45 protein-coding genes, 1 tRNA gene and 3 pseudogenes (1 of these 49 cut by a window edge) are annotated in these 53,098 nt (G+C 64.9%); 36 read left to right on the top strand and 13 right to left on the bottom strand.

Going from position 1 to position 53,098, the window contains the following annotated elements; all coding sequences use genetic code 11:
- The 7 genes and pseudogenes from BLR29_RS17365 to tssJ all read left to right on the top strand — a co-directional run.
- On the top strand, positions 1 to 521 hold a 521-nt coding region (locus BLR29_RS17365), incomplete at its 5' end, for a T6SS immunity protein Tli4 family protein (protein WP_255371294.1).
- 131 nt (positions 522 to 652) lie between these two features.
- Positions 653 to 943 carry a PAAR domain-containing protein gene (locus BLR29_RS17360; RefSeq protein WP_092138230.1) on the top strand — a complete coding sequence of 97 codons (291 nt, stop codon included), beginning with the start codon at positions 653 to 655 and terminating at the stop codon, positions 941 to 943.
- A 77-nt stretch (positions 944 to 1,020) separates the two neighbouring features.
- A complete protein-coding gene (locus BLR29_RS17355; RefSeq protein WP_092138229.1) occupies positions 1,021 to 4,557 on the top strand; it encodes an ImcF-related family protein in 3,537 nt (1,178 codons plus the stop codon).
- A gap of 29 nt (positions 4,558 to 4,586) precedes the next feature.
- Positions 4,587 to 6,194, top strand: coding sequence for a type VI secretion system protein TssA (tssA, locus tag BLR29_RS17350; RefSeq protein ID WP_092138228.1), 1,608 nt, complete (start codon positions 4,587 to 4,589; stop codon positions 6,192 to 6,194).
- Positions 6,191 to 8,014 carry a type VI secretion system baseplate subunit TssF gene (tssF, locus tag BLR29_RS17345; protein ID WP_092138227.1) on the top strand — a complete coding sequence of 608 codons (1,824 nt, stop codon included), beginning with the start codon at positions 6,191 to 6,193 and terminating at the stop codon, positions 8,012 to 8,014. Before tssA ends, tssF begins: the two co-directional genes overlap by 4 nt.
- Positions 8,015 to 8,088: 74 nt before the next feature.
- Positions 8,089 to 9,084, top strand: a complete 996-nt coding sequence (tssG, locus tag BLR29_RS17340; RefSeq protein ID WP_092138281.1) for a type VI secretion system baseplate subunit TssG — start codon at positions 8,089 to 8,091, stop codon at positions 9,082 to 9,084.
- Between the two features lie 74 nt (positions 9,085 to 9,158).
- Positions 9,159 to 9,659, top strand: a pseudogene (gene tssJ, locus BLR29_RS17335) (type VI secretion system lipoprotein TssJ); the annotation flags it as partial.
- Between the two features lie 56 nt (positions 9,660 to 9,715).
- Here tssJ and BLR29_RS17330 read toward each other — a convergent pair.
- A pseudogene (locus tag BLR29_RS17330) lies at positions 9,716 to 10,504 on the bottom strand (YoaK family protein); the annotation flags it as partial.
- A 469-nt stretch (positions 10,505 to 10,973) separates the two neighbouring features.
- On the opposite strand from BLR29_RS17330, the gene BLR29_RS17320 reads away from it, so the two are divergent.
- The 6 genes from BLR29_RS17320 to BLR29_RS17295 all read left to right on the top strand — a co-directional run bounded on the left by BLR29_RS17320 (position 10,974) and on the right by BLR29_RS17295 (position 18,562).
- A complete protein-coding gene (locus BLR29_RS17320) occupies positions 10,974 to 12,266 on the top strand; it encodes a dicarboxylate/amino acid:cation symporter (RefSeq protein WP_092138223.1) in 1,293 nt (430 codons plus the stop codon).
- Positions 12,267 to 12,270: 4 nt separating this feature from the next.
- On the top strand, positions 12,271 to 13,173 hold the full coding sequence (locus BLR29_RS17315) for an amino acid ABC transporter substrate-binding protein (protein WP_092138222.1): 903 nt from the start codon (positions 12,271 to 12,273) through the stop codon (positions 13,171 to 13,173).
- A gap of 217 nt (positions 13,174 to 13,390) precedes the next feature.
- On the top strand, positions 13,391 to 15,703 hold the full coding sequence (locus tag BLR29_RS17310) for an FdhF/YdeP family oxidoreductase (RefSeq protein WP_092138221.1): 2,313 nt from the start codon (positions 13,391 to 13,393) through the stop codon (positions 15,701 to 15,703).
- Between the two features lie 19 nt (positions 15,704 to 15,722).
- On the top strand, positions 15,723 to 16,646 hold the full coding sequence (fdhD, locus tag BLR29_RS17305; protein ID WP_092138220.1) for a formate dehydrogenase accessory sulfurtransferase FdhD: 924 nt from the start codon (positions 15,723 to 15,725) through the stop codon (positions 16,644 to 16,646).
- 60 nt (positions 16,647 to 16,706) lie between these two features.
- Positions 16,707 to 18,134, top strand: coding sequence for an aminotransferase-like domain-containing protein (locus BLR29_RS17300; protein WP_092138219.1), 1,428 nt, complete (start codon positions 16,707 to 16,709; stop codon positions 18,132 to 18,134).
- The gene (locus tag BLR29_RS17295) at positions 18,131 to 18,562 is read left to right on the top strand and encodes a helix-turn-helix domain-containing protein (RefSeq protein ID WP_255371292.1); all 432 of its coding nucleotides are present in this window, start codon (positions 18,131 to 18,133) and stop codon (positions 18,560 to 18,562) included. The genes BLR29_RS17300 and BLR29_RS17295 overlap by 4 nt, the downstream gene beginning before the upstream one ends.
- Here the strand turns inward: BLR29_RS17295 and BLR29_RS17290 are convergent.
- The 3 genes from BLR29_RS17290 to wrbA are packed head-to-tail and all read right to left on the bottom strand — an operon-like array spanning position 18,536 to position 21,036.
- Positions 18,536 to 19,969, bottom strand: coding sequence for an FAD-binding oxidoreductase (locus BLR29_RS17290; protein WP_092138218.1), 1,434 nt, complete (start codon positions 19,967 to 19,969; stop codon positions 18,536 to 18,538). The two genes, BLR29_RS17295 and BLR29_RS17290, sit on opposite strands and share 27 nt — an antisense overlap.
- Before the next feature lie 30 nt (positions 19,970 to 19,999).
- Positions 20,000 to 20,437 (bottom strand): DUF2069 domain-containing protein, encoded by a 438-nt coding sequence (locus BLR29_RS17285; protein WP_092138217.1) that lies wholly within the window; start codon positions 20,435 to 20,437, stop codon positions 20,000 to 20,002.
- On the bottom strand, positions 20,434 to 21,036 hold the full coding sequence (wrbA, locus tag BLR29_RS17280) for an NAD(P)H:quinone oxidoreductase (RefSeq protein ID WP_092138216.1): 603 nt from the start codon (positions 21,034 to 21,036) through the stop codon (positions 20,434 to 20,436). Before wrbA ends, BLR29_RS17285 begins: the two co-directional genes overlap by 4 nt.
- 202 nt (positions 21,037 to 21,238) lie before the next feature.
- Between wrbA and BLR29_RS17275 the strand changes: the two genes are divergently transcribed.
- Positions 21,239 to 22,669: a YihY family inner membrane protein gene (locus BLR29_RS17275; RefSeq protein WP_092138215.1), complete on the top strand. Its 1,431-nt coding sequence runs from the start codon at positions 21,239 to 21,241 to the stop codon at positions 22,667 to 22,669.
- A gap of 139 nt (positions 22,670 to 22,808) precedes the next feature.
- Here BLR29_RS17275 and BLR29_RS17270 read toward each other — a convergent pair whose 3' ends face one another.
- The 3 genes from BLR29_RS17270 to BLR29_RS17260 are packed head-to-tail and all read right to left on the bottom strand — an operon-like array spanning position 22,809 to position 25,336.
- Positions 22,809 to 23,126 (bottom strand): Mpo1-like protein, encoded by a 318-nt coding sequence (locus tag BLR29_RS17270; protein ID WP_092138214.1) that lies wholly within the window; start codon positions 23,124 to 23,126, stop codon positions 22,809 to 22,811.
- Positions 23,127 to 23,171: 45 nt separating this feature from the next.
- Entirely contained in the window at positions 23,172 to 24,020 is an 849-nt protein-coding gene (locus BLR29_RS17265; RefSeq protein ID WP_092138213.1) for an alpha/beta fold hydrolase, read from the bottom strand.
- Positions 24,020 to 25,336 carry an O-acetylhomoserine aminocarboxypropyltransferase gene (locus BLR29_RS17260; RefSeq protein WP_092138212.1) on the bottom strand — a complete coding sequence of 439 codons (1,317 nt, stop codon included), beginning with the start codon at positions 25,334 to 25,336 and terminating at the stop codon, positions 24,020 to 24,022. The genes BLR29_RS17265 and BLR29_RS17260 overlap by 1 nt, the downstream gene beginning before the upstream one ends.
- A gap of 236 nt (positions 25,337 to 25,572) precedes the next feature.
- On the opposite strand from BLR29_RS17260, the gene BLR29_RS17255 reads away from it, so the two are divergent.
- The 5 genes and pseudogenes from BLR29_RS17255 to BLR29_RS17235 all read left to right on the top strand — a co-directional run.
- Positions 25,573 to 26,019: a CBS domain-containing protein gene (locus BLR29_RS17255; RefSeq protein ID WP_092138211.1), complete on the top strand. Its 447-nt coding sequence runs from the start codon at positions 25,573 to 25,575 to the stop codon at positions 26,017 to 26,019.
- 125 nt (positions 26,020 to 26,144) lie between these two features.
- The gene (locus BLR29_RS17250) at positions 26,145 to 28,046 is read left to right on the top strand and encodes an MFS transporter (RefSeq protein ID WP_092138210.1); all 1,902 of its coding nucleotides are present in this window, start codon (positions 26,145 to 26,147) and stop codon (positions 28,044 to 28,046) included.
- 119 nt (positions 28,047 to 28,165) lie between these two features.
- Entirely contained in the window at positions 28,166 to 28,948 is a 783-nt protein-coding gene (locus tag BLR29_RS17245; protein WP_092138209.1) for a glutathione S-transferase family protein, read from the top strand.
- 59 nt (positions 28,949 to 29,007) lie between these two features.
- Entirely contained in the window at positions 29,008 to 30,117 is a 1,110-nt protein-coding gene (gene aroC / locus BLR29_RS17240; protein WP_092138208.1) for a chorismate synthase, read from the top strand.
- 103 nt (positions 30,118 to 30,220) lie between these two features.
- Positions 30,221 to 31,476: pseudogene (locus BLR29_RS17235) on the top strand (MFS transporter); the annotation flags it as partial.
- On the opposite strand, the gene BLR29_RS17230 reads toward BLR29_RS17235, so the two are convergent.
- Positions 31,398 to 32,504 carry an NAD(P)/FAD-dependent oxidoreductase gene (locus BLR29_RS17230; protein WP_092138207.1) on the bottom strand — a complete coding sequence of 369 codons (1,107 nt, stop codon included), beginning with the start codon at positions 32,502 to 32,504 and terminating at the stop codon, positions 31,398 to 31,400. The pseudogene BLR29_RS17235 and the gene BLR29_RS17230 overlap by 79 nt on opposite strands.
- A gap of 70 nt (positions 32,505 to 32,574) precedes the next feature.
- Positions 32,575 to 33,276, bottom strand: coding sequence for a FadR/GntR family transcriptional regulator (locus BLR29_RS17225; RefSeq protein ID WP_092138206.1), 702 nt, complete (start codon positions 33,274 to 33,276; stop codon positions 32,575 to 32,577).
- A gap of 397 nt (positions 33,277 to 33,673) precedes the next feature.
- Here BLR29_RS17225 and BLR29_RS17220 point away from each other — a divergent pair, with 397 nt between their 5' ends.
- Positions 33,674 to 34,609, top strand: a complete 936-nt coding sequence (locus tag BLR29_RS17220) for a flagellar brake protein (protein ID WP_092138205.1) — start codon at positions 33,674 to 33,676, stop codon at positions 34,607 to 34,609.
- An 81-nt stretch (positions 34,610 to 34,690) separates the two neighbouring features.
- Here BLR29_RS17220 and BLR29_RS17215 read toward each other — a convergent pair whose 3' ends face one another.
- Positions 34,691 to 36,370, bottom strand: coding sequence for an electron transfer flavoprotein-ubiquinone oxidoreductase (locus BLR29_RS17215; protein WP_092138204.1), 1,680 nt, complete (start codon positions 36,368 to 36,370; stop codon positions 34,691 to 34,693).
- Positions 36,371 to 36,758: 388 nt separating this feature from the next.
- On the opposite strand from BLR29_RS17215, the gene BLR29_RS17210 reads away from it, so the two are divergent.
- The 5 genes from BLR29_RS17210 to BLR29_RS17190 all read left to right on the top strand — a co-directional run bounded on the left by BLR29_RS17210 (position 36,759) and on the right by BLR29_RS17190 (position 41,305).
- Positions 36,759 to 37,544 carry an SDR family oxidoreductase gene (locus BLR29_RS17210; RefSeq protein WP_092138203.1) on the top strand — a complete coding sequence of 262 codons (786 nt, stop codon included), beginning with the start codon at positions 36,759 to 36,761 and terminating at the stop codon, positions 37,542 to 37,544.
- A gap of 285 nt (positions 37,545 to 37,829) precedes the next feature.
- On the top strand, positions 37,830 to 38,465 hold the full coding sequence (locus BLR29_RS17205) for a TRAP transporter small permease (RefSeq protein ID WP_092138202.1): 636 nt from the start codon (positions 37,830 to 37,832) through the stop codon (positions 38,463 to 38,465).
- Positions 38,462 to 39,766 (top strand): TRAP transporter large permease, encoded by a 1,305-nt coding sequence (locus BLR29_RS17200; RefSeq protein WP_176860977.1) that lies wholly within the window; start codon positions 38,462 to 38,464, stop codon positions 39,764 to 39,766. The genes BLR29_RS17205 and BLR29_RS17200 overlap by 4 nt, the downstream gene beginning before the upstream one ends.
- 55 nt (positions 39,767 to 39,821) lie before the next feature.
- The gene (locus BLR29_RS17195; RefSeq protein WP_092138201.1) at positions 39,822 to 40,850 is read left to right on the top strand and encodes a DctP family TRAP transporter solute-binding subunit; all 1,029 of its coding nucleotides are present in this window, start codon (positions 39,822 to 39,824) and stop codon (positions 40,848 to 40,850) included.
- Positions 40,851 to 40,903: 53 nt separating this feature from the next.
- A complete protein-coding gene (locus BLR29_RS17190) occupies positions 40,904 to 41,305 on the top strand; it encodes an acyl-CoA thioesterase (RefSeq protein WP_092138200.1) in 402 nt (133 codons plus the stop codon).
- Positions 41,306 to 41,320: 15 nt separating this feature from the next.
- Here BLR29_RS17190 and BLR29_RS17185 read toward each other — a convergent pair whose 3' ends face one another.
- Positions 41,321 to 41,866, bottom strand: a complete 546-nt coding sequence (locus BLR29_RS17185; RefSeq protein ID WP_092138199.1) for a PAS and helix-turn-helix domain-containing protein — start codon at positions 41,864 to 41,866, stop codon at positions 41,321 to 41,323.
- 195 nt (positions 41,867 to 42,061) lie between these two features.
- Between BLR29_RS17185 and BLR29_RS17180 the strand changes: the two genes are divergently transcribed.
- Positions 42,062 to 42,760 (top strand): CoA transferase subunit A, encoded by a 699-nt coding sequence (locus tag BLR29_RS17180; RefSeq protein ID WP_092138198.1) that lies wholly within the window; start codon positions 42,062 to 42,064, stop codon positions 42,758 to 42,760.
- Between the two features lie 11 nt (positions 42,761 to 42,771).
- A complete protein-coding gene (locus tag BLR29_RS17175; RefSeq protein ID WP_092138197.1) occupies positions 42,772 to 43,410 on the top strand; it encodes a CoA transferase subunit B in 639 nt (212 codons plus the stop codon).
- A 138-nt stretch (positions 43,411 to 43,548) separates the two neighbouring features.
- Here BLR29_RS17175 and BLR29_RS17170 read toward each other — a convergent pair whose 3' ends face one another.
- Both BLR29_RS17170 and BLR29_RS17165 read right to left on the bottom strand, forming a co-directional pair.
- The gene (locus tag BLR29_RS17170) at positions 43,549 to 44,031 is read right to left on the bottom strand and encodes a DUF411 domain-containing protein (protein ID WP_092138196.1); all 483 of its coding nucleotides are present in this window, start codon (positions 44,029 to 44,031) and stop codon (positions 43,549 to 43,551) included.
- A 10-nt stretch (positions 44,032 to 44,041) separates the two neighbouring features.
- Positions 44,042 to 44,818 carry a 3-hydroxybutyrate dehydrogenase gene (locus tag BLR29_RS17165; RefSeq protein ID WP_092138195.1) on the bottom strand — a complete coding sequence of 259 codons (777 nt, stop codon included), beginning with the start codon at positions 44,816 to 44,818 and terminating at the stop codon, positions 44,042 to 44,044.
- 310 nt (positions 44,819 to 45,128) lie between these two features.
- Here BLR29_RS17165 and BLR29_RS17160 point away from each other — a divergent pair, with 310 nt between their 5' ends.
- The 9 genes from BLR29_RS17160 to pheS form a co-directional block, all read left to right on the top strand.
- The gene (locus tag BLR29_RS17160; protein ID WP_092138194.1) at positions 45,129 to 46,010 is read left to right on the top strand and encodes an alpha/beta fold hydrolase; all 882 of its coding nucleotides are present in this window, start codon (positions 45,129 to 45,131) and stop codon (positions 46,008 to 46,010) included.
- Positions 46,011 to 46,049: 39 nt separating this feature from the next.
- On the top strand, positions 46,050 to 46,412 hold the full coding sequence (locus tag BLR29_RS17155; RefSeq protein ID WP_092138193.1) for a RidA family protein: 363 nt from the start codon (positions 46,050 to 46,052) through the stop codon (positions 46,410 to 46,412).
- A 16-nt stretch (positions 46,413 to 46,428) separates the two neighbouring features.
- Positions 46,429 to 48,660 (top strand): RelA/SpoT family protein, encoded by a 2,232-nt coding sequence (locus tag BLR29_RS17150; protein ID WP_092138192.1) that lies wholly within the window; start codon positions 46,429 to 46,431, stop codon positions 48,658 to 48,660.
- Positions 48,661 to 48,681: 21 nt separating this feature from the next.
- A tRNA-Val gene (locus BLR29_RS17145) sits at positions 48,682 to 48,758 on the top strand.
- Between the two features lie 391 nt (positions 48,759 to 49,149).
- Positions 49,150 to 51,057 (top strand): threonine--tRNA ligase, encoded by a 1,908-nt coding sequence (gene thrS, locus BLR29_RS17140; RefSeq protein WP_092138191.1) that lies wholly within the window; start codon positions 49,150 to 49,152, stop codon positions 51,055 to 51,057.
- Positions 51,058 to 51,103: 46 nt separating this feature from the next.
- Positions 51,104 to 51,625, top strand: coding sequence for a translation initiation factor IF-3 (infC, locus tag BLR29_RS17135; RefSeq protein ID WP_092138190.1), 522 nt, complete (start codon positions 51,104 to 51,106; stop codon positions 51,623 to 51,625).
- 168 nt (positions 51,626 to 51,793) lie between these two features.
- Positions 51,794 to 51,991: a 50S ribosomal protein L35 gene (gene rpmI / locus BLR29_RS17130; protein WP_011297448.1), complete on the top strand. Its 198-nt coding sequence runs from the start codon at positions 51,794 to 51,796 to the stop codon at positions 51,989 to 51,991.
- 28 nt (positions 51,992 to 52,019) lie between these two features.
- Positions 52,020 to 52,376 carry a 50S ribosomal protein L20 gene (gene rplT, locus BLR29_RS17125; protein ID WP_008650487.1) on the top strand — a complete coding sequence of 119 codons (357 nt, stop codon included), beginning with the start codon at positions 52,020 to 52,022 and terminating at the stop codon, positions 52,374 to 52,376.
- Between the two features lie 187 nt (positions 52,377 to 52,563).
- On the top strand, positions 52,564 to 53,098 hold the 5' portion of the coding sequence (pheS, locus tag BLR29_RS17120; RefSeq protein WP_176860982.1) for a phenylalanine--tRNA ligase subunit alpha. 491 nt of this gene lie beyond the right edge of the window; only the first 535 of its 1,026 coding nucleotides appear in the window; the start codon lies at positions 52,564 to 52,566; the stop codon falls past the right edge of the window.

Raw genomic sequence — 53,098 nt, 5'->3', positions numbered from 1 at the left:
CTGTTCCCACGGAACGCGGCTTCTGCATCGAAGGCGCGCTCATCGGCGGTCCATCGCGAAACAGTGAGTTGCTCCATCAGGGCATGGTGCTCCAGCCTGGTCGGCCTTCCTTGTTCCTGATAGATGTGCGTGATGCCGTGGATGTGGATCAGCAAACTTCGCTGCTGAAGACGCTGCCAGACCTGCGTCGGGAACTGAGGACGCAGGGCTATAGCGGCTACGTAAGCGTGCTACGTAAAGGCAAGCGCCAAGTCGCAGGCATGGATGCGGAGGAGGTGCTGTTCTCGATCAGGAGTGGCTCGGTACAACTGTATCGCTTCTATCTTCTGGCGCCGGGAAATCCTGACACGGTGGCACAACCGCACACTGAAATCCGCCTGAACCTCGGGAGCGCCAATCATCCTGCGTTGCGGGCTACGTTGCCCCCTGAGCTAGCGACTTCGCCCGTCGATGAGGCGGGTGCAATCCAGGTATGGGACACGCTGCTCAACAGCATGCGCCTGCGGCCAGGTTCGATGTGACATCAGTCTTCTGGGCGCCAGGGAGTGGCCGCACCCAATGCCAGATGGTTCGGGGCCGATGAGGCGGCAGTGAAGGTGATCTGGCCCTGGTTCAAATCAGCATCAGAGGCCGATAACGCAGAAGCAAATAGATGACAAGACGCTACGACATCCTGAAGGGCGATAAGACGACGGTCAACGGCATTGTCGAAGGCGGTGACAGTAGTGACCGGGTGGGGGATCGCGAACAGGCCTACGAGGACGACCCAGTGTGGTGTCCGGTTTGCAAGACGATGGGGCGGATCGTTTGCGCTGGGCCGCGATTGGCGATGACAGGGCCTGACGGGCGTCAAGCAGCTTTGAGCGACGACATTTGTGCTTGTGGCTGTGAATCGAGCCCGCGACTGGTGCCGTCGCAGCACTCGTCGTACATGGAGGTTTAGGTCCATAGGACGGTTGATGTTCACCTCGACCATTCCAGATAGCGTCGACACACGGGCATGATGGTATTCCCCAAACTATGAAGAAGCTGCAGATCGACCTGGCCTCGATACTGGTTTTCGCACTGATGGTTGCCGGTGCCATCTGGCTATGGGGCGAGTCCATAGGCACGCCTGAGGCGCGAAGCTATTGGATAGCTGCGGTAGCTGTTGGCGCGCTGTTGCTGGCCATTCTCGCGTCGTTTGATCGCTTGAGCCGCTGGTGGAATGCATTGAACGGGCTAAGGAAGTGGCTAGGATTCCGGGCGCCGGGGATGGCTGGTACAACGCAAGCAAGTATTGTTACCGTCCATGGTCGGTCGAGCGTGACACTTAAGCCTCTCGAGCGACTTCGCCAGACTGTGAGGCAGCAGTATGGTTTTCGCTGGCGTTACCGGCAACCTTGGCTGCTTCTGACGGGCGACGACCATACGATCGCCAAGCTGGTTCCTGGCCTTGGCGAGCCAGGTTGGCTGATCACCGCCGACGCAGTGCTTTTGTGGAGCAAGACCGGCAAGGACGGTCATCCCGACGTCGCCTGGCTCAAGCAGCTTTACAAGCTGCGTCGACGTCGTCCGGTGGATGCCGTCATCCTTACCACCGACGGCAAGATCGATCTGCCCGCACAACGCCGCGGCACGCATCCCTATAGCGTCAGTCTGGCCCGCATCGCCGAGGTGCTGCACTTGTCCGCGCCGGTCTACCTGCTCGACGTGGCAGACACGGATACGGTGGCCAACGGAAATACCCCGGTGATCGGCTGCGAGCTGCCAAGTCGTGGGGGCGCCAACGCCATCGGCAAGGCACTTCAATCTCTGCGTAACGAGCTGTCGGATCGTGGCGTCGAGCAGCTGATCCGCAAGGAACGGGGCCGCTACATGGGAGAACTGTCCGCGCGGCTCGACAAACGTGGCAAGGCTCTTGCCGAATGGATTGGCGGCCTGGCGAGCAATAAGGGTCGGGACATCCCGCTCAGCGGCATTGTGTTCGCCCCATATCCAGCCTTTGCTGCGGATGAGAACGCCGAGCCCGGCGTCGACCTGCCCCTCTGGCCGTACCTGGGCATGGCCGCTCGCCGCTATCCAGGTCGGCGCATCGGCTGGCGCCCGGCCACAGTCTTCTCCAGCATCGCACTGACGGCTGTCGGCATGTGGAGCGCCGGCATGCTGATCTCCGGTGCGATGAATTGGCGGGACGTGCATGCCGCCCGGCAGGCCGTCAACGACGTCGAGTCGGCTCCCGATGCCGCCGCCCGTTTGCACGCATTGCTCGCCCTGCAGCAGCAGATTGAGCGCTACGAACACCGCACCCAGCATCACCCACCGCTCGCGACACGTTTTGGCTTGAATCGCGATTCAGCCGTGCTTGATGCCCTATGGAAGCCGTACGCGCAGGCCAGCCGTCGCTTGCTGATCACGCCGATCCAGCAGGACCTGGAGGGCTCGCTGGTCGATCTCGCGAAAATGCGCACCGACACCCTGGATGAGCAGACCAGCCGCCAGGCGACGGGTGGTCACCAGGAACTCAAGACCTACCTGATGCTGGCTCACCCCGAGCGCGCCGAGCCGGCGTTCCTCACCCCGCAACTGGTGCAGCACTGGTCTACCGACGCGCGAATTGCACCAGGCGAGCGGCAGGACCTCGCTGAGCGCTTGCTCAAGTTCCATGCGCGGCAACTGAAGGCCAATCCGACCTGGCGCATCGAACCCCGGGTCGAGCTGGTGGCGGGCGCGCGCCAGACTTTGCTGGCGGTCATTGGGGAGCGCAACGCGGAGGACACCGTCTATCAGGGCATCATCAATGCCTTCGCCGGGAACGGTGGCAGCAAGTACCCTGACCAGACGCTGGTGTCGCTCACCGCTGGCACTGATCCTCGGGGGCTGGTGCGCACTGCCACCATCGTGCCCGGCGTCTTCACGCGTGAGGCCTACGACGGCTACGTCGCGCCCGCGATCGAGGCGGCCGCGAAGCGGGCCGAGATCGCCAGCGACTGGGTGCTCAACGACGGCAAGCCACAGGGCGTGCAACCGACGACAGGCCCATCCACTGAAGCCCTGCGGACCGCGCTGACCGAGCAATACTTTGCCGACTATGCGGAGCGCTGGCAGGGCTTCATGAACAGCCTGCAATGGGAACCGGCGTTGACGCTGCCGGCTGCCATTGATCAGCTCAAGCTGTTGGCCGACGCGCGCCAGTCGCCGGTGATTGCGCTCATGAGATCGCTCGCATTCCACGGCGGCGCTGGCGCGCATCGGGAATCGCTCTCCGACACCCTGGTCGCCAAGACGCAAGGCTTGCTGGGCAAGAAGGCGGCGGGTCCCGAGGCGATCAAGCCGGACCCGGCCGGGCCGCTCGGCGCCGCTTTTGGCCCGGTGCTGCGACTGGTGGGACAGGGCCAGGGCGCCAATGCCAATGCGGGCGCCAACGGCGACCTGAGCCTGCAACGCTTCCTCGACCGCGCCACCGCGCTGCGCTTGCGGCTGCAACAGGTCAGCAACAGCGGCGACGCCGACGCGCAAGCCCGCCAAATGGCGCAGGCGCTGTTCCAGGGTAGGGGCTCGGAACTGGCCGACACCCAGGCCTACGCCCAGTTGATGGCCGCCAGCCTCGGCAGCGAGTGGGCGGGCATGGGTGAGACGCTGTTTGTACGCCCGATCGCACAGGCCACGCAGACCGTGTTGCAGCCCGCTCAGGCCAGCTTGAACGACGCATGGCGGCGCAGCATCGTCATGGCGTGGGGCCACGCGTTCGCCGGACGCTATCCGTTTGCGGACAGCACCAGCGATGCCTCACTGCCCGAGCTGGCGCGTTTCCTGCGCCCGCAGACCGGGCTGATCGGCGCGTTCCTCGCCACGCAACTGGCCGGCGTGCTGGAATTGCAGGGCGATCAATGGGTGCCCGCGGCTACCGGCGGCCGGGCGCTGACCTTCGATCCAGCCTTCCTCAAGTCGGTCAATACGCTGCAGCGTATCGCGGCACACATGCTGGCGCAGGGTGAGCCCCGGTACCGCTTCGACCTCAAGCCGATCCCCACCCCGGGTATCACTGACACCGTACTGACCCTCGACGCCCAGAAGCTGCACTACTACAACCAGCGCGAGACCTGGCAGGCGATGGCCTGGCCGGCCAACAACCTGCAGGACTTGGGTACCCGCCTGCAGTGGCAGACGGAGAAGGCGGGTACCAACAAGAGCTACGAATTCGGCGGCCGCTGGGGGCTGGTGCGAATGCTGGAACGCGCGCGTATCGAGCCACTGGACAGCGCCACCTATCAACTGACCTGGCAGGGGATGCCCGATACGCGAGCGGACGCCCGGGCATCGAAGGCCGGTGCCAGCGATAGCCCGGCCGAAGGGCATGACTCGGACAGCACCGATCCAGACAGGCTGATGGCCCGCAGCGCGAAGCCGCCGCCACCGGCGGAGGTGGCCTATCCGCTCAGCTACCAGATGCGCACCGAAGTCGGCCGGGGGCCGCTGGAGATGCTGACGCTTCGGGGCTTCGTGCTGCCGTCGCGCATTTTCGTGAGCCGGGAGCCGCAGGCCGTGGCGCGCACCGTATCCGGTCAGCGCCAATAGCGCCAATATCGCCAACCGAGAAGGAAGCCATGTTCAACAACCTGCTCAACGCGCTCTTCGGCGCCCGCGCACCCACGGATCTCGCCCGTTCCACCCAGACGCGCTGGGAACCCTGGCTGCAACCGATCCGCCCGGCTGCTCCGGTCGGCGACGATCCCGGCTACGACGACGATTTCCTTGCCATCAAGGAGGAAGTTGCCAAGCTGTCCGATGTCAATGATTCGTTGATCGTGGAGTCCGCCGAGCGGCTGCTCAAGGGAGTGGCCAAGGACGTGCGGCTGGCGGTCTATTACATCTATGGCCGCATGCGGCGCGATGGCGCCGAGGGCATTGGCGACGGCTTCGAGCTGCTATCGGCACTGATCGACCGATTTGGCGCGCAGTTGCTCCCCGCCCGTGCCGAGCGCCGCAAGGCCGCGCTCGAATGGCTGGCCGGTGGGACCTTTACAGATCGGCTCGACCGCGTGCAAGGCCTCACGGGCGCACCGCTCGAACGCACCTTGTCGGCGCTCGCGCTGATCCTGGAGCGCACTGCGCAATGGCCGGAAGCGGAACGCCCGGCACTGGATGGGCTATTCCGCCGCTTCGAGGGGCGGATCGAGTCGCCGTCATCCGCAGAGCGTGCCGGCATCGGTGAACTTCCAAGACCATCTGGCACCGCATCTGCCGTGCCATCGGCGGCAGGCGAGGTGACCTCGACGCGCGACCTGCTCGACCGGGCGCGCCAGATGGCGAGCTTCCTGCGCGAGCAACCCCACGGCTATCTGGCCGCCTATCGCCTGATGCGCTGCGTGCGCTGGGATACGCTGACCGACGTGCCGCCCCATGAGGCAAGCGGCAGGACTCGCCTGGTGGCGCCTCGCACCGAGCTGCGCGCGCAGCTCAAGCGCCTGCTGCTGCAAAAGCGGTGGCCGGAATTGCTCGATCGCGTCGAACACGCCTTCGCCGAAGGGGCGAACCACTTCTGGCTGGACTTGCAGTACTACGCCTTTACCGCGCAGGATCAGGCGGGTGGCGAGTATGCCCGCGTACGCGACTTGCTGGCGACCGATTGTGCGCTGATGCTCGAACGTCTCCCCGGTCTGGAGCAGCTAGCCTTCACGGACGGCACGCCATTCGCGGACGACACCACGCTGGAATGGATCGCACGCCATGCCACGGTGCGCGACCTCGAGCGCGGCGACCCGGCGGCGCCGGTGTCGGTCACCTCCGCCAGCACCGATTGGGCGGAAACGGAAGCCCAGGCCGCGGACCTTGCTGCCCAGCAGAGCCTTGATGCCGCTTTCGCGTGGCTGCAAGGCCTGCCTGTGCCGGATGGCGAGCGCGATCGCTTCCTGAGGCAACTGGTGATGGCGCGCGTCGCCGAGCGGGCTGACCGTGCCGACACAGCCCTGCACTTGCTGGCCGCGCTTGACTTGGCCGTCGAGCGCTATCGACTGACCGCTTGGGAGCCCTCGCTCGCATTCGAGGCCAAGCAGCAACTGCTGCGATTGTTGACGTCCCGCATGACGCGCAAGGATGCGGACAAGGTGGCACTGGCCCAGCGCATCGAAGCGCTGGTAGGGGAACTAACCGCCATCGACCCGGCCCGCGCCGTGGCGTTTTCCCAGATGGCCAGCCAACGATCCGTTTCATGAACCATCCCACCCAAGACAACGAGATCCTGCGCTACTACGAAGCGGAAATGCGCTACCTGCGCGAGGCCGGCAAGGAGTTCGCCCAGGCGTTTCCGGACCGTGCCCGCATGCTCAACATCGACCGCATCGGCGAGCGTGATCCGCATGTGGAGCGGCTGTTCGAGGGCTTTGCCTTTCTGATGGGACGCCTGCGCCATAAGCTCGATGACGAGCTGCCGGAGTTGACGGAAGGACTTGTCAGCATGCTGTGGCCGCACTATCTGCGCATGATTCCGTCGCTATCGATCCTGGAACTGACCCCGAACAACGACACGCTGCAGCGGCACGAAATTTTGCCTGCAGGGCTGGAAGTCATGTCCGATTCCATTTTGCTGGGCACCCAGCCGAATGGCAGTGGCGATAGTGTGGAATGCATCTACCGGACCACGCAAGCCGTCGATCTGTACCCGCTGCGACTGACCGAAGCCGATGCCTACGCTCGCGAGGACGGCCGCTCGGTGATCCGGCTGCGACTCGCGCTTCAGATGCAGGGGCGCCGCGAGCAGTTAGCGGTGCCGCGTCTGCGGCTCTACCTGCATGCCGACCGTCCTCTGGCGCTGGCACTCCATGCGGCGCTGACCGCCAAGCCGGTGGCCTTGCAGGTGCGCATCCCCGGATACCCGGCGGACCGGCCCGGTGCGCCCCGGCCGATGGCTGGACTACATCTGGAGCCTGTCGGATTTGCCACCGAGGAGCGCCTGTGGCCGAAGCCTGATAACGCCTTCGGCGGCTACCAGTTATTGCTGGAGTATTTCACCTTCCCCGAGAAGTTCATGTTTGTGGACCTGGTGGGGCTGGACATGGACGCCATCCCCCAGGATACGGAGCACTTTGACGTGGAAGTGGTGCTCAATAAACCGTTCCCGGACGACATGCGTTTCTCGGCCGAAAACGTGCGCCTCTTTTGCACGCCGATTATCAACCTGTTCGAGCTGGAAGCCGACCCGATCTCCGTCACACACTTCGAGACCGAGTACCGGGTGCGGGTGATGGAGCAGCAAGGGCAGCATGTCGAGGTCTACGCAGTCGACACCGTCCGGGGCTTCGAAGCTGGCAGTGGCAAGCGCTTCGAGTACGCGCCATTTGCCGCCTTTCGTCACCGTGGCGGCCTGCTGCGCCACGAGATGCCGGAGCGCTACTTCCACACCCGCGTGCGCCGCGGCCCATCGGGCCGGTTCGACACCTGGCTCGTGCTGGGCGGCCATGCGTGGGAGCAGCAGGAGTCCATGCCCGAGGAGACGCTTTCGCTATCGGTGACCGGCACCAACGGCATGCTGCCGCGCAAGGGCCTGCGTGAGGCGGGCATCACCCGCATGCGCGGCGGCTTCACCAATATCGGCACGGTGCGCAACCTGACTGCACCGACCCTGCCGGTGTATCCGCCCACTGGCGACCGCTTCCACTGGCGCGTGTTGTCGCACCTCGCGCCGAACTACCTGTCCTTGCTCGACGCCGAGGTCCTGCGCGGAAGCCTGGCGCTGTACGACTGGACGGACGGGGAACTGAACCGCCGGCGTATCGATGCCATCACGGTCGTGCGGCACCGGCCGCTGCAGAAGCTCGTCAAGGGCGGCTTGCTACGCGGCGTGGAAATCGAGGTCGCGCTGGACAGCTCGCGCTTTGCGGGCGAGGGCGATGTCGAAATGTTTGGCGCGATACTCAACCGCTTTCTGTCGCTGTACGCCGCCGTGAATCTCTATACGCGACTGGTGATTGTGTCGCAGCCAAGCGGCAAGCGTCTGGTATGGCCCGACAGCAAGGGGGAAGGGGCGCCGTTTTGAGCATACTTGTTCAGGCATTGCCATCTCTGCCGGAAGTCGTCATGTTGCCGGCGTTGCTCGCCGACGCGCCACAGATGAACTTCTTCCGGTTCTGCGAGCTGCTCGAGTTGTCCGCGCCGCAGCGCCCGCCGCTGGGCACGACCGATTCGCCTGTCAGCGAGCCGGTACGTTTCCGCTCGCATGGGCGGTTGGGTTTCCCGGGGCGCGAAATCCAGTCGGTTGAGCGAGATAGTGGCTCCCCCGATTGGCCGCCCGTGGTCCGGACGACCTTCCTCGGCCTGTATGGCGTCGACGCGCGCATGCCGTCCTATTTTGTGGACGAGATTGCGCAGCGTCGCGACGGCGCCGAGCCGCTGGCAGCGTTCCTGGACCTGTTCCATCATCGGATCGTCACGCAGTTCTACCGCGTTGCGCGCAAGTATCGCTATCCCGTGGGCTTCCGGGCGGGTGGCCAGGATGAGGTATCGCGCTACCTGCTAAGTCTGCTGGGACTGGGCCTCGGCCGGCAGGGCAGTGGACAGAGCCAGGTTGTTGCGACCGTCAGCCCGCGCAAGCTGCTGTCGATGCTGGGGCTGGCCAGCCAGCGCACCCGGACTGCGGAAGGGCTGGCCGGCGTGCTGCGGCACGCCGTGCCGGACGCGCACGTGACGGTAGAGGAGTTCTACCCCGTGTGGGTGCGGCTCGATGCCACGGAGCGGATGCCGCTGGGCGAGAACTGCGTGTTGGGCCGTGGCTTCTACGACCGCGCGAACGCAGTGCGCGTGGTGATCACACCGCAGACACGAGAGTCGGTATTGGGGCTGATGCCGGGACGGGCCATGCATGGGGAGGTGATGGCGTTGCTGCGCTTCTATCTTGGCTATGCCGCGAATGCCCGTCTGGAGATGCAGGTGAGGCCAGCGCTGATGCCGGCCCCGACTCTGAACTCGGATCAGGTGAGCCTGGGCTTTACCGCGCAGTTGAGGCACCCCACGGCAGAGGACGCAGCGGATGTAGAAGATGTGGACGGCGCCATGCCGCGCATGACGCGCGTTCAACTCGGAACATGGAACGGACCCGGTGCAGCGTAGCAGGCGCGAAGCTCGCCAGCCGTGCGCAAGACGAATGCAACACAGCAATTTGCTACCCCAAGAGGATCAACGCGATGAGGCGACAGCTTCAAAACGGCGCCGTGGCGCTTGTTGCCACCCTTATAGCCGGTTGCGGCGTGGGCCAGGCGGTGAAGGACAGCACGGTGGAGGCGGCGAAGTGGGCCTTCATCACCCAGGTCAAGACCATGAACCTCGACCTTGTCAGCCGGTCCTCGTTAAATACAAACGGCGCCGGGCAATCGTTGTCGACGGTGGTGCGGGTCTACCAGTTGAAGACACCACAGGCGTTCGAACAACTGAGCTATGCGCAGCTGCAAGCGAATGATCTCGAATTGCTGAAGGTCGATCTGCTCGCGACCAAGGACGTGGTACTGCGTCCGGATGCGAGCGTGAGCCTCGCCGAGCCGATGCATGTCGATGCGGAATATGTGGGGGTAGTGGCGCTCTTCCGTAATCCCGACAAGGAGGCGGTCTGGAAGTTGGTCATACCTAGGAAGCAGTGGAGGGAGACTGATCCGGTGAGGATCGAGATCCGCGACAGCACGCTGCAGCTCTAAGAGGTGGCCTCGAAAAGATCCTGACGTCGTTGCAGCGTCTACCGGCGGCTGCCCCAACGCCGGGCGCGGCGGGCGAGATGCTTGCGGCGTAACAGTACAAAAATCCGTGTGACGAAGTCATCCGCGATGGGCACGATCGCTACGATCAGCAACAGCGCCGCCAGCGGCAACGTCGCGGCATAGCCCATCGCACCGAAGGCCATCGCGCCGGCCACGCCGCCGAACAGGAACAGGCTCACCAGCATCCCGAGCACGCGCAGCCTGGCACGATCCGCGTGCACCGGCCGGCTGTTGGGCCGTGCCGGGCCATTCCAGTAGAACAGCTTCCCCAGTTCCACGCCGATGTCGGTGATCATGCCGGTGACATGCGTCGTGCGGATCTCTGCATTCGATAACTTCGAAATCATGGCGTTCTGCAGCCCCATCATGAAGCAGAGCAGCATCACCGTTGCCGGCACGAAGAGCCACTGGCTGTCGCCAAGATGGGCGCCGAGCACGCCGAACACGAGTAGCAGAAAGGCTTCGAACATCAGGGGCAGCGCATACTCGCTGCGCAGCCGGGTGCGCCGGGCCCAGCTGATCATCACGGCCGAGCAGGCCGCGCCGCCGAGAAACGACACCAGTGCCCCGATTCCGTGCAGCACCAGGCCGACGTCATGCAGGACGAGATCGTCCGCGATCGCCGACACGATGCCGGACATATGTGACGTGTACTGTCGCACGGCCAGGAAGCCGCCCGCGTTGGCGGCGCCTGCCACGAAGCAGAGCACGCGCGCCAGTCGGCGGTTCGCAACGGGACTGCGGCGACGGTCAGTCAGGCTGCGCAAATACCCGATCGGCATGGTGGCGGGAAGGGAGGGATTCGCAGAAGCTCAAATCATACGCCCGGCGCCCGCCCGGATGCATGGGCGGCGCCGGGTGTTGTCAGACGACTACGCGTCTGGCGCCGCCGGGGTGGGCGCCATGGCGGTGTCCGCCTTGCGCGCCGCCGACCTGGCGCCTGCGGGGAAGGATGGCAGGCGGCGGGCCGGTCAGGCCCTGTGGCGCGGTCCGCGTGGCCCGGTGGCTCAGCCGGGCGGCGCTGCGCGCTTGTCGGTATGACGCCCTGGCGGAAAGCTGCGGGGGCGAGTGTGCCGGATTATAGACATGGCACTCCTTTGGGGCAGTCGATCTAAGGGTTGCGGAGGCTTCCGCAAGGCGTTCAATGCGGTCGGATTTGCGGATTCCGGTCCCCACGACCTATCGTTACCTAGGGTCACCTGAGTGCCGACCCCGACGCAGGACATCCACCCGGAAGCCCAAGGAGTCGTCATGAGCAAGAAGTCAAATATCACGACCTGGATCTTGATTGCCATGATCCTCGGCGCCGGAGTGGGCTATGCCTGCAACGCGGCGTTCCCCGATCCGAAAGTGGCCAAGGACATCGCCGGGTATATCTCCATCATCACCGACGTGTTCCTGCGGCTGATCAAGATGATCATTGCGCCGCTGGTTTTCTCGACCCTGGTGATGGGTATCGCGCACATGGGCGATGCCAGCACGGTGGGCCGCGTGGGGGTCAAGGCGCTCGCCTGGTTCATCACGGCATCGCTGGTGTCCCTGACGCTCGGGTTGATCATGGCCACGCTGCTGCATCCGGGCGTGAACATCGGCCTGCCGCTGCCGGACGTTGGCGCGGCGACCAACCTCAAGACCAACGCCTTCACGCTGAAGGACTTCGTGGCCCACCTGGTGCCGAAGTCCGTGGCGGAAGCGATGGCCAACAACGAAATCCTGCAGATCGTGGTGTTCTCGATCTTCTTCGGCACGGCCATCGCCACGCTGGGCGAACGTGGCGCACGCATGGCTGCGGTCATCGAGGATCTTGCGCAGATCATGCTCAAGATCACCGGCGCGGTCATGTGGCTGGCGCCAGTGGCCGTGTTCGCGGCGATCGCCTCCACGGTGACCACGCAGGGCCTGGGCATCCTGGTCACGTTCGCCAAGTTCATGGGCAGCTTCTACCTGGCGCTGTTCGTGCTCTGGGGGCTGCTGGCGCTTGCGGGCTTCATGTTCCTGGGCAAGCGCGTGATCCAGTTGATCCGCCTGATCCGGGAACCGTTCCTGCTGTCGTTCTCCACGGCAAGTTCCGAGGCGGCCTATCCGAAATTGCTCGATTCGCTCGATCGGTTCGGCGTGAACCGCAAGATCTCGAGTTTCGTGCTGCCACTGGGCTATTCGTTCAACCTGGACGGATCGATGATGTACTGCACGTTCGCGGTCCTGTTCATCGCCCAGGCCTATGACATCCACCTGCCAATGGGTACGCAGATCACGATGTTGCTGTTGCTGATGCTGACGTCCAAGGGCATGGCGGGCGTGCCCCGCGCGTCGCTGGTGGTGATCGCCGCCACGCTGAACCAGTTCGGCATCCCCGAGGCCGGGTTGCTGCTGATCATGGGCGTCGACCAGTTCCTCGACATGGGCCGTTCCGCGACCAACGCGGTGGGCAACTCGATCGCCGCCGCCGTGGTGGCCAAGTGGGAAGGGCAACTGGCCTCCGGACCGGTGCCCGAGACGGAGCAGGACATCCCCGGCGCCAAGCCCGATGCCGCGGAGGCCTGATGCCATGCGCGGATTCGCTGCGAAATTTCTGATTGCACTGTGGCTCGGCTGCGTCACGGCCACGCTAGCCGTCGCGCAGGATGCCGTGGTGCTGAGCGGCACGCTGAAAAAGGCCAAGGACACGGGGGCGCTGATCGTCGGCTACCGGGAGTCATCGCTGCCGTTCTCGTACCTGAACCAGGCGAAGCGGCCAATCGGCTATTCGATCGATATATGCCAGGCCATCGTGGAGACCGCCGCCGCTGAGATCGGACGCGACCTGACGATTCAGTGGGTGCCGGTCACGTCCGAGAATCGCTTCGATGCGATGACGTCGGGCAGGATCGATCTCGAATGCGGATCGACCACGCGCAATGCCGAACGCATGCGCATCGTCGGGTTCTCGCCGGTGATCTTCATCGCGGGGACCAAGCTGATGGTGCCGCGCGGATCGCCGATCAAGTCGTTCCGCGACCTCAAGGGCAAGACCGTGGTCGCCACGGCTGGCACCACCAATGCCGACGCGATCGAGAAGGTGTCGGCACGATTCAGCCTGGACGTGAAGATCATCCGCGCGCGCGACCATGCCGACGCTTTCGAGATCCTGCGTCACGGCGGCGCCGATGCCTACGCCGGCGACGACGTGCTGCTCTACGGTTTTCTGGCGCACTACAACATGGCAAAGAAGTTCGACGTGACGCGCGATTTCCTCTCCTACGACCCATACGGGATCATGCTGCGCAAGAACGATCCGCAGTTCGCGGCCGTGGTCGACCGGGCGGTGCGGAACGTGATCACCTCGGGCGATCTGGAACGACTCTACAAGCAGTGGTTCCTGAGCAAGCTGCCGACCGGCGAGCGGCTCGACATCCCCATGAGCGCCCAGCTCGAGGACATCATCCAGGCGACGCCGGAGCAACCGGAGTAGGGAAGAGTAGGGGCACGCCTCGTTCATGCCCCTCCGATAAGCACAGTTCCCAATTTGTGCGCCGCAATGGTGCAAACTGTACTCTTCAATCCGTAGCTGTACTGTACGTTCCTCAGATCACTTTTCGGGCCTAGTCTGCATCCATCGCTTCGGGTGCTCTGGAAACACGGAAAACCGGGCCGGGCACTCGGGCATTTGTTCAGGAAGTCGCCCCCCGATGAGTACTCCGACCCCCGAAAAGGGACATGTCGCGCCCTACACGCACCCGGCCGCTGGCTGGGGCGCCCTCAAGTACGTTGCCATCAACCTGATCAAGGAGAAGGTTGCAGGCGGCAAGTACAAGACGCTGTTCAAGCAGAACCAGCCCGACGGCTTTGACTGTCCGGGTTGCGCCTGGCCGGACAAGCAGCACGCGTCGACCTTCGAATTCTGCGAGAACGGTGTCAAGGCCGTGGCTGCGGAGGCCACCAGCAAGCGGGTCACAAACGACTTCTTTGCGAAGTACACGGTGACCGAGCTGATGCAGCAGTCGGACTACGAGCTCGAGCAGCATGGCCGGCTGACCCATCCGGTGGTCTACGACGCCGTCACGGACAAGTACGTGCCGGTAGCCTGGGACGATGCCTTCGCGCTGATCGCCAGCCACCTGCGCCAGCTGGATGACCCGGATGCCGCCACGTTCTATACGTCAGGCCGGGCCAGCAATGAGGCCGCCTTCCTGTTCCAGCTGTTCGTGCGGATGTACGGGACCAATAATTTCCCGGATTGCTCGAACATGTGTCACGAGGCCACCAGTCGTGGCTTGCCGGTGACGGTGGGCGTGGGCAAGGCCACCGTGCTGCTGGATGATTTCCAGCTGGCCGATGCCGTGCTGGTGTTCGGCCAGAACCCGGCCACCAACCATCCGCGCATGCTGAATGAGCTGCGCGATTGCGCAAAACGCGGGGCGACGATTGTGTCGATCAACCCGCTCAAGGAGCGCGGCCTGGAGCGCTTTACCAGCCCGCAGCACGCCACCGAGATGCTGACGGGGTCCAGCACGAAGATCGCGTCGATGTTCGTCCGGCCCAAGTTGGCCGGCGACTTCGCGCTGATCAAGGGCCTCGGCAAGCGTGTGATCGAGCTGGATGACGCCGCCATCGCCACGGGCAACAGGCGCGTGGTGGACGTTGACTTCATCGCGCAGCACACGGCCGATTTCGAAGCCTTCGCGGCGGATCTGCGCGCCGAGAGCTGGGCGGACATCGTGGCCGATTCGGGCGTGACGCGCGAAGACATCGACGCGCTGGCAGATGTCTACGTGAAGAGCGAGCGCACCATCGCCTGCTGGGGCATGGGCCTGACTCAACACAAGAACTCGGTCCGCACGATCCAGATGCTGTCCAACGTGATGATGCTGCGCGGGAATATCGGTCGCCCGGGCGCCGGGCTGATGCCGGTGCGTGGCCATTCCAACGTGCAGGGTGACCGCACAATGGGCATCGAGGAGCAGCCGGACGATGCCTTCCTGGACCGACTGGGCGCCACGTTCGGCTTCGAGCCGCCGCGCGAGCACGGCCAGGACGTGGTCGGCGCGATCAATGCGATGCTGGCGGGCAAGGTGAAGGTGTTCGTGGGGCTGGGCGGCAATTTCTCGATCGCCACGCCGGACACGCCGCGCACCTGGGAGGCGCTGCGCCAGTGCGATCTGACCGTCAATATTGCCACCAAGCTCAACCGCAGCCATTTGGTGATCGGCAAGGCGTCCCTGCTGCTGCCGACGATGGGCCGGACGGAGATCGATCTGCAGGACGGCGTGCCCCAGGGTGTGACCGTGGAAGACTCGGTCTGCATGGTGCATATCTCCTATGGGATGAACAAGCCGGCATCGCCCGACTTGCTGTCCGAGACCGCGATCGTCGCCCGCATGGCCGCCGCGACGCTCGGCTCCGAAAAGGTCGACTGGCTCTGGTACGCGCAGGACTACGCGCGCATTCGTGACGCCATCGAAAAGGTGATTCCGGGCTTCGAGCAATTCAACGCACGCGTGAACCAGCCGGGCGGGTTCCACCTGACTCCGGCTTCGCGCAACCGCGTGTGGAAGACGGCGTCCGGCAAGGCCCAGTTCCTGGTGCATGCGATCGACAAGGACACCCCGATCCAGCGTGCCCGCGCGGCATACGGCGACGACCTGATGGTGATGATGACCACGCGGTCGCACGACCAGTACAACACCACGATCTATGGCCTGGATGATCGCTATCGTGGCGTGTTTGGTCTGCGTCGCGTGGTGTTTATCAACCCGGCGGATCGCGAGCGGCTGGGCTTTGCCGAGAGCGAGCGCGTGGACATCACCAGTGTCTGGGAAGACGGCATCACGCGCCACGCGCAGGACTTCCTGCTGGTGGACTACGACATTCCTGCCGGCTGCCTGGGTGCCTACTATCCGGAAACCAATCCGCTGGTGCCGCTGGAGAGCATCGGCGACCGGTCCGGCACGCCGACGTCGAAGTCGATCCCCGTGCTGCTGGCACGGGCCGGCGGCGCCTGATGGCCTTCCGGAGACACGCATGACCTCATCATCCCGGGAGCCCGCCGCGACTCCGGCGCCGTCATCGTTGCAGTCGCCGCTTGGTTATCAGCAGCGGAGCACTCACCGCCACAAGGGCGACCTGAGTACGCTCGACCTTGACAACGTGGCCGAGGAGGTGCCGGTAGCGCTGGTTTACAACGGTATCTCCCATGCCGTGATGATGGCGACGCCGCTGGACCTGGAAGCATTCGCCTTTGGGTTCTCGCTGACCGAGGGGATCGTCGACGGCGTCAAGGAAATCTACGATGTCGAGGTCGTGCCGGGATGCGACGGCATCGAGGTTCGTATCGACATCAGCCAGCGCGCCTTCATGGCGATGAAGGCACAGCGCCGGGCGCTGGCGGGGCGCACGGGCTGCGGGGTCTGTGGCATCGAGAGCCTCGAGTTGCTGGACCTGGCGCCTGTGCCGATGGCGGTGCCGCGCCGCCGGATCGAGCCTTCCCGCGCGACGATCCAGCGTGCCGCCGCCGAGCTGCCGAGCCACCAGGTCCTGATGCGCGCCACGGGCGGCGTTCACGCCGCGGGCTGGTGCGCGCCCGACGGAGAAGTGCTGTGCGCCTTCGAGGATGTGGGTCGTCACAATGCAATGGACAAGCTGGTCGGCCACTTGGCGAAGCGCCGGATGTCGATGGATGATGGATTCGTCTTCTTGTCCAGCCGCGCCAGCTATGAGCTGGTCCGCAAGGCGGCACGCATGCAGATCCAGATGCTGGCGACGATTTCCGCGCCGACTTCACTGGCCATCCGCATCGCCGAACAGGCCGGTCTGCGTCTGCTGAGCTTCTGCCGCAAAGACGGCTTCGTCGAATACACAGGTGTCGCGCCGGCCACGCCCCAGGCCGATCCGGTCGCCGGGACGTATTTCGTATTACGATCTGAGCCGCTGGCGCTGCCGGGCTGAAGACTGGCCGGGCAATCGCCAGCGTCCAGACAACTCCAGACGTGGCGAAAGGTTGGCGGTGTGACTCTGTATGAAAAGCTTGCGGCCGACATCGAGGCGCTGGTGCAGCAAGGCGTCTTGCTGTCCGGGGAAAAAATCCCCTCGGTGCGCCAGGCGGCCCAGCACCATCGCCTGAGCATCACGACGGTCGTCCGGGCGTACCTGCTGCTGGAATCGCGCGGCATCCTGGAAAGCCGGCCCCAGTCCGGGTACTTCGTGCGCTCCCGGCCCGGCGAGCCCACCATCGAACTGCAGCCAACCCGCCCGGCGGCCAGGCCGTCGCCGGTGGATGTGAGCGCGCTGGTGCTGTCGACGCTGCGCTCGATCCGTGCCGACGATGCCATTCCGCTCGGCTCGCCATACCCCGATCCCAAGCTGTTCCCCTGGCAGCGGATCATCCAGTACGCCAACACCATCGGCAAACGCTATGACACGTGGAACCTGCTCGATGACCTGCCGCCGGGGTCGCCGCAACTGATCCGCCAGATCACGCGGCGCTATCTGGAAAACGGCTACGCGGTCGATCCCAACGAGGTGATCGTGACCATCGGTGCCACCGAGGCGATCAACCTGTGCCTGCAGGCGGTGGCCAAGCCGGGCGACACCATTGCCGTGGAGTCGCCAACCTACTATGCGATGCTCCACGCCATCGAGCGGCTAGGCATGCGCGCCGTGGAGGTGGCCACCGATCCGGTGGAAGGAATCGACGTTCAGGCCCTGGCGAAGCTGATCGACGAGCGCCCCATCGCCGCATGCATGGTGATGCCGAATTTCCAGAACCCGCTCGGGTTCCAGATGTCGGACGCGCGCAAGCAGGAACTGGTGACACTGCTGACCGCGCGTGACATTCCGGTGATCGAGAACGATGTCTATGGCGAGCTTTACTATGGCGATGCCCATCCCACGTCGCTAAAGGCCTACGATACGGCCGGTATCGTGCTGCATTGTTCGTCGTTCTCCAAGACGCTGACCAACGCCTACCGGATTGGCTGGGCGTTGCCGGGAAGGTACAAGGAGCAGGTCGAGCGACTGAAATTCCTGAACACGCTGACCACGCCGGCCATTCCGCAACTGGCCATCGCCGAGTTCCTGAAGAACGACGGCTACGACTATCACCTGCGCCGCGTGCGCAAGACCTACGCGCAACAGGCCAACATCATGGCCGCTGCGGTGCGGCGATTCTTTCCGGCGGGGACGCGGGTCTCGCGGCCGGCGGGGGGCTATGTCCTGTGGGTGGAATTGCCGGAAGAGGTGGACGCCATGGCGCTCTACCATGCGGCGCTGGAGCGGCGGATCACCGTGGCCCCGGGGCATATCTTCTCGCCGGTGCCGACTTATACCAACTGCATCCGCCTGAACTACAGTGGTGCATGGTCGGCGGAGGTGGAGTCCGCCATCATCACGCTGGGCAAGCTGGTGGCGTCACTACAAGACAAGGAGACAGAATGATGCGCAAATCCAACCGGGGCAATGCTGAAACGGACGCCCCCGGGATCGACGAGGCAGCAGACGGACAAGACGGACAAGACAGCGTCGGCGGGCTGGACCCGGCGCTGGCCGGCATCCTGGACGTGCTCTGGCGCGAGGCGCAGATGCCCGAAGGCAAGGTGCTGTCGCTGGCGCGGATCAGCAAACGGGCCTCGGTGCAGATGAGCGTGCTGCGTCGCGTGCTGACCCAACTGGCCGAGGCGGAGTTGGTCGTCATGACGATGGAAGAGGATGGCCGGGGAACGGCCAGCCTCACGCCGGAAGGCGAGGGTCTGTGCAGCCAGCTGTTGGGCGGCCTGGATTCGGAGGCCGATCCGGAGATGGGTCCGGATCAGGATCCGGATGCCAACCCATCGGCCGGATCAGATGACCTTCCCCGGATTCATTAGCCCCTGCGGGTCCAGCGCCTGCTTGATGGCCCGCATCATCGCCAGTTCCACCTCGCTCTTGTAGCGCTGGTTCTCCTCGCGCTTGAGCTGGCCAAGGCCGTGCTCGGCGGAAATCGAGCCGCTGTGCGCCTGCACGCTGTTGTGGACGACCAGGTTGATGGCGTCCTGATGCATCAGGAATTGGTCGTTATCGACACCCACCGGCGGCGATACGTTGTAGTGCAGGTTGCCGTCGCCAAGATGGCCGAAGGTCACCATCCTCGCACCGGGGAAGGCATCCTGCAACAGCGCATCGGTGGTCTCGATAAAGTCAGCCACGCGCGAGATCGGCACGGCGATATCGTGTTTGATGTTCTTGCCTTCCTCGACCTGGGCCAGCGGAATGTGCTCGCGCAGGTTCCAGAAATCGCGCGACTGTTGCACGGACTCGGCGACCACTGCATCGATCACCACGCCGCCCTCGAAAGCGGTTTCCATCATCTTTTCGAAGATCGCGCGCGCGTGTTCCTCGCCTTCGCTGTCGGACAGTTCCAGCAGCACCAGCTGCGGATGCGTGGCGTCAAACGGGTAGCGTAGTTGCGGGAAGTGTTTCGTCACCAGTTCCATGCATCGCGCGGACATCAGCTCGAAGCCGGTCAGCATCGCGCTGGCGTGCGATTGCGCGATGGCCAGCAGGGCCAGCGCCGCGCGCGGGCTCTGCAAGGCGGCCAGCGCCGTGACGCGCGCGCGCGGGGCCGGAAACAGTTTCATGACGGCCGCCGTGATGATCCCCAGCGTGCCTTCGGCGCCGATAAACAGGTCGCGCAAGTCGTAGCCCGTATTGTCCTTGCGCAGACCGCGCAGGCCGTCCCAGATCTCGCCCCTGGCCGTCACCACTTCCACGCCCAGGCACAGTTCACGCGTATTGCCGTATCGCAGCACGGCGGTGCCGCCGGCGTTGGTCGACAGGTTGCCGCCGATCGTGCAGCTACCCTCGGCCGCCAGGCTCAGCGGGAACAGCCTGCCGTGGGCCTGCGCCGCTTCCTGCAACTGCTGCAGGATCACACCGGCTTCCACGGTGATCGTGTTGTTCAACGGATCGACGTTGCGGATGCGGTTCATGCGCTGCAGCGACAGCACGACCACACCGTTTGCCGCCGCTTCACCGGCGGCCGGCGTCGCGCCGCCGCACAGGCCCGTGTTGCCGCCCTGAGGCACCACGGCCAGCTTGTGGGCATGGCAGGCATGGACCACGGCGGCGACTTCCTCGGTGGAGCCAGGACGCAGCACGGCAACCGCGTCGCCCGTATAGCGCCGGCGCCAGTCGGTCAGGTAGGGCGCCTTGTCGGTGGCATCCGTCAGCACGTTTTGTGGGCCCACCGCGGCGCGGCAGAGATCGAGGAACGAGTCGAGGTGCGAGGCGGTCATGGCAGGAATGGGAGTTTCGGCGACGGCAAGTTACCGGGGCGACGAGGGGGACGAGGGCGGCGCGACGGTGTCCGACGCCTTCTGTGCCTTGGCACGCCGCTTGTAGGGTCGCAGGTAGAGAATCGTGCTGAAAAAGAACAGCACCGTGAGGGCGACTTCCGCCCACGCCAGGGTGGACGACGGCGCGCGGTCGCTGGTGGCGCGCACGATGCCTTCGGTGAAATACAGCAGGATCAGCATCGACGACCACTGCATGGTGTAGCGATTGCGCGTCAGAACGCCACGCAATACCGGCAGCAGCAGGATGCACTTCAGGACCAGCCACGAGCCGCCCGGGCGCAAAGGTGCGAGGAACCATTCCCAGGCGATGCACAACGCCATCAGCGCGATCAGGCTGCCCACGCTCAGGCGCCATAGCCCGGGGCTGTGCAGGTCGCCGTCGCGTGCAGAGGCGTCGGCGGGTGTCATCGTGCAGCCCCGGCCAGCTTCAGCGCCGTTTCGGCCAGCCGGCGTCCCATGGCGGTCGCCAGCGCGGCTTCGTGGTCGGTCACCGGGCCATGGTTGTCCACGTGGGCATGGTGGCTCGGGCCATAGGGCGTGCCGCCGGCCGTCGTCGTCATCAGGCCCGGCTCGGAATAGGGCAAGCCCATCAGCAGCATGCCGTGGTGGAACAGCGGCAGCATCATCGACAGCAGCGTGGTCTCCTGGCCGCCATGCAGGCTGCCGGTGGAGGTGAACACGCAGGCGGGCTTGCCGGTGAGCGCACCGGACAGCCATTGGGCGACGGTGCCGTCCAGGAAATACTTCATTGGCGCGGCCATGTTGCCGAAGCGGGTGGGGCTGCCGAGCGCCAGGCCGGCGCACTCCTCGAGATCGCGCAATTCCGCGTACGGCGCGCCTTCGGGCGGGATATCGGGTGCAGTGGCTTCGCAGACCGTCGAGACTGGCGGCACGGTGCGCAGGCGCGCCTGGGCGCCGGGCACGCTCTCGATGCCGGTGGCAATCAGTTCGGCGAGTTTGCGGGTGCTGCCGTGGCGGCTGTAATAGAGGACGAGGATGTCGGTCATGGATGGGCTGGCAGTCCGCCGGCCGGCCGTGTTGCCGGCCAGGGCGGGCGCGGCCCGGAACGGCGCCGCAAAACAATGCGCGTATTATAGTTGGGCCCTCGCGCCGGGTGCCGGATGCGAGACGCGTCCGACGAAATGTCGCACGTTTCCTTGATCCGGTGGCCCTCACCCCTCGTTTTCAGACAATGGAGCTTGCCCCCGCATGACAGCCGCACGCATCGCCCGCCTGCGCAGGGAATGGAACCTGCAGAAGGTGCGCGCACTCGCGCGCTACGCGCTGCGTCGCGCCGGCGAGGATCGCCTGCCGCAGGTGTCCGCCAGCCTGACTTTCACCACCGTCCTGGCCGTGGTGCCGGTGCTGACCGTGGCGTTCGCGCTGCTGGCCGCGTTTCCGGTGTTCCGCGATTTTCGCGGCGAGATCGAGGGCTTCCTGTTCCAGAACCTGATCCCGGGCGGCAACATCAGTGACTCGGTCTCGCGCTACATCGGTCAGTTTGCCAAGAGCGCGCGCGGGCTGACCGCGCTGGGCCTGGGCGGCCTGATGGTGACGTCCGTGCTGACGATGCTGACCGTGGAAGACGCGCTCAATGCGATCTGGCGCGTCAAGCGGCGGCGCCCGCTGGCGCAGCGGGTGCTGGTGTTCTGGGCCGTGCTGACGCTGGGGCCGGTGCTGATCGGCGCCAGCCTGTCCATCAGTTCGTACCTGATCTCGGTTTCGATGGGCTACGTCGGCAATCTGCCGATGGGGATGGGCCTGATGGTCAGCGCCGTTCCTGTGCTCCTGTCGGCACTGGCGTTCGCCTTCCTCTATATGGCGGTGCCCTACGCCTATGTGGATTGGCGCGACGCCATCATCGCCGGGCTGGTTGCCGCCATCGCCTTCGAAGTCGCCAAGCGCGGCTTCGGCTACTTCATTACTCATATTCCGACCTATACGGCGGTCTACGGCACGTTCGCCGTGTTGCCGCTGTTCCTGCTGTGGATGTACGTCAGCTGGCTGGTGACGCTGCTGGGCGCCACGATTGCGGCCAATCTGCCGGTCATCCGGGAAGGCCACTGGCGCCGCCGCACGTTTGCCGGCAGCGAGTTCTTCGACGCGCTCGGCGTTCTGTACCTGCTGTACCGCGCCCGCGAGGAGGTGCCGCGCAGCGTTGGCGAACTCGATATGGGCCGCAAGCTGCGGATGGAGGCAGACTACCTGGCTGGTCTGCTGGCAAAGCTCAAGGGGATGCATCTGGTCGGCAAGCTCCAGCAGGATCGTGGGCAGGCACACTGGGCGCTGCTGTGCGATCCGTCGCACGTCACGCTGCGCATGCTGCATGACCGGCTGGTGCTGAACCTGGCGCGACTGCCGCGGACGGCGCTGGCGCAGCAGATGCAGGGCGTGGACCTGCTGAAATCGATGCTCGACAACCCTCAGCTGGAGCAGTCGCTGGAGGCCGTGTTCCGCCAGCAGGCGTCGGCGCCGGCGGCCAATGAGGCCGGGCGAGAGGACCGTAAGGACGGCAAGGGCGACAAGGGTGATACGGGCGGTGAGGGTGGTGAGGGCGGAAAGGCTGCCAAGGCCGACGAGGGTGGCGGCCAGCGTCGTACGTTCGAAGTGGTGCCGCCGGGCTGGCACGGCCAGGTCTGACGCCGGCTCCCACGCCATCCGTCAGCAGGACCGGCCCGCTGGCATCGTCAGACTCGAATCGTCACCGATCTGATCCGTTGCAATATCGACCATACCGGTCTGACCGGCACCCTCCGGTCAAACCGGGACCATCACCCGGTCAGAACGGAATCCTGCCCCGCCAGATATCCGCGTACATGACCCAGTCGCCCATCAGGCTGTAGATCGGGTGGCGGAACGTGGCCGGCCGGTTTTTTTCGAAGCCGAAGTGGCCGACCCATGCGAACGCATAGCCGGATACCGCCGCACCGAGCAGCCACCACGCGTTGCCCGTGATCACCAGCGCCACGAGGCAGAACAGGGCGACCGTCGATCCGACGAAATGCAGGCGGCGGCAGGTCCGGTCGCGGTGTTCGTTCAGGTAGTAAGGGTAGAAGGCGGCAAAGCTCTCAAACTCTTTGGCGTGGGCGTGAGGCATGGTGGTCTCCGGCGGCTCCCCGATGTTGTCGTTGTTGTCACACTGCTATGACGCTCGTGCCTGCGTCGGCGTGCCGCTCGCCACGACTTTCCGCGCGAAGGCGGCCAGCGTGTCGAGGACTTCATCCGGCTTTTCTCCCATCATCGCGTGCCCGCAGGGGACGGTGGCAACGGCGGCATTCGCCATCCTGCTGGCCAGTCCCTGCGCGGCCTTGGGCGACGTCATCATGTCCTTCGATCCCACCACGAACAACGCCGGGCAGGCGACCGATGCCGCCGCTTCTTCGCCATGCGCATAGGCGTTGCAGGCGGAAAAATCATTGTGGAAGACATGGGCGCCTGGATTGCGCGCGGCCACGCGCTCCATCAGTCGCTGGCTGCCGCCGTGCATCCACGCGCCGGGGCCCGGCGAGGACGGCTTGCTGGCGAGGCTGGAGATCGACCACTGGTTGACCATCGCGATGGCTTCGTCTTCGCGGTTCAGCGCGGCATCGAGCAGCGCGTCGGATACCTTCATCGGATAGGCCGTGGCCAGCAGCCCGATCGCGCGCACCGCGTCGGGATGGCGCGTGGCGCACTCGAGCGCGATCAGTGACCCCATGCTGTGGCCGAACACCAGCGCAGGCGCCTTGACGCCCGCGGTTGCCACCAGCGTCATCACCCAGTCGGCCATCGACTCGACGGTGGTCAGCGGTGCGCCCTGGCTGCGGTTGTGGGCGGGCAGGTCCACGGCCAGCACGGAGAAACCGTGGTTGGCAAACCAGCGCGTTTGCAACGCCCACACGCTGTGATCGTTTTGCGCGCCATGCACGAAGACGGCGCAGGGCAGGGCGGGATCGAACGGCTTGCCGCCGGTGTAGGCATAGGCCTTCTGGCCGGAAACATTCAGTTCCATCAGGCTTTCCCTCCCTTTGCGCCGCCGCTCATGGCCTTCTCCGCGGCCTTCAGGCCGCGTTTCAGGTCGTCGATCAGGTCGTCGGGGTCTTCCAGCCCAATCGACAGCCGGATCGTGCCTTCGCCGATGCCGGCCGCGCGCAGCGCCGCGGCATCCATGCGGAAGTGCGTGGTGGAAGCCGGGTGGATCACCAGCGAGCGCGCATCGCCCACGTTGGCGAGGTGCGAGAAGAGCGAGAGGCTTTCGATGAAGCGCTGCCCGGCCGTGCGGTCGGCCTTGAGGTTGAAGCTGAAGACCGCGCCGCAGCCGCGCGGCAGCAGGCGTTTGGCCAGCGCATGGTCCGGGTGCGACTCGAGCTCGGGGTAGGCCACGGATTCCACCATCGGATGGCCCGCCAGGAACTGCACCACGCGGCGCGTATTGTCGACGTGGCGGCTCATCCGCAGCGGCAGGGTCTCGATGCCTTGCAGCAGTTGCCACGCGGCCATGGGGTTCATGCAGGCGCCGAAGTCCCGCAGGCCTTCGCGCCGCGCGCGCAGCAGGAACGGCGCCACCGTGCTTTCCTCGGTGAACACCATGTTGTGGAAACCCTCGTACGGCTCCGACAGTTCCGGGAAGCGGCCGGACGCCTCGAAATCGAACGTCCCGCCCTCGGCCAGCACGCCACCGATGGTGGTGCCATGACCGCCCAGGAACTTGGTGGCCGAGTGGTAGAGCAGCCCGGCGCCGAGGTCGAACGGGCGCAGCAGGTAGGGTGTGGTGAATGTGGAGTCCACCAGCAGCGGGATCCGGTGATCCCGGCCGATCTGGGCCACGGTCTCGATATCGAGCACGTCCAGCCCCGGATTGCCCAGTGTCTCGCCGAACAGCAGCCGGGTCTCGGGGCGGATGGCGGCGCGCCAGGCGTCGATGTCGCGCGGATTGACGAACGTGGTCTCGATGCCGAACCGGCGCAGTGTGTAGTGAAGCAGGTTGTGGGATCCGCCGTAGAGCGCGGTGGAGGCCACGATATGCGACCCCGCGCCCATCAGCGTGGCCACGGCCAGGTGCAGCGCGGCCTGGCCGGATGCCGTGGCGATGGCCCCGGCGCCGTTTTCCAGCGCGGCCACGCGTTCTTCCAGCACCGCCACGGTCGGATTGCTGATCCGGGAGTAGACATGCCCGGCGCGTTCCATGTTGAACAGGGACGCCGCATGCTCGCTGTCGCGGAATACGAAGGACGTGGTCAGGTGGATAGGTGTGGCCCGGGCCCCCGTGGCGGGGTCCGGGGCGGCGCCGGCGTGCAGGGCCAGCGTGTCGAATCGGGTACCGGACATGGCAGTTCGCTCGTTGTTGTCTCCGTCCGGCATCCTAGCACCGCGCGGCATGTGCGCAATTGGGGGGATTCTCAATTCGAGTCCGCTCGGGAAGTCTCGCTCGCTTTACTTGAGGCGGCCGTTTGGGCTAGCATCGCCGCATGGGCATTGCCCTCACAACGACAAACAAGCCCCCACGGCGGGACGCCGGCGCCCACGGCGCCAGGCCTTTGCAACGCGGCAGCGGAGACACCACCATGAAAGTCAGCGACATCCTGCAGATCAAGGGCAATACGCTCTATACCGTCACGCCGGATACGTCCCTGCTGGTAGCCATCCATACGATGGCCGAGCACGACATCGGATCGCTGGTGGTCATGGAGTACGGCGACCTGGTCGGCATGCTGACCTTCCGCGAGATCATCGAGACCGTGGCCGCCAACGGTGGCACGCTGGGTACCCATAGCATCCGCAAGGTCATGGACGACGCGCCGCTGACCTGCACGCCGGAAACCGACGTCAACGAGGTGCGCCGCATGATGCTGGAGCGCCACACGCGCTACCTGCCGGTGCTGGACAGCCGCACGCTGATGGGCGTGATCTCGTTCTATGACGTGGCCAAGGCGGTGGTGGAGGAGCAGAGTTTCGAGAACCGCATGCTCAAGGCCTACATCCGCGACTGGCCGGAAGAAAAAGCCGACTGACCACACCGGCTTGTTTTTGCGCAACATTTTGCGCAATAGTCTCATAGCCGGCGCCGCCGGGCGCTGGCATGATGGCGGCGAACTGAAGCCCCGGCGGTCGCCGGGGTCCACCAACGCCTGCCTCCATGAGCCAACAAAGCCAGTTCCGCCTCCTTGGCGTGCGCCGTTTCGCCCCGTTTTTCTGGACACAGTTCCTCGGGGCCATGAACGACAACGTCTTCAAGGTCGCCTTCACCTCGCTGGTCACCTACCATACCGCGCTGTTCGAGGGGGTGGATGCCCATAGCGCGGCCTTCCTGATCTCGGCGATCTTCATCGCGCCGTTCGTCCTGTTCTCCGCCACCAGCGGGCAGATTGCCGACAAGATCGAGAAATCGCGACTGATCCGGCTGGTCAAGTCGCTTGAGATCGGCATCATGCTGCTGGGGCTGGCCGGCTTTGCCTGGCACAGTGCCCCGTTGCTCTATGTCGGCACCTTCCTGATGGGGCTGCACTCCACCCTGTTCGGCCCCGTCAAGTTCGCCTACCTGCCACAGCATCTGGACTCGACCGAGCTGGTGGGCGGCAACGGGCTGGTGGAAATGGGCACCTTCGTCGCCATCCTGATCGGCACGCTGCTCGGCGGGGAGTTGGCGGGCGTTACACGCGGTGGCATGGTGGTCGGTCCGCTCTACGTGGGCATCGTCTGCGTGACCATCGCGGTGGCCGGGCGCGCCGTGTCGCAAAGGGTGCCGCTGTCGCCCGCGCCGCAGCCGGACCTGCGCATCAACTGGAACCCGTTCACCGAGACCTGGCGCAACCTGGCGCTGGCGCACGAGCGCCGCGTCGTATTCCAGAGCCTGCTGGGGATTTCCTGGCTGTGGTTCCTTGGCGCCACCTTCCTGACGTCGTTCTTCAGCTTTGCCAAGGATGTGCTGGGCGGGGACCAGAACGTGGTCACGCTGTTGCTGGCGATGTTCTCGGTGGGTATCGGTACGGGGTCGCTGCTGTGCGAGCGACTGTCGGGCCGCCACGTGGAGATCGGGCTGGTGCCGTTTGGCTCGATCGGCATGACGGTGTTCGCGGTCGATCTCTACCTGTCGACGCACGGCCAGACCGCAGGCCCCGCGCTGACCGGCATCGGTGGATTCCTGGCATATCCGGGGCACTGGCGCGTGCTGGTGGACTTGTTCTGCGTGGCGATGTTCGGTGGCTTCTACAGCGTGCCGCTGTACGCGTTGATCCAGAGCCGTTGCGCGCCGACGCACCGCGCGCGGATCATCGCCGCCAACAACATCCTGAACAGCTTCTTCATGATCGGCGCCTCGTTACTGGGCGTATTCATGACGCAGGCCGGCTACACGATTCCGCAACTGTTCCTGGTGGTCGGGCTGCTCAACGCGGTGGTGGCGATCTACATCTACACGCTGGTGCCCGAGTTCCTGCTGCGCTTCATCGCCTGGATCCTGGTGCACACGGTCTACCGGCTGCGCCGCGTCAACGCGGAGCGGATTCCGGACCAGGGCGCGGCGGTGCTGGTCTGCAACCACGTGAGCTTTGCCGATGCGGTGGTGCTGATGGCCGCCAGCCCACGGCCGGTGCGCTTTGTAATGGACCACAACATATTCAAGGTGCCGCTGCTGTCGTGGTTCTTCCGCCAGGCCAAGGCGATCCCGATCGCGCCGGCGCATGAGGATCCAGAGATGCTGGCGCGCGCCTACGATGCCGTGGCGGCTGCGCTCGAGGACGGCGACCTGGTGTGCATATTCCCCGAAGGCAAGATCACGGCCACGGGGGACGTCAATCCGTTCAAGAGCGGTGTGCAGCAGATCATCCGCCGCACACCGGTGCCCGTGGTGCCGATGGCGCTGCGCGGGCTATGGGGCAGCTTCTTCTCGCGCAAGGGTGCTCCGGCCATGTCGAGGCCGTTCCGGCGCGGCATCCTGAGCCGGCTGGAACTGGTGGTCGGCGAACCCGTCGCGCCGGACGCCGCCACGCCCGAGGCGCTCCAGCAGATGGTGCTGGCGCTGCGCGGCGACTGGAAGTAACCGGGCAGGAAATCACCGACGGAAGTCGCCGAAGGAAGGCACTGACGGAAGTCGCCGAAGGACGTCACTGAAGAAAGTCAGTGAAGGAAGTCACTGAAGGACATCACCGAAAGGCGATCATGATCACGCTCTACACCTTCGGGCCGGCTTTCGGGCTGCCCGACGCCAGCCCGTTTGTCATCAAGGCCGAGATGCTGCTCAAGCTCGCAGGCCTGCCGTACCAGACCAGTCGCGGGAACCTGCGCCGCGCACCCAAGGGCAAGCTGCCCTATCTGGATGACATGGGCCGGATCGTCGCGGACTCCACGATGATCCGCTGGCATATCGAGAAAACCTATCACGTCGACTTCGACGAAGGGCTGAGCCCGGCGGAACGGGGTGTGGCCTGGGCCGTGGAAAAGCTCCTGGAGGACAACCTGTACTGGGCCGTGGCCCGGGTGCGCTGGCTCGACGAGGGCAACTTCGACCGCGGCCCGGCGCTGTTCTTCAAGAGCGTGCCGGTTCCGCTGCGCGGGCTGGTGACGCGGCTGGTCAAGCGCAAGATCCGCCAGATGCTATGGGCGCAGGGGCTGGGGCGCCATAGCGACGAAGACGCCGCGGCGATGGCCATCCAGGGGGTGACGTCGATTGCCAGCATCCTCGGCGACAAGCCGTACCTGATGGGCGACCGTCCTTGCGGCGCCGACGCCACCTTGTTCGCGTTTGCCGCCAGCCTGCTGTGCCCGATGTTCGAGACGCCGATCCGCACGGCGGCGGCGTCGCACCCGAACCTGCAGGCGTATCTGGCGCGGATGCGGGCGCAGTTTTATCCCGAATTCGTGGGCAGCGGGGTGTTTGCGCCGATGGATGCCGCGCCGGCGGGCCGGCCGGAGGCAGTTGCCAGCGCCCAGAACTCACTGTGAATTGGGTTCTCAATGGCCGTACAATGTAGGCCGTCCCCAATCTCTGTGCGGTTTCCATCATGTCTGGCAACACCCTCGGCCTGCTTTTCACTGTCACCACGTTCGGCGAATCGCACGGACCTGCCATCGGTGCCGTCGTGGACGGCTGCCCCCCGGGCATGTCGCTGACGGAAGCTGACATCCAGATCGACCTGGATCGCCGCAAGCCCGGCACCTCGCGTCATGTGACGCAGCGCCAGGAAGCCGACCAGGTGGAAATCCTCTCCGGCGTGTTCGAAGGCAAGACCACAGGCACGCCGATCTGCCTGCTGATCCGCAATACCGACCAGCGTAGCAAGGACTACGGCAATATCGTCGAGACGTTCCGTCCCGGCCACGCCGACTACACCTACTGGCACAAGTACGGCATCCGCGACCATCGCGGCGGCGGCCGCTCGTCGGCCCGCCTGACCGCGCCCGTGGTGGCTGCGGCCGCCGTGGCCAAGAAGTGGTTGCGCGAACAGTACGGCACCGAGATCCGTGGCTACATGTCGCAGCTCGGCGAAGTGGAAGTCCCGTTCATCGACTGGAAGCACGTGCCGGAGAACCCGTTCTTCGCGGCTAACGCCGACATCGTGCCCGAGCTGGAAACCTATATGGACGCGCTGCGTCGCGATGGCGATTCCGTCGGAGCGCGCATTGAGGTGGTGGCCAGCGGCGTGCCGGTCGGCCTGGGCGAGCCGCTGTTTGACAAGCTCGATGCGGACATCGCGCACGCCATGATGGGCATCAATGCCGTCAAGGGTGTGGAGATCGGCGCCGGGTTTGCCAGCGTGTCCCAGCGCGGCAGCGTGCATGGCGACGAACTTACCGCCGAGGGCTTCCGCACCAACAACTCGGGCGGCATGCTCGGCGGCATCTCCACGGGCCAGGATATCTCGGTGTCGCTGGCGATCAAGCCGACGTCCAGCATCCGCACGCCGCGCGAATCGATCGACAAGGCCGGCCAGGCCGCGACGGTCGAGACCTTCGGTCGCCACGATCCCTGCGTGGGCATCCGCGCGACGCCGATCGCCGAGGCCATGCTGGCCCTGGTGCTGATGGATCACGCGCTGCGCCACCGCGCCCAGTGCGGCGATGTGCGCGTGGAGACGCCGCGCATTCCGGCGCAGACGCCCGCCAAGCCCTGATTTGGGCCGCGCTCGGGACGGCAGCGGCGACCACCAGGGCGGCCAGCCCTCGGCGGGCAGCGCGTCCGCCACGCCGCCCGATAGCGCTTTCAAGCCGGGATCGATCGATCCCGCGACCTACCTCCGCTTCGGACTTTTCTACCTCGGCTACTACGGCTACGTAGGCGTCATCTCGCCCTACGTCAGCCTGTTTTTCTCGGACCGCGGCTTTTCGCCGGTGCAGATTGGCGTGCTGATGGCGTGCTTTCAGTTGAGCCGCATCGTCGGCCCCTATCTGTGGGGCTGGCTCTCCGATGTCATGCACACACGCGTGCGCCTGCTGCGGCTGGCGGCGATCAGCTCGCTGCTCGCGTTCCTGATGGTTCCTGGCGTCCACAGCTATGGCGGCATGATGGCGATGATGATCGGGCTCAACCTGATCACCAGCGCGATGTCGCCGCTGGGGGATGCGTTGACGATTTCCACGCTGCGCCGGCATGGCGCCTTCGACCACCGCTACGGGCGGGTGCGGATGTTCGGGTCGGTGGGGTTTATCGGCGCGGTGCTGGCCGGCGGGGCGCTGTTCGAGCACTTCGGCATGGTGGCCTTTCCGTGGCTGGCCAGCGGCATGCTGGCGCTGTTCGCCATCGTGGTCCAGGGCATGCGCGACGCGCCCGACGAAGGCCCGCGCGTGCGCCCGCCGCCGGCATTGCCGCTGTTGCGCCGGCCCGATGTGGCGTGGTTCCTGGCGTCGGCGTTCCTGATGATGTTCGCTCACGCGGCGCTCTACGTGTTCTATTCGCTCTACCTGGAGCAGTTGGGCTACAGCAAGCTGGCGATCGGCGTGATGTGGACCATCGGCGTGGTCGCGGAGATCGTGTTCTTCTTCTATCAGGGGCGGCTGTTCGGCAGCCTCGCATTGCGAACGATCCTGGCCGGCACGTTCGTGCTGGCGGCCATCCGCTTTGGCCTGACCGGATACCTCGCCCAGTACGCGTGGCTGATGGCAGCCGTGCAGGTGCTGCATGCCGCCACGTTTGCCGCACATCACAGCGCCAGCCTCAAGCGGTTGCAGCGCTGGTTCGCCGGCCCGCTGCAGGGGCGCGGGCAGGCGCTCTATACGGGCATTTCCTACGGCGTCGGCGGTACGCTAGGTGGGCTGACGATGGGCTGGACGTGGAAGACGCTCGGGCCGTCGCATACCTTCGGACTGGCCGCCGCGGCTGCGCTGGCCGGCGCGTGCTGCGCCGCGCTGAGTTTCCGCGGCGAGCACGCCGCGGTGCGGCCAGGCTGAATCCGGCTCAGGCCGCCGCGAGTTGCGCCACGCGCTCGGCGATGGCCAATGACGACGTGAGCCCGGGCGACTCGATCCCGAACAGGTTCACCAGACCGGAGACGCCATGCGCCGCGGGGCCGTCGATGCGGAAATCGGCCGCCACTTCCTTCGGGCCGCTGATCTTCGGGCGGATGCCGGCATAGCCCGGCTGCAACGCGCCGTCCGCCAGCCCCGGCCAGTAACGGCGCACCTCATCATAGAAACCGTCGGCGTCGTGCGGCGGCACGCTGTACTCGATCTCGTCGATCCAGCGCACATTGGGACCAAAGCGCGCCTGGCCGCCCAGATCCAGTGTCAGGTGCACGCCCAGTCCGGCCGCCTCCGGCACCGGATAGATCAGCCGTGAGAACGGCGCGCGGCCGGCCAGCGTGAAATAGCACCCCTTGGCGTAATACTGCGGCGGAATGTGCGCGGGCGGCATGCCGTCGATGCGGCGCGCCAACTCGGGTGCGGTCAGCCCGGCGGCGTTGATCACGGTGCGCGCCAGCAGCGTGGTGGGCCCCTCGGTGCTGCCCACTTCCAGCCGGATGCCGTCAGCGGTGACCGCCCCGGACAGCACCGGCGACTGCACCGCCAGCATCGCGCCGGCGTTCTCGGCATCGCCCAGCAGCGCCGTCATCAGGCCGTGGCTGTCGATGATGCCCGTGGAGGGCGACAGCAGCGCGGCATGGCATGCGAGCTGCGGCTCGAGCGCGCGGGCTTCGTCGCGGCTCAGCAATTGCATGTCGTGCACGCCATTGGCGGCGGCCTTGGCGCGGATGCCATCGAGCGTGGTCACTTGCGCCACACTGGTTGCCACGATCAGCTTGCCGCAGCGCTGGTGCGCCACATGGTGCGACGCGCAGTAGTCGTACAGCATCGCCTTGCCGCGCACGCAGAGCTCCGCCTTGAGCGAGCCGGCCGGGTAGTAGATGCCGGCATGGATCACTTCGCTGTTGCGCGCGCTGGTGATGGTGCCAAAGGCGTTCTCGGCCTCGAGGATGATGACCTCGCGGCCCTGCAGCGCCAGCGCGCGGGCGATGGCCAGGCCAACCACACCGGCGCCGATGACGACGCAATCCACTTGTTCCATGAGGGGCTCCTTCTTTGGGTCTCGGTCGTTTGTGTTGATCGCTCGTCGTCGCAATGACGGCGAGCCGTGTTCAGGCCAGGCCCATGCGGGCTGCCGCGGCGGACAGGTGCGCGCCGGCTGCCGCGCGGGCCGCGATCTGGTCGCCGGCGGCGATCGCGTCAACCAGCGCCGCATGCTCGGCATCCGCCGCACGGGGCGTGCCGTGTTGCGCATCCAGGCGCGCGCTGTTTTCCCACGCAAACTGGCGCGCCACCAGCAACTGCTGGCTGACGAAGTCGGTCAGGCCGGTAAAGCAGGGGTTGTGCGCAGCCTGGGCGATGGCATGGTGGAACGCGATGTCTGCCGCGGCCGCGCTCGGAAAGTCGGCGGCGTGCGCCTGCATTGCCGTCAAGGCGGCGCGGATGGCGTCCAGGTCGGCATCGGTCCGGCGTTGTGCCGCCATCTCCGCGCAGGTGGTTTCCACCACGCGGCGCAGTTCGAACAATTGGGCGAGGGTTGGGCCCCCGTCAGGTTGGCTGGCCACGCGCCAGACCTGCCCACCGGGCGTGTCCGACACATAAGCGCCCGAGCCCTTGCGGGTGACGAGCACGCCATCCGCCTTCAGCAGCGCAATCGCTTCGCGCACGATGGGCCGGCTGACGTCGAATGTCTCGGCAAGGGCTGATTCGGCCGGCAGGCGGCCACCGGCGGCGAAGCGCCCGGCCGCGATATCGTCGCGCAGCGTCTGGGCGATACGGCTTGGCAGGGAGGCGGGGCGGGACAGGCGATCCATGCAGTGGGGGCGGAGAGGAATGGGTTGTCAGGCTGTCAGACAGCTTTGATGCGTGTCAATTCTGGCGACTGGCGGGCCGGCCGTCAAGCGCGAATAAGGGCGATAAGGGCGAGAGGCGAGAGATGGGCGAGAGCGCCTGGGAACGGTGTGCAGCGGACACCGCCGCTTGTCGGCACCATGCCAGCCTGATGTCTGCCCAATGTCTGGCAGGCGTTAGACAAATGTCTGCACAAAGGTCTGCCTCATCGGGAGGGTTCAAGCTTTGGCGGCAACGGTCGATAGCAGACACATCAACGGGTGGGTGCTGCATGGGCAGCCACCCATATCGAATACCATCGCGCCGGTTCTTGAGATCGTTCTCATGCCGGATATGCCTTCATGGAGACGATTCCGCGCCATGATCCAGCTTTCTCCCCACGACTTGCCCGTCGGGCAGCCGTTACCCTGGTCGCTACTCGACGCAGAGGGCAATCTCATGCTCGGCAGCGGCAGCGTCATTCCGGATGCCCGCGACCTGGCACTCGTGTTTCGCCACGGCACCGTTTGTCGCCCCGACGACATGCCGGACTCCGGCAATGAGACCCGCAACGAATCCGGTACCCATGCGGGCTCCCGGCTGGCCGCCGGTCCGCTCGGCCTGCAGGTCGGCACGCTACTGCACGTCAAGACGCCGGGCGAGGCGTCGCGCGCGGCCGCCAGTCGGCTGATCGGGTTTGTCGATCAGGGCCTGTTTGTGACGTGGCCGACGCTCGGCGGCCGGGAGCTGACGTTGCAGGCCGGTGAAGACCTGCTGCTGCGCGGGTTCTCGGGGCAGGCGATCCACAGTTTCACGTCGACGATCACGGCGGTCTGCCGCAGTCCGTTCCGGTATCTGGTGCTGTCCGGGCCAGCGCAAGCGGAGCAGATGCCGGTGCGCCGGGCGGCACGCGTGCCAACGCGGCTGGCTGCGTATCTGGTTGAAAACACGGATGAGGCCGGTGCGAGAGACGAGCCGCCCGCCGCAGAGGGCGTCGACGTCGACCAGCATGTCATGAACGGTCTGGCACGCCTGGGGTTGATGTCGGATCTGAGCACCGGCGGTGCGCTTCTGCAGACGTCATCGCCCGCGCCGGCGGTGGGGTGCAAGGTGCGTCTGCGGTTCCAGCTGCGTACGGCGTCGCTGGACAGCGAGATCACCGTCGACGGCTGGGTGCGCAGTGTGTCGGCATCGCAGGAAGATGCCGAGTTTCCGGCCTTCGGCGTGGCCTTCGATGCGTTGGGCGAGCGCGAGCTGACACTGCTGCAGTGCTTTATCTACGAACAACTGCTGACGAGCACGCGCATGCCGGTCTGATCCGGCCGGGCACCCACATCGGAATGCCCAAAAGAAAAGCCGGCCATGGAGGCCGGCTTTCTTGCGTCGGTCGATCGCGGCTTACATGCCCACGTAGTTCGGGCCGCCGCCGCCTTCCGGCGTGACCCACACGATGTTCTGCGTCGGGTCCTTGATGTCGCAGGTCTTGCAGTGCACGCAGTTCTGCGCGTTGATCTGCAGGCGTTCCTTGCCGTCGTCGCTCTGCACGAACTCGTACACGCCTGCCGGGCAGTAGCGCGACTCGGGTCCGGCGAACCTTTCCCAGTTGATGTCCACCGGCACGCTCGCATCCTTGAGCGTCAGGTGCGCCGGCTGGTTTTCCTCGTGGTTCGTGTTGCTGATGAACACCGAGGACAGGCGGTCGAACGTCAGCTTGCCGTCCGGCTTCGGGTACTCGATCCTCGGGCACTCGGCGGCCGGCTTCAGGTACACGTGGTCCGGCTTTTCACGGTGGATCGTCCACGGCGGGTTGCGGATGCCCAGCTTCGGCAGCAGCCACTGCTCGATACCGGTCATCAACGTGGCCGTGGTGCGGCCCTTCTTGAACCATTGCTTGAAGTTCTTGGACTGCAGCAGTTCCTTGTGGAGCCAGCTCGATTCGAACGCGACAGGGTAGGCGGTCAGCTCGTCGTGCTGGCGGCCGGCCTGCAGGGCGTCATAGGCGGCTTCGGCAGCCATCATGCCGGTCTTGATGGCGGCATGGCTGCCCTTGATGCGCGAGGCATTCAGGTAGCCGGCGTCGCAACCCACCAGCGCGCCGCCCGGGAACACGGTCTTGGGCAGCGACAGCAGGCCGCCGGCGGTGATGGCGCGCGCGCCGTAGCCGATGCGCTTGCCGCCTTCGAAATACTGGCGGATCTCCGGGTGGGTCTTGAAGCGCTGGAATTCCTCGAACGGCGACAACCACGGGTTGGTGTAGTCCAGGCCGACCACGAAGCCCACCGCGACCTTGTTGTCCTCCATGTGGTAGAGGAACGAGCCGCCGTAGGTGGCCGGGTCCAGCGGCCAGCCGGCCGTGTGTACCACCAGGCCGGGCTTGTGCTTGGCCGGATCGATCTCCCACAGCTCCTTCAGGCCGATGCCGTAGCTTTGCGGATCCTTGCCGGCGTCGAGCTGGAATTTCGAGATCAGTTGCTTGCCGAGGTGGCCACGCGCGCCTTCGGCGAAGATCGTGTACTTGGCATGCAGTTCCATGCCGAGCTGGAAGTTCTCGGTGGGCTCGCCTTCCTTGTTGATACCCATGTTGCCGGTGGCAACGCCCTTGACCGAGCCGTCCTCGTTGTACAGGACTTCGGCGGCCGGGAAGCCCGGGAAGATTTCCACGCCCAGCGCTTCGGCCTGCTGGCCCAGCCAGCGCACGAAGTTGGACAGGCTGATGATGTAGTTGCCTTCGTTGTGGAAGCACTCTGGCAGCAGCGGGGCGCCCTTGGAGCCGGTCTCGTCGAGGAACAGGAACTTGTCCTCGGTGACGGGCTGGTTCAGCGGCGCGCCGAGTTCCTTCCAGTTCGGGAACAGTTCATTCAGCGCGCGCGGGTCCATGATGGCGCCCGACAGGATGTGAGCGCCCGGCTCGGATCCCTTCTCCAGTACGCAGACATTGACGTCGCCGCCTTTTTCCGCAGCCAGCTGCTTCAGGCGGATTGCCGTGGCCAGGCCCGCGGGGCCCCCGCCGACGATGACGACGTCGTACTCCATGGCTTCGCGTGGGCCGAATTGCTCCAGGAGCTGTTGCTGATCCATTGTCTCTAACCCTCTGTTTCTTCTGGGCGGCAATACTGCCGCATGATTGCAGCGCGGGATGCGGGCCTGCGGTTGTGGGATGCGGTGATCGTGCTCTGCGGAACCCGGATCGGGCAGGGGGTGAGGCGCAAGCCGGCGAGGCGGCCGGCGCGCGGCACGCGCCATCCTGGAGCCATCGGCGGATAACCGGGGCACTCTAGGCGTTTTTCCTCTTTCCCTTTGGAGACCAAGTTCTTAGAATCTTCGGCATTGTCCGGGACTCGACACCCTCAGGCAAGATATTTTTTGGAACGACCGTTCTTTTTTTTGGTATGCTGCCTTCTGCCCATTCATGGCGGGCTGGCGGCGAGCGTCCGGCCGGGCCGGACGCCCCCACACCGAGGTAATCATGGGTTTGTCGATCAATCTGGAAGGCAAGGTCGCGCTGGTGACCGGTGCCTCGAGCGGGCTGGGCACGCGCTTTGCCAATGTGCTGGCGGCGGCTGGCGCCAAAGTTGTGCTGGCGTCGCGCCGCACCGAGCGGCTCAAGGAATTGCGTGCCTCGATCGAGGCCGATGGCGGCAGTGCCCATGTGGTGCGCCTGGACGTGACGGACCCGGCCAGCATTCGTGCCGCCGTGGCCCATGCGGAGACCGAGGCTGGCGCCATCGATATCCTCGTCAATAATTCGGGCGTGTCGACCACGCAGAAGCTGACGGACGTCACCGCCGACGACTTCGATTTCGTCTTCGATACCAACACCCGCGGCGCGTTTTTCGTGGCGCAGGAAGTGGCCAAGCGCATGATCGCGCGGGCCAAGGGTGCGGAAAAGCTCGGCAATCCGCTGCCGCAGGCACGTATCGTCAATATTGCGTCGGTGGCCGGGTTGAAGGTGCTGTCGCAGATCGGCGTCTACTGCATGAGCAAGGCCGCGGTGGTGCACATGACCAAGGCCATGGCGCTGGAGTGGGCGCGCCACGGTATCAATACCAACGCGATCTGTCCGGGCTATATCGACACGGAGATCAATCACCACCACTGGGATTCCGAGGCCGGCCAGAAGCTGATCCAGATGCTGCCGCGCAAGCGGCTGGGCCAGCCGGAAGACCTGGATGGCCTGCTGTTGCTGCTGGCCTCCGATGCGTCGCGCTTCATCAACGGCGCGGTGGTCACCGCCGACGACGGCATGGTCTGACTTTTTCCCGAATTTCAACAGGGTCCGTCCGCCCCGCGATGCGCGCCACAAGCGCGCGGCGGGGCGTGGCGCGTGAATGTCCAGGGCTTATCCGGTCCCCTTGGGCATGGCGCCAGTCAGAGGGATCCGCGATTCCCGAATGTCTTGCCCACCAGGGCGGTCTCGGCGCGGGGCGCCAGAATTGGCATAATCCGCTTTGACTTCGAATGAAGTCATTACATACATAAACAAGAAATGCCGCGGCGGCCGCAAGGGCCCGAGCGGACCGGACCGGAGGCCGGGGAGATGGAGCCAGACAGGGAGGCACGGCGCGAGGCCGTGTCGCAACACGTCGTCGAATCGGTGGTGATTCCCGAAGCAGGCGACGAAGCGCGCGACAGCGAATTCCGCTTTTCGCCGCGCATCGAGGACTGGATCGGCGTGATCGTCATGGTGCTGCTGGTGGCCATTACGTTCGCCAACGTGGTGGTCCGCTATTTCACCGATGAATCATTTGCCTGGACCGAGGAATTCTCGGTCTTCCTGATGATCGTGCTGGCACTGGTGGCCGGCAGCGCCGCCGTGGCGCGCGATCGCAATATCCGCATCGAATTCTTCTTCGAACGTGGCAGCGCCGCGCGGCAGAAGCGGCTGGCCATCGTTTCGGCCGTGGCCGTGGCGGTGATGTTCCTGGCACTGGCGGTGCTTGGTGCACGCGTCACGTGGGATGAGTACACATTCGGCGAAACCTCGCCGGGCATCGGCGTGCCAAGCTGGTGGTACTCGGTCTGGCTGCCTGTGCTGTCACTGGCGATCGCCCTGCGCGCGCTGGCACTGGCCCTGCGCAACGTCCGCGCGCTTCGTGCCCTGCATGCGCATGGGGCGACCGGCTCGCCGGCATCGAACGGAGCTAACGGGGCTAACGGGGAGGGCGCGCCATGACGCTGGTCGCCATTGTCCTGTTCGTTGTCTTTATCGGTCTGATGCTGCTGGGCGTGCCCATTGGCGTATCGCTGGGCCTGGGCGGACTGGTTGCCATCGGCCTGTCCAACCTCGATACGCAGATGTTCGGCTTGCTGGCCGTGCCGCAGAACTTCTACGCCGGGCTGGCCAAGTACCCGCTGCTGGCGATTCCGATGTTCGTGCTGGTGGGGTCGATCTTCGACCGCTCCGGTGTGGCGCAGCGGCTGGTCACCTTTGCCATCGCCATCGTCGGGCGTGGCCCGGGCATGCTGCCGCTGGTGGCGATCCTGGTGGCGATGTTCCTGGGCGGCATCTCGGGCTCCGGGCCTGCCAACGCGGCCGCCGTGGGCGGCGTGATGATCGCGGCGATGTCGCGCGCGGGCTATCCGGGCTCGTACAGCGCCGCGGTGGTCGGTGCGGCGGCTGCAACGGACATCCTGATCCCGCCGTCGGTGGCCTTCATCATCTACAGCGTGCTGGTCCCGGGCGCCTCGGTGCCGGCGCTGTTCGCGGCGGGCATGATCCCCGGCATCCTGGCCGGCGTGGCGCTGATCGTGCCGGCGGTCTGGCTGGCACGCAAGCACAACATGGGGCATATCGAAGCCGGGCTGCCGCGTCCGCCGTTCTGGAAGAGCCTGCGTGAAGCCGCGTGGGGCCTGGTGGCGCCTTTCCTGATTCTGGGCGGCATGCGTGCCGGCTGGTTCACGCCCACGGAGGCCGCCGTGGTGGCCGTGGTCTACGGCCTGTTCGTCGGCATGGTGATCTATCGCAGCATCGGCATGCGCGACCTGTTCGTGATCTTCCAGGAAGCGGCCGAGACGTCCGCGGTCATCCTGCTGGTCGTGGCGCTGGCCGGCATCTTTGCCTACGCGTTGTCCACGCTGGGCGTGATCGATCCGCTGGCCAACGCCATCGCGCACTCGGGTCTGGGCGAATACGGCGTGCTGGCGCTGATCGTGCTGCTGCTGATGACGGTGGGCATGTTCCTGGACGGCATCTCCATCTTCCTGATCTTCGTGCCGCTGCTGTTGCCGATTGCCACGGCATTCCACTGGAACCCGGTGTGGTTCGGCGTGGTGCTGACGCTGAAGGTGGCGCTCGGCCAGTTCACGCCGCCGCTGGCCGTGAACCTGATGGTGTCCTGCCGGATCGCCCGGGTGCGCATGGAAGAAACCGTGCCCTGGGTGATCTGGATGCTGCTCGCGATGTTCATCGCGATGCTGATGGTGTTGGCCTATCCGCCGCTGGCGACCTGGCTGCCCGAGTATCTGGGCTACTGACCGAGTCATTCATCACGATCGACGTACCACAAGACTGAAAAGAGGAGATTCCCAAATGAAACGCCGTGCTCTGATGTTGTCCGTTGCCGCCACCATTGCCGCCGCCGCGCTGGCGCCGGCTGGCGCGATGGCGCAGACCTACAAGTCCGAATACAAGATGTCGCTCGTGCTCGGCCCCGCCTTCCCGTGGGGCAAGGGCGGCGAGATCTGGGCGGACCTGGTGCGCCAGCGCACCAGCGGCCGTATCAACATCAAGCTGTATCCGGGCACATCGCTGGTGGCCGGCGACCAGACGCGCGAGTTTTCGGCCATCCGCCAGGGCGTGATCGACATGGCCGTGGGCTCGACCATCAACTGGTCGCCGCAGGTCAAGGAACTGAACCTGTTCTCGCTGCCGTTCCTGATGCCCGACTACAAGGCGCTGGACGCGCTGACGCAGGGCGACGTGGGCAAGTCGATCTTCGCCACGCTGGAGAAGGCTGGCGTGGTGCCGCTGGCCTGGGGCGAGAACGGCTTCCGCGAGGTGTCCAACTCCAAGCATGAGATCCGCAAGCCCGAGGATCTGAAGGGCCTGAAGCTGCGCGTGGTGGGGTCGCCGCTGTACATCGAGACCTTCAACGCGCTCGGCGCCAATCCGACGCAGATGAGCTGGGCCGATGCGCAGCCGGCCATGGCATCCGGCGCCGTGGATGGCCAGGAGAACCCGCAGAGCGTGTTTGCCGCCGCCAAGCTGTACACGGTGGGGCAGAAGTACGTGACGACATGGGGCTATGTGGCCGACCCGCTGATCTTCGTGGTCAACAAGCAGATCTGGGAAAGCTGGACGCCGGCTGACCGCGAGATCGTGAAGCAGGCCGCTATCGATGCCGGCAAGCAGGAAATCGCGCTGGCCCGCAAGGGGCTGGTGGAGGCCGGTGCTCCGGCGTGGAAGGACATGGAGCAGCACGGTGTGAAGGTGACCCAGTTGTCCCCGGCCGAGCATGAAGCCTTCCGCAAGGCGACCACCAAGGTCTACGACAAGTGGAAGAAGCAAATCGGCACCGACCTGGTGGCGAAGGCCGAAACGGCGATCACCAAGCGTTAAGGAGCAGGGCGCCGGCCGGCTGCAATGGCGGGGCGGCGCCTGAGGAATTGCCGATGAAACACGTCTTCACGCACGTCATGCCCATCCGGTGGGGCGACATGGACGCCATGGGCCATGTCAACAACACCGTCTATTTCCAGTACCTGGAGCAGGCGCGGATCGAGTGGTTCTCCTCGCTTGGCCGCAGCGGCAAGGATGCCAACGGCCACGGGCCGGTCATCATCAACGCCCACATGACATTCCTGAAGCAGCTGCGCTTTCCGGGCGATATCGAATGCCGCGTGTATGCGGGCAACCTGGGTCGAACGAGCTTCGAGACGCGCATGGAGATCCGCCGCACGGACCTGCCCGACGTGGTCTGGGCCGAGGGCGGAGCAAAGGTGGTGTGGTGCGACTACGCGGCGGAGAAATCCGTGCCGGTGCCGGAGGCCATCCGCGCGTTGATCGCGGTGTAATCCAGCTGCCTGGGGTCAGTGGTTGACCAGCCGCTGCACCAGGTCCACCACCGTGTGGGCCCCGTACTTCTTCATCAGCCGCGCGCGATAGATATCCACGGTGCGCGGGCTGATCGACAGCAGCTTGCCGATCTGCTTGCTGGTCTTGCCCTCCACCAGCTGCGCGGCGATGTCGCGCTCCCGGGCGGTCAGTTCCGCCGTCACCGGACGCTTCTGCGACAAGTCTTCGAATGTCCAGATGCCTGCGCCCAGCGGCTCGCGCCGGTCCAGCGCGCGGCCCGTGACGTGGCACCAGAACAGTTCGCCGCCGGCGCGTTTCATGATCCGCTCGTCCGAATACATGCCCCGGGTGTTCATGATCGGCACGATGCGCGCGCCGGTGCGCTCGAATTCGTCGGCGGTGGGGTAGAGCACCTGGAACGATTCGCCGACCAGCGCTTCGCGCGTCGTGCCGAAGATCCGGCAGACCTCGTCGTTGCAATCCTCGATCACGCGGGCGCGCGACAGCACCAGCCCGACGGGCGCCAGCTGGAAAGCGGTCTGGTAGTCGATGGGGGGCATTGTCCCTTATGTACTTTTACGTAATGGCGTTGCCGGCACCCGTTGACGTATGCTGTCGGTCGGCAACGGACGGCTACTGACCGCCGATTGTACCGTTACAATTTCCCCGCGTGGCCCACCGGGCATGCGGGGGCAGAACGTCGAGGGATTACCCGCAGGGGATATCTCCACGGGACTACCGAGGAAGGAGCAAATATGAACAAGGTCTACGCCAGCGCCGCCGAGGCGCTCGCGGGCGTCGTAAAAGACGGCCAGACAATCGCCGTGGGCGGCTTCGGGCTGTGCGGCATCCCGGAAGCGCTGATCGCCGCGCTGCGCGACAGCGGCGCCAAGCAGCTCACCTGCATTTCCAACAACGCCGGCGTCGACGGTTTCGGCCTTGGCCTGCTGTTGGCCACCCGCCAGATCAAGAAGATGATCTCGTCGTACGTGGGCGAGAACAAGGAATTCGAGCGCCAGTACCTGGCGGGCGAGCTTGAGCTGGATTTCACGCCGCAAGGCACGTTGGCTGAAAAGCTGCGCGCCGGCGGTTCGGGCATCCCGGCCTTCTTCACCAAGACCGGCGTGGGCACCATCGTTGCCGACGGCAAGGAAATCCGCGAATTCGATGGCCAGCAATATGTGATGGAGCGGTCGCTGACCGCCGACGTCGCGCTGGTCAAGGCGTACAAGGCCGACAAGGCCGGCAACCTGGTCTTCCGTCGCACCGCCCGCAACTTCAACCCGATGTGCGCGATGGCTGGCAAGATCACGGTGGCCGAGGTGGAACATATCGTCGAGACGGGCGAGCTGGACCCGGACGAGGTCCACACGCCGGGCATCTTCGTGCAGCGCCTGGTGCTGAACGCCACCCCCGAAAAACGCATCGAACAGCGCACCGTGCGTGCCAAGTAAGGAGAGACATCATGGCATGGACACGTGACGAAATGGCGGCGCGCGCGGCGCGCGAGCTGCAGGACGGCTTCTACGTCAACCTGGGCATTGGCCTGCCGACGCTGGTGGCCAACCATGTGCCGGACGGCATGGAAGTGTGGTTGCAGTCGGAAAACGGCCTGCTGGGCATCGGACCGTTCCCGACCGAGGACGAGGTTGACGCTGACATGATCAACGCCGGCAAGCAGACGGTGACGACGCTGGCAGGTTCGTCGATCTTCTCGTCGGCCGACTCCTTCGCGATGATCCGCGGCGGCCATATCAACCTGGCCATCCTGGGCGCGATGCAGGTCAGCGAACGCGGCGACCTGGCCAACTGGATGATTCCGGGCAAGATGGTCAAGGGCATGGGCGGCGCGATGGACCTGGTGGCAGGCGTCGGCAGGGTCGTGGTGTTGATGGAGCACACCGCCAAGAAGAAGGACGGCACCGAAGACATCAAGATCCTCAAGGACTGCAACTTGCCGCTGACCGGCGTGGGCGTGGTCAACCGCATCATCACCGACCTGGGCGTCATTGACGTGACCTCGGATGGCCTGAAGCTGGTGGAAACCGCTCCCGGCGTCAGCCGCGAAGAGATCCAGTCGAAGACCGGCGCAACGCTGATCTGAGGCGGTCTCCCTGGTCAAGCTGTGTCGACTTAGGTTGTCGACACAGTTTGGCCAACCTGGATTGCCGTCAGCAAAACGCCCCCGCCAGCGCAAGCCGGCGGGGGCGTTTTGTATGGCGGTCCGGCGGTGACCGGAGAATCAGCCGTTTGCCTTGGTCTTGTTGTAGCTCGAGAAGACCGATGCGGCGCCGTCGGACTTGACCAGCAGCACGTCGAACGGGTCCTTGCGCGGTCCTATCTCCATGCCCGGCGATCCGGCCGGCATGCCAGGCACGGCCAGACCGACGGCCTTGGGCTTTGTGGCCAGCAGCTTCCGGATGTCGGCTGCCGGCACGTGGCCTTCGAGTGCATAGCCGCCGATCACGCCCGTGTGGCACGACCCGAAGCGGTCGGGCATACCGTAGCGTGCGCGGTAGACGCCGGTATCCTCGACGTCGTGCGTGGTCACGGCAAAGCCGTTGGTGCGCAGATGCTTGACCCAGTCCTCGCAGCAGCCGCAAGTCGGAGTCTTGTAGACGTCGATAGTCAGCGGGCGCGATGCCTGGGCGAGCGCGCTGGTGATCGGAGACAGGGCGAGAGCACCGGCACCCAGCGTGCGAAGGAAATGACGACGATGATGCATGGCGTCTTCCTTATTGCGCGACCCAGCCACCGTCCATATTCCAGATGGCACCGCGCACCTGCCTGGCTGCCTCGCTCGACAGGAACACGGCCAGCGCACCGAGTTCCTCGGGCGTGACGAACTGGCCCGAAGGCTGCTTTTCCAGCACCAGTTCCCGCTTGGCTTGTTCGACGAGGATGCCTTCCTTCTGGGCGCGCGCTTCCACCTGCTTCTGCACCAGCGGCGTCAGCACCCAGCCCGGGCAGATCGCGTTGGCGGTCACGCCGGTCTGGGCGGTTTCCAGCGCCGTGACCTTGGTGAACCCGACGATGCCGTGCTTGGATGCCACGTAGGCGGACTTTTCCGCCGACGCCACCAGGCCGTGAGTGGAAGCCACATTGATGATGCGGCCCCAGTTCTTGGCCTTCATCGACGGCAGCGCCAGGCGCGTGGTGTGGAATGCGGAGGTCAGGTTGATGGCGATGATGGCATCCCAGCGGTCGGCCGGGAATTCCTCGATCTTCGCGACGAACTGGATGCCGGCGTTGTTGACCAGGATGTCCACGCCACCGAAGTCTTTCTCCGCGTAGCGCATCATGTCTTCGATCTCGGCCGCGCGGCTCATGTCGGCGCCGTGGTAGCCCACCTGAATGCCACCGCCGGCTTTGGCAATCTCGGCCTTTGCGCCGTCCGCGTCACCAAAGCCATTGACGATGATATTGGCGCCTTGCGCGGCGAGTGCCTGCGCGATGCCGAGTCCGATCCCACTGGTCGAGCCAGTCACCAGTGCCGTCTTGCCTTTGAGCATGTAAGCCTCCGTCGGAGAAAATGCGGTAAGGGCCGGGACCACCGGTGCCGGCCGGTCGGGATGCGCGCGCGGGCGGCGACCTGCCTTCCCCGGCCGGACTTCCCGCTGCTTGTCAGTCGGTTGCCAGTTGGTTGCCAGCCGGATGCCAGCGGGTCACCCTACAGTAGGGGCCGCGTGCGCCAATGTGCTGTGGCATTGTACTCGCAGGGCGTACAATCCTGCTTTGCCAAAAGCCGTACCGCCAACAGTTTTTAACACCGCTCAACCTCCGCGCCGTCACGCTGTCGGTGGGGAACTGCAGGGAGTTCAGATGTCTTCCAGTCCGCGCCTCGGCTTTGTTCAGTGCATCAGTCCCGCAGGCCTGCATCGCATGGCTTATCACGAGTGGGGCGACCCCACGAATCCGCGCGTGCTGATGTGCGTGCATGGCCTGACCCGCACCGGCCGCGATTTCGATACGGTGGCGAAGGCCCTGTCCGACGAATACCGCGTGGTCTGCCCGGATGTGGCGGGACGGGGCCGTTCCGAATGGCTGGCGGATCCGCGCCGCTACGTCGTGCCGCAATATGTGTCGGACATGGTCACGCTGATTGCGCGCCTGAACGTCGAGCAGGTGGACTGGTTCGGTACGTCGATGGGCGGCCTGATCGGCATGGGGCTGGCGAGCCTGCCCAGGTCACCGGTGCGCAAGCTGCTACTGAACGATGTGGGCCCGAAGCTTGCTGCCCAGGCGGTGGAGCGCATTGGCGCCTACCTCGGATTGCCGGTGCGCTTCAAGACGTTCGAGGAAGGCCTGGCCTACCTGCAGACGATCAGCGCCTCCTTTGGCCGTCATACGCCGGAACAATGGCGCGAGCTCAACGCCGCGATTCTCAAGCCGGTGCAGGCTGCGGAGGGGATGGAGTGGGGCTTGCACTACGATCCCGCGCTGGCCGTGCCCTTCAAGGAAAGCACGCCAGAGATGGTGCAGGCGGGCGAAGCCGCGCTGTGGAAGATGTTCGAGGCTATCCAGGGGCCGACGCTGGTGGTGCGCGGTGCGCAGTCCGACCTGCTGCTGCGCGAGACCGTGGCGGAAATGGTGGCGCGCGGCAAACACGTTTCGTCGGTGGAAGTCCCCGATGTGGGGCATGCGCCGACGTTCGTCGATCCGGCCCAGGTGGCGATCGCCCGGAATTTCTTCCTGGCCCCCTGAGCGGTCGGCTTATCACCTTAATCAAGTACACGAATTGCCATGAGTGCCAACACCCTGAAGCGAGCCCACGTGGGCGCACGCTTGTCTGAATACGCGGTCTACAACGGCGTGGTCTATCTGGCCGGCCAGGTGCCGGAGGTGGACCCGAAGGCCGACCTGCGCGGCCAGACCCGCGAGGTGCTGGGTCACATCGATCGCCTGCTGGCCGAGGCCGGCAGCGACAAGACGCGCATCCTGATGTGCCAGATCTTTCTGACCGACGTGACCCGCATCGGCGAAATGAACGAGGTGTGGGACGCCTGGGTGCCGCAGGGCAACACCCCGCCGCGCGCCACCGTCGAGGCGAAGCTGGCCAACCCCGATTATCTGATCGAAGTGGTGGTGACGGCCGCCCTCAACTGATGCCAGGCGGTACGACATGGTGACGTCGACGGACGTAACGGGGAAGATCGTCGGAGTGCCGGATGCCGGCCTCGTCGAGCGCGCGCTGGCCTATGTGCGCGAGGTGGCCGATGGCGACAAGCCCGCGATGCTGCCGACCGGCGAGAGCGTGCTGTCGCACGCCGAGGGGATGCTGCGGATCCTGGATGGCTTGCGCGTGGACGACGCCGCGCGTGCCGCGGCGTGCCTGTTTGCCGTGGCAGCGTTCGTGCCGGGCACCGAAGGCCAGATGGAGGAGCGCTTTGGCGAGGAAGTCGCACGCCTGGTGAAGGGGGTGCGGCAACTGTTGCGAATCGGCGCGATTGCCGTGACGCAGACGGACGTGTCCGAGTCGTCGAAGACAGAAGCCGCGGCGCGCCAGGAACAGGTGGAAGCGCTGCGCAAGATGCTGCTGGCCTTTGCCCAGGACATCCGCGTGGTGCTGGTGCGGCTGGCGTCGCGGCTGCAGACACTGCGCTGGCTGGCGCAGACCAAGAGTGCGCCATTGCCGGGCGTGGCGCGCGAGACGCTCGACATCTACGCGCCACTCGCCAACCGGCTGGGGATCTGGCAGATGAAGTGGGAGCTGGAAGACCTGGCGTTCCGCTTCGAGCAGCCCGAGACCTACAAGCGCATCGCCCGCCTGCTGGACGAAAAGCGCATCGAGCGCGAGAGCTATATCTCGCAGGCCATCGAGCGATTGCAGTCGGAGCTTGCCGCGGCGGGCATCCGTGCGGAGGTGACCGGGCGCCCCAAGCATATCTTCAGCATCTGGAAGAAGATGCGCGGCAAGGAGCTCGACTTCGCCGATCTCTACGATGTGCGGGCGTTCCGCGTGATCGTGGATGACATCAAGGATTGCTACACGGTGCTCGGCATCGTGCACCACATCTGGCAGCCGATCCCGCGCGAGTTCGATGACTATATCTCGCGGCCGAAGTCCAACGGCTACATGTCCTTGCACACCGTGGTGATCGGCGACGACGGCCGTGCCTTCGAGGTCCAGATCCGCACGCAGGAAATGCACCACTTCGCCGAGTACGGCGTGGCGGCGCACTGGCGCTACAAGGAGGCAGGCAGCAAGGGCTATAGCGGGCAGTTCTCCGCGAGCGAACGTTACGATGAGAAGATCGCGTGGCTGCGCCAGTTGCTGGCATGGAAGGACGACGCTGATCATTCGGTGGCGCACGAGGACTCGCCCTGGGAGCAACTGAAGCACGCGGCCATCGACGACCATATCTATGTGCTGACGCCGCAGGCGCGCGTGGTGGCGCTGCCGCAGGGCGCGACGCCGGTCGACTTTGCGTATTACCTGCACAGCGATCTGGGGCACCATTGCCGTGGCGCGCGCGTGGATGGCGCCATGGTGCCCCTCAACACGCCGCTCAAGAACGGACAGACCGTGGATATCGTCGCGGTCAAGCAGGGCGGGCCGTCGCGCGACTGGCTCAACGCGGAGCTGGGCTATCTGGCGAGCAGCCGCGCTCGCGCGAAGGTGCGAGCCTGGTTCAACGCGCTCGATTCGCAGGAAACCATCGCGCAGGGCCGGTCGCTGATCGAAAAGACGCTCCAGCGCGAGGGCAAGACCGCGGTCAACCTCGATGACCTGGCTACGCGGCTCAACTTCAAGACGCCGGACGAACTCTATGCGGCCGTCGCCAAGGAAGAATTCAGCCTGCGTCATGTGGAGCACGCGCTGCGCCATCCCGAGGGGGAGGTGCAGCCGCAGCTGACCGAGGAGGAGGCCGTCACCAAGAAGAGCCGCGCGACCAGCGTGGCGCGCGGCGCCAAGAGCGGCGTGCTGGTGGTGGGCGTGGATTCGCTGATGACGCAGATGTCGCGCTGCTGCAAGCCGGCGCCGCCGGACGAGATCGTCGGCTTTGTGACGCGCGGGCGTGGCGTGTCGATCCATCGTCGCAACTGCAGTACCTTCCTGCAACTGTCGTCGCGTGCGCCCGAGCGGGTGATCCAGACCGAATGGGGCAAGCGTAGCGACGCGGTGTATCCGGTGGACATCCACGTGGAGGCGATTGACCGTCAGGGCTTGCTGCGCGATATCTCCGAAGTGCTGTCGCGGGAGAAGATCAACGTGACGGGTGTGAAGACGCTGTCGAGCAAGGGCGTCGCGCGCATGCAGTTTACGGCGGAGGTTTCCGAGGCCACGCAACTGCAGCGCGCGCTGTCATTGATAGAAGATGTGCAAGGGGTGTTGCAAGCAAAAAGAAAGTGATGCTATACTTGCGTCTTCGCTAGGCTCGTAGCTCAGCTGGTTAGAGCACCACCTTGACATGGTGGGGGTCGTTGGTTCGAGTCCAATCGAGCCTACCAACGAATTGCAGTAAAAACGTACTACCCGTCAGCAATCGAAGGCTGGCGTGACGGCAGATCCGATCAACCTGACAAGGCACGGAAACGCATCATGAACATGACAACTCGAACTACTACCGCTGGTTAGCGACAGTAGTCGAGGTGCGCCTTCGAACCGGAGCGATCCGGGAAAAGACAGAAAAACGCGGCCTTGGCCGCGTTTTTTTTCGTCTGTCGTTTGCCAGCTGGCTGATAAGCTGCCGCATCGCCCGCGATGTGGGCAAGAAAAGTCCGTTGCCGGTGCCGTCCGATGCGCGTCTCGCTGCATCGGGCGACACCGGCGCCACAAAAAGTTGTTTGATCCGATCGTCGCGGCGCCATGCCGGCGGTTGGACTCCTCGAGAGGTGCAAGATGATCGTAATCACGCTGCCGGACGGTTCCCGTCGCGAATTCCCCGGCCCCGTCACGGTGGCTGAAGTGGCTCAGAGCATCGGCTCCGGCCTGGCCAAGGCGGCGCTTGCCGGCAAGGTCGATGGCCGCATGGTCGATACGAGCTACTCGATCGACCGCGATGCGTCGCTGGCTATCGTCACGGACAAGGACGCCGATGGCGTCGACGTGATTCGCCACTCGACGGCGCACTTGCTGGCCTATGCCGTGAAGGAGCTCTATCCGGATGCGCAGGTCACGATCGGTCCGGTCATCGAAAACGGCTTCTATTACGACTTCGCCTATAAGCGTCCCTTCACGCCCGAAGACCTTGCGGCCATCGAAAAGAAAATGACGGAGCTGGCGCGCAAGGACGAAAAAGTCACGCGCGAAGTCTGGAATCGTGACGAAGCCGTGGCGCTGTTCGAGTCGATGGGGGAGAAATACAAGGCGGAAATCATCGCCTCGATCCCGGCCGACCAGGAAATCGGCCTCTATCGCGAAGGTCAGTTTGTCGATCTGTGCCGCGGGCCGCACGTGCCATCCACGGGCAAGCTGAAGGTATTCAAGCTGATGAAGGTGGCTGGCGCCTACTGGCGCGGCGATGCCAACAACGAGATGCTCCAGCGCATCTACGGCACGGCCTGGGCGAAGAAGGAAGACCAGGAGGCGTACCTGCACATGCTGGAGGAGGCCGAGAAACGCGACCACCGCAAGCTCGGCAAGACGCTTGATCTGTTCCATCTGCAAGAGGAAGCGCCGGGCATGGTGTTCTGGCACCCGAAGGGCTGGCAGGTGTGGCAGGCCGTGGAGCAATACATGCGCGAGCGGCTGGGCAAGGCCGGTTACGACGAAGTGCGCACGCCGCAGGTGATGGACCGTTCGCTCTGGGAAAAATCTGGCCACTGGCAGAACTACAAGGAGAACATGTTCGTCACGGAGTCGGAGAAGCGCGACTATGCGATCAAGCCGATGAACTGCCCGGGGCATGTCCAGATCTTCAATCACGGGCTGCGTTCTTACCGCGACCTGCCGCTGCGGTTTGCGGAGTTCGGCGCATGCCATCGCAATGAGCCGTCCGGCGCGTTGCATGGTCTGATGCGTGTACGCGGCTTCGTGCAGGACGATGCGCACATTTTCTGCACGGAAGAGCAGATCGTGGAGGAGGCCAAGGCGTTTAATGAACTGGCTTTCTCCATCTACGACGACTTCGGCTTCAAGGATGTGGCGGTGAAGTTGTCGCTGCGCCCCGAGAAGCGTGCCGGGTCGAACGAGGTCTGGGATCATGCTGAAGATGGCCTGCGTCTGGCCCTGCGCGCCTGCGGCGTGGAATGGGAGGAGTTGCCGGGCGAGGGCGCGTTCTACGGTCCGAAGGTCGAATACCACATCAAGGACGCGATTGGCCGATCCTGGCAGTGCGGTACGCTGCAGCTGGATCTGGTGCTGCCGGAGCGTCTGGGTGCGGAATACGTCTCCGAAGACAACGCCCGCAAGCGGCCAGTGATGCTCCACCGCGCAATCCTCGGTTCGTTCGAGCGATTCCTGGGTATCTTGCTGGAGAACCACGCGGGTGCGCTGCCCGCCTGGCTGGCGCCGGAACAGGTCGTCGTGATGAATATTGCGGAATCTCAGTCGGAATATGCCGAAAGCGTCGTGCAACTCTTGCAAAAACAAGGGTTTAGGGCCAAGGCCGATTTGCGTAACGAGAAAATTACGTATAAAATCCGCGAGCATTCCCTTCAGAAGATTCCCTACCTGCTGGTAGTGGGCGACAAGGAACGGGATGCCAATCAAGTGGCCGTGCGTGCCCGTGGCAACGTGGATCTGGGCGTAATGTCCGTCTCCGCGTTTATGGAGCGTCTGCAACATGACGTCACCAAAAAAGCCTGAGGTGTCGAGCACGGCTTGTTTTTTTGTCTTCTTGAGGTAACGGAACATCGCTACAGACAAAGGTCACCGTATCAACCGGGAGATCAGCGCGCCCGAACTGCGCCTGGTAGGGGTTGATAACGAGCAGCTCGGCATCGTCAAGTTTATGGACGCGCTTCGCCTGGCTGAGGATAAGGACTTGGATCTGGTGGAGATCGCCCCTAACGCGACTCCCCCCGTGGCCCGCATCATGGACTACGGCAAGTTCAAGTACGAGGAAGCCAAGCGCGCCCATGAGGCCAAGCTGAAGCAGAAGATCATCCAGGTCAAGGAAGTGAAGTTCCGCCCTGGCACGGATGATGGCGACTACAACGTCAAGCTGCGCAACCTGAGACGCTTCCTGGAAGAAGGTGACAAGACCAAGATCACGCTGCGGTTTCGCGGTCGTGAGATGGCTCACCAGGAAATCGGCGCGCGCATGCTGGAGCGTCTGAAGGCAGATCTGGAAGAACTGGGTCAGGTCGAGCAGATGCCGAAGATGGAAGGCCGCCAGATGGTGATGGTTCTGGCCCCCAAGAAGAAGAAGTAATTCTTGCGCGGGGCGACGGCCGGGGTGCCAGTTGCATCCCGGCGTTGTCTCGTGCGGAAACCGTACGTGGTCTCCTGCGGGCTGCGTACAACAACAAGTGGATGCGGGTCTTGCAAGCGTCGGCGTCAGCCGTCCACCTGCATGCATGTCATAGAGCTGGAGTTTTTCATGCCTAAGATGAAGACCAAGAAAAGCGCTTCCAAGCGCTTTACGGCGCGCCCGAACGGTTCGTTCAAGCGCGGCCAGGCCTTCAAGCGTCACATCCTGACCAAGAAGACCACCAAGAACAAGCGTCACCTGCGCGGCACCCAGGACGTCCATGAGACGAACCTGAAGTCCGTTCGCGCAATGATGCCCTACGCATAACCCCAAACGATAACGAAAGGAGTATTACATGCCTCGAGTAAAACGTGGGGTCACTGCACGGGCCCGTCACAAGAAGGTTATCGACGCTGCCAAGGGTTACCGCGGCCGTCGCAATAATGTCTATCGCATCGCCAAGCAGGCGGTCATGCGTGCTGGTCAGTACGCGTACCGCGATCGTCGCAACAAGAAGCGCGTGTTCCGCGCTCTCTGGATTGCACGTATCAACGCTGCTACGCGTGAGCATGGCATGACCTACAGCGTGTTCATGAACGGTCTGAAGAAGGCCTCGATCGAACTCGACCGCAAGGTGCTGTCGGACATGGCCATCCATGACAAGCCTGCCTTTGCCGCCATCGTCAACCAGGTGAAAGCCACCGTTGCCTGATGCCGGCTGCGGAAGCGCCGTATAGCGCTTCCGGGCAAGCACCGACCGCAAGGTCTGCTGAAACGGGGCTCCTCACCGAGCCCCGTTTTCATTTCGAATGCCGTGTCGATCGCTGTCGATGCGAAACGGCATCCGAGATGCAATACCGCACGCACGTGCCAACCATTCCACGATCGCCGTCATGTCCCTGGATTTGGATCAAATCGTCGCCGACGCACAGGCCGCCTTCGCCGCTGCCAACGACAACGCCACGCTGGAAAACGAGAAAGCCCGCTTCCTGGGCAAGACCGGCGCGCTGACCGAGCTGCTCAAGGGCCTCGGCAAGCTGGACCCGGAGGCGCGCAAGAGCGAAGGCGCCCGGATCAACCAGGTCAAGCAGCAGGTGGAAGCCGCACTGCAGGCCCGCCGACAGGCGCTTGCCGATGCGCTGATGAACGCACGACTGGCCGCCGAGGCCATCGACGTGACGCTGCCCGGCCGTACCGTTGCGCGCGGCAGCCTGCATCCAGTGATGCGGACCTGGGAGCGCGTGGAACAGATCTTCGGTTCGATCGGTTTCGATGTGGCCGACGGCCCCGAGATCGAGACCGACTGGATGAACTTCACCGCGCTGAATAATCCGGACAACCACCCGGCGCGTTCGATGCAGGACACGTTCTACGTGGATGGCCGTGATACCGACGACAAGCTCTTGCTGCTGCGTACGCACACCAGCCCGATGC

It is taken from the genome of Cupriavidus sp. YR651, assembly GCF_900101625.1.
GTDB lineage: Bacteria > Pseudomonadota > Gammaproteobacteria > Burkholderiales > Burkholderiaceae > Cupriavidus.
This window is presented reverse-complemented; position numbering and strand designations above follow the sequence as displayed.

Excerpts from the sequence above, each read along its gene's own strand:
- BLR29_RS17165 (WP_092138195.1), bottom strand. The coding sequence starts at position 44,818 with ATGCTCAAAGGCAAGACGGCACTGGTGACTGGCTCGACCAGTGGGATC.
- BLR29_RS17160 (WP_092138194.1), top strand. The coding sequence starts at position 45,129 with ATGTCTTCCAGTCCGCGCCTCGGCTTTGTTCAGTGCATCAGTCCCGCA.
- tssA (WP_092138228.1), top strand. The coding sequence starts at position 4,587 with ATGTTCAACAACCTGCTCAACGCGCTCTTCGGCGCCCGCGCACCCACG.
- BLR29_RS17210 (WP_092138203.1), top strand. The coding sequence starts at position 36,759 with ATGGGTTTGTCGATCAATCTGGAAGGCAAGGTCGCGCTGGTGACCGGT.
- BLR29_RS17205 (WP_092138202.1), top strand. The coding sequence starts at position 37,830 with ATGGAGCCAGACAGGGAGGCACGGCGCGAGGCCGTGTCGCAACACGTC.
- BLR29_RS17225 (WP_092138206.1), bottom strand. The coding sequence starts at position 33,276 with ATGGATCGCCTGTCCCGCCCCGCCTCCCTGCCAAGCCGTATCGCCCAG.
- BLR29_RS17230 (WP_092138207.1), bottom strand. The coding sequence starts at position 32,504 with ATGGAACAAGTGGATTGCGTCGTCATCGGCGCCGGTGTGGTTGGCCTG.
- BLR29_RS17315 (WP_092138222.1), top strand. The coding sequence starts at position 12,271 with ATGCGCGGATTCGCTGCGAAATTTCTGATTGCACTGTGGCTCGGCTGC.
- tssG (WP_092138281.1), top strand. The coding sequence starts at position 8,089 with ATGAACTTCTTCCGGTTCTGCGAGCTGCTCGAGTTGTCCGCGCCGCAG.
- BLR29_RS17220 (WP_092138205.1), top strand. The coding sequence starts at position 33,674 with ATGATCCAGCTTTCTCCCCACGACTTGCCCGTCGGGCAGCCGTTACCC.
- BLR29_RS17290 (WP_092138218.1), bottom strand. The coding sequence starts at position 19,969 with ATGACCGCCTCGCACCTCGACTCGTTCCTCGATCTCTGCCGCGCCGCG.
- BLR29_RS17215 (WP_092138204.1), bottom strand. The coding sequence starts at position 36,370 with ATGGATCAGCAACAGCTCCTGGAGCAATTCGGCCCACGCGAAGCCATG.
- BLR29_RS17265 (WP_092138213.1), bottom strand. The coding sequence starts at position 24,020 with ATGGAACTGAATGTTTCCGGCCAGAAGGCCTATGCCTACACCGGCGGC.
- BLR29_RS17170 (WP_092138196.1), bottom strand. The coding sequence starts at position 44,031 with ATGCATCATCGTCGTCATTTCCTTCGCACGCTGGGTGCCGGTGCTCTC.
- wrbA (WP_092138216.1), bottom strand. The coding sequence starts at position 21,036 with ATGACCGACATCCTCGTCCTCTATTACAGCCGCCACGGCAGCACCCGC.
- BLR29_RS17320 (WP_092138223.1), top strand. The coding sequence starts at position 10,974 with ATGAGCAAGAAGTCAAATATCACGACCTGGATCTTGATTGCCATGATC.
- BLR29_RS17175 (WP_092138197.1), top strand. The coding sequence starts at position 42,772 with ATGGCATGGACACGTGACGAAATGGCGGCGCGCGCGGCGCGCGAGCTG.
- BLR29_RS17195 (WP_092138201.1), top strand. The coding sequence starts at position 39,822 with ATGAAACGCCGTGCTCTGATGTTGTCCGTTGCCGCCACCATTGCCGCC.
- BLR29_RS17150 (WP_092138192.1), top strand. The coding sequence starts at position 46,429 with ATGGTGACGTCGACGGACGTAACGGGGAAGATCGTCGGAGTGCCGGAT.
- BLR29_RS17275 (WP_092138215.1), top strand. The coding sequence starts at position 21,239 with ATGACAGCCGCACGCATCGCCCGCCTGCGCAGGGAATGGAACCTGCAG.
- BLR29_RS17190 (WP_092138200.1), top strand. The coding sequence starts at position 40,904 with ATGAAACACGTCTTCACGCACGTCATGCCCATCCGGTGGGGCGACATG.
- BLR29_RS17250 (WP_092138210.1), top strand. The coding sequence starts at position 26,145 with ATGAGCCAACAAAGCCAGTTCCGCCTCCTTGGCGTGCGCCGTTTCGCC.
- aroC (WP_092138208.1), top strand. The coding sequence starts at position 29,008 with ATGTCTGGCAACACCCTCGGCCTGCTTTTCACTGTCACCACGTTCGGC.
- BLR29_RS17295 (WP_255371292.1), top strand. The coding sequence starts at position 18,131 with ATGATGCGCAAATCCAACCGGGGCAATGCTGAAACGGACGCCCCCGGG.
- rpmI (WP_011297448.1), top strand. The coding sequence starts at position 51,794 with ATGCCTAAGATGAAGACCAAGAAAAGCGCTTCCAAGCGCTTTACGGCG.
- BLR29_RS17355 (WP_092138229.1), top strand. The coding sequence starts at position 1,021 with ATGAAGAAGCTGCAGATCGACCTGGCCTCGATACTGGTTTTCGCACTG.
- BLR29_RS17270 (WP_092138214.1), bottom strand. The coding sequence starts at position 23,126 with ATGCCTCACGCCCACGCCAAAGAGTTTGAGAGCTTTGCCGCCTTCTAC.
- BLR29_RS17285 (WP_092138217.1), bottom strand. The coding sequence starts at position 20,437 with ATGACACCCGCCGACGCCTCTGCACGCGACGGCGACCTGCACAGCCCC.
- rplT (WP_008650487.1), top strand. The coding sequence starts at position 52,020 with ATGCCTCGAGTAAAACGTGGGGTCACTGCACGGGCCCGTCACAAGAAG.
- BLR29_RS17200 (WP_176860977.1), top strand. The coding sequence starts at position 38,462 with ATGACGCTGGTCGCCATTGTCCTGTTCGTTGTCTTTATCGGTCTGATG.
- tssF (WP_092138227.1), top strand. The coding sequence starts at position 6,191 with ATGAACCATCCCACCCAAGACAACGAGATCCTGCGCTACTACGAAGCG.
- BLR29_RS17310 (WP_092138221.1), top strand. The coding sequence starts at position 13,391 with ATGAGTACTCCGACCCCCGAAAAGGGACATGTCGCGCCCTACACGCAC.
- BLR29_RS17260 (WP_092138212.1), bottom strand. The coding sequence starts at position 25,336 with ATGTCCGGTACCCGATTCGACACGCTGGCCCTGCACGCCGGCGCCGCC.
- BLR29_RS17180 (WP_092138198.1), top strand. The coding sequence starts at position 42,062 with ATGAACAAGGTCTACGCCAGCGCCGCCGAGGCGCTCGCGGGCGTCGTA.
- BLR29_RS17155 (WP_092138193.1), top strand. The coding sequence starts at position 46,050 with ATGAGTGCCAACACCCTGAAGCGAGCCCACGTGGGCGCACGCTTGTCT.
- BLR29_RS17360 (WP_092138230.1), top strand. The coding sequence starts at position 653 with ATGACAAGACGCTACGACATCCTGAAGGGCGATAAGACGACGGTCAAC.
- BLR29_RS17185 (WP_092138199.1), bottom strand. The coding sequence starts at position 41,866 with ATGCCCCCCATCGACTACCAGACCGCTTTCCAGCTGGCGCCCGTCGGG.
- fdhD (WP_092138220.1), top strand. The coding sequence starts at position 15,723 with ATGACCTCATCATCCCGGGAGCCCGCCGCGACTCCGGCGCCGTCATCG.
- BLR29_RS17255 (WP_092138211.1), top strand. The coding sequence starts at position 25,573 with ATGAAAGTCAGCGACATCCTGCAGATCAAGGGCAATACGCTCTATACC.
- BLR29_RS17245 (WP_092138209.1), top strand. The coding sequence starts at position 28,166 with ATGATCACGCTCTACACCTTCGGGCCGGCTTTCGGGCTGCCCGACGCC.
- thrS (WP_092138191.1), top strand. The coding sequence starts at position 49,150 with ATGATCGTAATCACGCTGCCGGACGGTTCCCGTCGCGAATTCCCCGGC.